Annotated in this window: 57 protein-coding genes and 1 tRNA gene (2 of these 58 only partly in view); 26 read left to right on the top strand and 32 right to left on the bottom strand. The window is 69.0% G+C overall.

Annotated features, from left to right (window positions below):
• From ACXRVZ_RS12725 to ACXRVZ_RS12710, 4 genes are all read left to right on the top strand, one after another.
• Positions 1-675, top strand: the 3' portion of a protein-coding gene (locus tag ACXRVZ_RS12725) for a CaiB/BaiF CoA transferase family protein (protein ID WP_457422334.1). The gene continues 564 nt to the left of window position 1, outside the view; the window shows 675 of its 1,239 coding nt (coding positions 565-1,239); its start codon lies off the left edge, out of view; it ends in the stop codon at positions 673-675.
• 188 nt (positions 676-863) lie between these two features.
• Positions 864-1,964, top strand: a complete 1,101-nt coding sequence (locus tag ACXRVZ_RS12720) for a hypothetical protein (protein WP_457422332.1) — start codon at positions 864-866, stop codon at positions 1,962-1,964.
• 13 nt (positions 1,965-1,977) lie between these two features.
• Entirely contained in the window at positions 1,978-2,478 is a 501-nt protein-coding gene (locus ACXRVZ_RS12715; RefSeq protein ID WP_457422330.1) for a peroxiredoxin family protein, read from the top strand.
• A gap of 32 nt (positions 2,479-2,510) precedes the next feature.
• Positions 2,511-3,506, top strand: a complete 996-nt coding sequence (locus ACXRVZ_RS12710) for an N-acetylmuramoyl-L-alanine amidase-like domain-containing protein (RefSeq protein ID WP_457422328.1) — start codon at positions 2,511-2,513, stop codon at positions 3,504-3,506.
• On the opposite strand, the gene lipA is transcribed toward ACXRVZ_RS12710, so the two are convergent.
• Both lipA and lipB read right to left on the bottom strand, forming a co-directional pair.
• Positions 3,507-4,484, bottom strand: coding sequence for a lipoyl synthase (gene lipA / locus ACXRVZ_RS12705; RefSeq protein ID WP_457422326.1), 978 nt, complete (start codon positions 4,482-4,484; stop codon positions 3,507-3,509).
• Between the two features lie 2 nt (positions 4,485-4,486).
• The gene (gene lipB / locus ACXRVZ_RS12700; RefSeq protein ID WP_457422324.1) at positions 4,487-5,164 is read right to left on the bottom strand and encodes a lipoyl(octanoyl) transferase LipB; all 678 of its coding nucleotides are present in this window, start codon (positions 5,162-5,164) and stop codon (positions 4,487-4,489) included.
• 53 nt (positions 5,165-5,217) lie between these two features.
• Here lipB and ACXRVZ_RS12695 point away from each other — a divergent pair, with 53 nt between their 5' ends.
• Entirely contained in the window at positions 5,218-5,814 is a 597-nt protein-coding gene (locus tag ACXRVZ_RS12695; protein WP_457422322.1) for a tetratricopeptide repeat protein, read from the top strand.
• On the opposite strand, the gene ACXRVZ_RS12690 is transcribed toward ACXRVZ_RS12695, so the two are convergent.
• From ACXRVZ_RS12690 to ACXRVZ_RS12665, 6 genes are read right to left on the bottom strand one after another with little or no spacing between them, the layout of a single operon-like run.
• Entirely contained in the window at positions 5,815-6,099 is a 285-nt protein-coding gene (locus ACXRVZ_RS12690; protein WP_457422320.1) for a DUF493 family protein, read from the bottom strand.
• A gap of 10 nt (positions 6,100-6,109) precedes the next feature.
• Positions 6,110-7,255 carry a D-alanyl-D-alanine carboxypeptidase family protein gene (locus tag ACXRVZ_RS12685; RefSeq protein WP_457422318.1) on the bottom strand — a complete coding sequence of 382 codons (1,146 nt, stop codon included), beginning with the start codon at positions 7,253-7,255 and terminating at the stop codon, positions 6,110-6,112.
• A gap of 9 nt (positions 7,256-7,264) precedes the next feature.
• Positions 7,265-7,888, bottom strand: a complete 624-nt coding sequence (locus ACXRVZ_RS12680; protein WP_457422316.1) for an alpha/beta hydrolase — start codon at positions 7,886-7,888, stop codon at positions 7,265-7,267.
• Positions 7,885-8,211 (bottom strand): (2Fe-2S) ferredoxin domain-containing protein, encoded by a 327-nt coding sequence (locus tag ACXRVZ_RS12675; RefSeq protein WP_457422314.1) that lies wholly within the window; start codon positions 8,209-8,211, stop codon positions 7,885-7,887. Before ACXRVZ_RS12675 ends, ACXRVZ_RS12680 begins: the two co-directional genes overlap by 4 nt.
• A gap of 14 nt (positions 8,212-8,225) precedes the next feature.
• Positions 8,226-9,326 (bottom strand): VanZ family protein, encoded by a 1,101-nt coding sequence (locus ACXRVZ_RS12670; RefSeq protein ID WP_457422312.1) that lies wholly within the window; start codon positions 9,324-9,326, stop codon positions 8,226-8,228.
• A 14-nt stretch (positions 9,327-9,340) separates the two neighbouring features.
• Positions 9,341-9,769 (bottom strand): CopD family protein, encoded by a 429-nt coding sequence (locus ACXRVZ_RS12665; protein ID WP_457422310.1) that lies wholly within the window; start codon positions 9,767-9,769, stop codon positions 9,341-9,343.
• Between the two features lie 365 nt (positions 9,770-10,134).
• On the opposite strand from ACXRVZ_RS12665, the gene hemB reads away from it, so the two are divergent.
• Positions 10,135-11,151 carry a porphobilinogen synthase gene (gene hemB, locus ACXRVZ_RS12660; protein WP_457422308.1) on the top strand — a complete coding sequence of 339 codons (1,017 nt, stop codon included), beginning with the start codon at positions 10,135-10,137 and terminating at the stop codon, positions 11,149-11,151.
• A 5-nt stretch (positions 11,152-11,156) separates the two neighbouring features.
• Entirely contained in the window at positions 11,157-12,260 is a 1,104-nt protein-coding gene (locus ACXRVZ_RS12655) for a magnesium transporter CorA family protein (RefSeq protein ID WP_457422306.1), read from the top strand.
• On the opposite strand, the gene ybeY is transcribed toward ACXRVZ_RS12655, so the two are convergent.
• Positions 12,242-12,691, bottom strand: coding sequence for an rRNA maturation RNase YbeY (ybeY, locus tag ACXRVZ_RS12650; protein WP_457422304.1), 450 nt, complete (start codon positions 12,689-12,691; stop codon positions 12,242-12,244). The two genes, ACXRVZ_RS12655 and ybeY, sit on opposite strands and share 19 nt — an antisense overlap.
• Complete coding sequence (locus ACXRVZ_RS12645) at positions 12,688-13,662, bottom strand: PhoH family protein (RefSeq protein WP_457422348.1); 975 nt, start codon at positions 13,660-13,662, stop codon at positions 12,688-12,690. Before ACXRVZ_RS12645 ends, ybeY begins: the two co-directional genes overlap by 4 nt.
• Before the next feature lie 148 nt (positions 13,663-13,810).
• Between ACXRVZ_RS12645 and ACXRVZ_RS12640 the strand changes: the two genes are divergently transcribed.
• The 4 genes from ACXRVZ_RS12640 to ruvB are packed head-to-tail and all read left to right on the top strand — an operon-like array spanning position 13,811 to position 17,493.
• Positions 13,811-15,163: a sensor histidine kinase gene (locus ACXRVZ_RS12640; protein WP_457422302.1), complete on the top strand. Its 1,353-nt coding sequence runs from the start codon at positions 13,811-13,813 to the stop codon at positions 15,161-15,163.
• Positions 15,164-15,187: 24 nt separating this feature from the next.
• A complete protein-coding gene (locus tag ACXRVZ_RS12635; RefSeq protein WP_457422300.1) occupies positions 15,188-15,841 on the top strand; it encodes a response regulator in 654 nt (217 codons plus the stop codon).
• Positions 15,842-15,868: 27 nt separating this feature from the next.
• Positions 15,869-16,438 carry a Holliday junction branch migration protein RuvA gene (gene ruvA / locus ACXRVZ_RS12630; protein WP_457422298.1) on the top strand — a complete coding sequence of 190 codons (570 nt, stop codon included), beginning with the start codon at positions 15,869-15,871 and terminating at the stop codon, positions 16,436-16,438.
• Entirely contained in the window at positions 16,435-17,493 is a 1,059-nt protein-coding gene (gene ruvB / locus ACXRVZ_RS12625) for a Holliday junction branch migration DNA helicase RuvB (protein WP_457422296.1), read from the top strand. The genes ruvA and ruvB overlap by 4 nt, the downstream gene beginning before the upstream one ends.
• 44 nt (positions 17,494-17,537) lie before the next feature.
• Here the strand turns inward: ruvB and ACXRVZ_RS12620 are convergent, their stop codons facing one another.
• The 8 genes from ACXRVZ_RS12620 to ACXRVZ_RS12585 form a co-directional block, all read right to left on the bottom strand.
• The gene (locus ACXRVZ_RS12620; protein ID WP_457422294.1) at positions 17,538-18,494 is read right to left on the bottom strand and encodes a porin; all 957 of its coding nucleotides are present in this window, start codon (positions 18,492-18,494) and stop codon (positions 17,538-17,540) included.
• A 136-nt stretch (positions 18,495-18,630) separates the two neighbouring features.
• The gene (locus ACXRVZ_RS12615; protein ID WP_457422346.1) at positions 18,631-19,272 is read right to left on the bottom strand and encodes a histidine phosphatase family protein; all 642 of its coding nucleotides are present in this window, start codon (positions 19,270-19,272) and stop codon (positions 18,631-18,633) included.
• 2 nt (positions 19,273-19,274) lie between these two features.
• Complete coding sequence (locus ACXRVZ_RS12610; protein ID WP_457422292.1) at positions 19,275-19,598, bottom strand: DUF1840 domain-containing protein; 324 nt, start codon at positions 19,596-19,598, stop codon at positions 19,275-19,277.
• A gap of 31 nt (positions 19,599-19,629) precedes the next feature.
• Positions 19,630-21,768: a putative bifunctional diguanylate cyclase/phosphodiesterase gene (locus ACXRVZ_RS12605; RefSeq protein WP_457422290.1), complete on the bottom strand. Its 2,139-nt coding sequence runs from the start codon at positions 21,766-21,768 to the stop codon at positions 19,630-19,632.
• The gene (locus ACXRVZ_RS12600) at positions 21,765-23,063 is read right to left on the bottom strand and encodes an HD-GYP domain-containing protein (RefSeq protein ID WP_457422288.1); all 1,299 of its coding nucleotides are present in this window, start codon (positions 23,061-23,063) and stop codon (positions 21,765-21,767) included. Before ACXRVZ_RS12600 ends, ACXRVZ_RS12605 begins: the two co-directional genes overlap by 4 nt.
• Positions 23,064-23,346: 283 nt before the next feature.
• Positions 23,347-24,705 (bottom strand): GH1 family beta-glucosidase, encoded by a 1,359-nt coding sequence (locus ACXRVZ_RS12595; protein WP_457422286.1) that lies wholly within the window; start codon positions 24,703-24,705, stop codon positions 23,347-23,349.
• A gap of 272 nt (positions 24,706-24,977) precedes the next feature.
• Positions 24,978-26,009, bottom strand: coding sequence for a LacI family DNA-binding transcriptional regulator (locus ACXRVZ_RS12590; RefSeq protein WP_457422284.1), 1,032 nt, complete (start codon positions 26,007-26,009; stop codon positions 24,978-24,980).
• A 13-nt stretch (positions 26,010-26,022) separates the two neighbouring features.
• The gene (locus tag ACXRVZ_RS12585) at positions 26,023-26,376 is read right to left on the bottom strand and encodes an HU family DNA-binding protein (RefSeq protein ID WP_457422282.1); all 354 of its coding nucleotides are present in this window, start codon (positions 26,374-26,376) and stop codon (positions 26,023-26,025) included.
• Between the two features lie 103 nt (positions 26,377-26,479).
• On the opposite strand from ACXRVZ_RS12585, the gene ACXRVZ_RS12580 reads away from it, so the two are divergent.
• Entirely contained in the window at positions 26,480-28,522 is a 2,043-nt protein-coding gene (locus ACXRVZ_RS12580; protein ID WP_457422280.1) for a putative bifunctional diguanylate cyclase/phosphodiesterase, read from the top strand.
• A gap of 162 nt (positions 28,523-28,684) precedes the next feature.
• On the opposite strand, the gene ACXRVZ_RS12575 is transcribed toward ACXRVZ_RS12580, so the two are convergent.
• The 3 genes from ACXRVZ_RS12575 to ACXRVZ_RS12565 all read right to left on the bottom strand — a co-directional run bounded on the left by ACXRVZ_RS12575 (position 28,685) and on the right by ACXRVZ_RS12565 (position 31,420).
• Positions 28,685-28,769: transfer RNA gene (locus ACXRVZ_RS12575), tRNA-Leu, on the bottom strand.
• Between the two features lie 30 nt (positions 28,770-28,799).
• Complete coding sequence (gene amaB / locus ACXRVZ_RS12570; RefSeq protein WP_457422278.1) at positions 28,800-30,320, bottom strand: L-piperidine-6-carboxylate dehydrogenase; 1,521 nt, start codon at positions 30,318-30,320, stop codon at positions 28,800-28,802.
• A gap of 5 nt (positions 30,321-30,325) precedes the next feature.
• Positions 30,326-31,420 (bottom strand): saccharopine dehydrogenase NADP-binding domain-containing protein, encoded by a 1,095-nt coding sequence (locus tag ACXRVZ_RS12565; protein WP_457422276.1) that lies wholly within the window; start codon positions 31,418-31,420, stop codon positions 30,326-30,328.
• 121 nt (positions 31,421-31,541) lie between these two features.
• On the opposite strand from ACXRVZ_RS12565, the gene ACXRVZ_RS12560 reads away from it, so the two are divergent.
• Both ACXRVZ_RS12560 and ACXRVZ_RS12555 read left to right on the top strand, forming a co-directional pair.
• Positions 31,542-32,006, top strand: a complete 465-nt coding sequence (locus ACXRVZ_RS12560; RefSeq protein ID WP_457422274.1) for an Lrp/AsnC family transcriptional regulator — start codon at positions 31,542-31,544, stop codon at positions 32,004-32,006.
• Between the two features lie 13 nt (positions 32,007-32,019).
• The gene (locus ACXRVZ_RS12555) at positions 32,020-32,592 is read left to right on the top strand and encodes an NnrU family protein (protein ID WP_457422272.1); all 573 of its coding nucleotides are present in this window, start codon (positions 32,020-32,022) and stop codon (positions 32,590-32,592) included.
• 1 nt (position 32,593) lies between these two features.
• On the opposite strand, the gene ACXRVZ_RS12550 is transcribed toward ACXRVZ_RS12555, so the two are convergent.
• Positions 32,594-34,375, bottom strand: a complete 1,782-nt coding sequence (locus tag ACXRVZ_RS12550; RefSeq protein WP_457422270.1) for a hypothetical protein — start codon at positions 34,373-34,375, stop codon at positions 32,594-32,596.
• 248 nt (positions 34,376-34,623) lie between these two features.
• Between ACXRVZ_RS12550 and ACXRVZ_RS12545 the strand changes: the two genes are divergently transcribed.
• The 5 genes from ACXRVZ_RS12545 to ACXRVZ_RS12525 all read left to right on the top strand — a co-directional run bounded on the left by ACXRVZ_RS12545 (position 34,624) and on the right by ACXRVZ_RS12525 (position 38,498).
• Complete coding sequence (locus ACXRVZ_RS12545; RefSeq protein WP_457422268.1) at positions 34,624-36,867, top strand: C1 family peptidase; 2,244 nt, start codon at positions 34,624-34,626, stop codon at positions 36,865-36,867.
• 87 nt (positions 36,868-36,954) lie between these two features.
• Complete coding sequence (locus tag ACXRVZ_RS12540) at positions 36,955-37,365, top strand: SRPBCC family protein (RefSeq protein WP_457422266.1); 411 nt, start codon at positions 36,955-36,957, stop codon at positions 37,363-37,365.
• Between the two features lie 26 nt (positions 37,366-37,391).
• A complete protein-coding gene (locus ACXRVZ_RS12535) occupies positions 37,392-37,814 on the top strand; it encodes a DUF6970 domain-containing protein (RefSeq protein ID WP_457422264.1) in 423 nt (140 codons plus the stop codon).
• A gap of 14 nt (positions 37,815-37,828) precedes the next feature.
• A complete protein-coding gene (locus tag ACXRVZ_RS12530; RefSeq protein WP_457422262.1) occupies positions 37,829-38,032 on the top strand; it encodes a hypothetical protein in 204 nt (67 codons plus the stop codon).
• Positions 38,033-38,063: 31 nt separating this feature from the next.
• A complete protein-coding gene (locus ACXRVZ_RS12525; protein ID WP_457422260.1) occupies positions 38,064-38,498 on the top strand; it encodes a VOC family protein in 435 nt (144 codons plus the stop codon).
• Between the two features lies 1 nt (position 38,499).
• On the opposite strand, the gene ACXRVZ_RS12520 is transcribed toward ACXRVZ_RS12525, so the two are convergent.
• The 8 genes from ACXRVZ_RS12520 to ACXRVZ_RS12485 form a co-directional block, all read right to left on the bottom strand.
• Complete coding sequence (locus ACXRVZ_RS12520) at positions 38,500-39,744, bottom strand: FCSD flavin-binding domain-containing protein (RefSeq protein WP_457422258.1); 1,245 nt, start codon at positions 39,742-39,744, stop codon at positions 38,500-38,502.
• The gene (locus ACXRVZ_RS12515; RefSeq protein WP_457422256.1) at positions 39,741-40,034 is read right to left on the bottom strand and encodes a c-type cytochrome; all 294 of its coding nucleotides are present in this window, start codon (positions 40,032-40,034) and stop codon (positions 39,741-39,743) included. Before ACXRVZ_RS12515 ends, ACXRVZ_RS12520 begins: the two co-directional genes overlap by 4 nt.
• Before the next feature lie 10 nt (positions 40,035-40,044).
• The gene (locus ACXRVZ_RS12510) at positions 40,045-41,124 is read right to left on the bottom strand and encodes a class I SAM-dependent methyltransferase (protein WP_457422254.1); all 1,080 of its coding nucleotides are present in this window, start codon (positions 41,122-41,124) and stop codon (positions 40,045-40,047) included.
• Positions 41,121-43,190: a putative bifunctional diguanylate cyclase/phosphodiesterase gene (locus tag ACXRVZ_RS12505; RefSeq protein ID WP_457422252.1), complete on the bottom strand. Its 2,070-nt coding sequence runs from the start codon at positions 43,188-43,190 to the stop codon at positions 41,121-41,123. Before ACXRVZ_RS12505 ends, ACXRVZ_RS12510 begins: the two co-directional genes overlap by 4 nt.
• Positions 43,187-43,978, bottom strand: a complete 792-nt coding sequence (locus ACXRVZ_RS12500; RefSeq protein WP_457422250.1) for a uracil-DNA glycosylase — start codon at positions 43,976-43,978, stop codon at positions 43,187-43,189. The genes ACXRVZ_RS12505 and ACXRVZ_RS12500 overlap by 4 nt, the downstream gene beginning before the upstream one ends.
• Position 43,979: 1 nt before the next feature.
• Positions 43,980-44,462 carry a ribosomal protein S18-alanine N-acetyltransferase gene (gene rimI, locus ACXRVZ_RS12495; protein ID WP_457422248.1) on the bottom strand — a complete coding sequence of 161 codons (483 nt, stop codon included), beginning with the start codon at positions 44,460-44,462 and terminating at the stop codon, positions 43,980-43,982.
• A gap of 73 nt (positions 44,463-44,535) precedes the next feature.
• Complete coding sequence (gene tsaB / locus ACXRVZ_RS12490; RefSeq protein ID WP_457422246.1) at positions 44,536-45,219, bottom strand: tRNA (adenosine(37)-N6)-threonylcarbamoyltransferase complex dimerization subunit type 1 TsaB; 684 nt, start codon at positions 45,217-45,219, stop codon at positions 44,536-44,538.
• Between the two features lie 58 nt (positions 45,220-45,277).
• A complete protein-coding gene (locus tag ACXRVZ_RS12485) occupies positions 45,278-45,772 on the bottom strand; it encodes a TspO/MBR family protein (protein ID WP_457422244.1) in 495 nt (164 codons plus the stop codon).
• Between the two features lie 181 nt (positions 45,773-45,953).
• On the opposite strand from ACXRVZ_RS12485, the gene ACXRVZ_RS12480 reads away from it, so the two are divergent.
• The 5 genes from ACXRVZ_RS12480 to ACXRVZ_RS12460 all read left to right on the top strand — a co-directional run bounded on the left by ACXRVZ_RS12480 (position 45,954) and on the right by ACXRVZ_RS12460 (position 49,625).
• Positions 45,954-46,127, top strand: coding sequence for a hypothetical protein (locus ACXRVZ_RS12480; protein WP_457422242.1), 174 nt, complete (start codon positions 45,954-45,956; stop codon positions 46,125-46,127).
• Positions 46,128-46,330: 203 nt separating this feature from the next.
• The gene (locus tag ACXRVZ_RS12475) at positions 46,331-47,479 is read left to right on the top strand and encodes a diguanylate cyclase (protein ID WP_458232441.1); all 1,149 of its coding nucleotides are present in this window, start codon (positions 46,331-46,333) and stop codon (positions 47,477-47,479) included.
• A 111-nt stretch (positions 47,480-47,590) separates the two neighbouring features.
• Entirely contained in the window at positions 47,591-48,280 is a 690-nt protein-coding gene (lepB, locus tag ACXRVZ_RS12470) for a signal peptidase I (RefSeq protein WP_457422238.1), read from the top strand.
• 46 nt (positions 48,281-48,326) lie between these two features.
• Positions 48,327-49,301: a hypothetical protein gene (locus tag ACXRVZ_RS12465; RefSeq protein WP_457422236.1), complete on the top strand. Its 975-nt coding sequence runs from the start codon at positions 48,327-48,329 to the stop codon at positions 49,299-49,301.
• A 117-nt stretch (positions 49,302-49,418) separates the two neighbouring features.
• Positions 49,419-49,625: a hypothetical protein gene (locus ACXRVZ_RS12460; RefSeq protein WP_457422234.1), complete on the top strand. Its 207-nt coding sequence runs from the start codon at positions 49,419-49,421 to the stop codon at positions 49,623-49,625.
• Between the two features lie 4 nt (positions 49,626-49,629).
• Here the strand turns inward: ACXRVZ_RS12460 and ACXRVZ_RS12455 are convergent, their stop codons facing one another.
• Both ACXRVZ_RS12455 and ACXRVZ_RS12450 read right to left on the bottom strand, forming a co-directional pair.
• Positions 49,630-50,916 carry an ABC transporter permease gene (locus ACXRVZ_RS12455; RefSeq protein WP_457422232.1) on the bottom strand — a complete coding sequence of 429 codons (1,287 nt, stop codon included), beginning with the start codon at positions 50,914-50,916 and terminating at the stop codon, positions 49,630-49,632.
• Between the two features lie 4 nt (positions 50,917-50,920).
• Positions 50,921-51,859: an ABC transporter ATP-binding protein gene (locus tag ACXRVZ_RS12450; RefSeq protein ID WP_457422230.1), complete on the bottom strand. Its 939-nt coding sequence runs from the start codon at positions 51,857-51,859 to the stop codon at positions 50,921-50,923.
• Between the two features lie 133 nt (positions 51,860-51,992).
• Between ACXRVZ_RS12450 and ACXRVZ_RS12445 the strand changes: the two genes are divergently transcribed.
• Positions 51,993-52,895, top strand: a complete 903-nt coding sequence (locus ACXRVZ_RS12445; protein WP_457422228.1) for a lactate/malate family dehydrogenase — start codon at positions 51,993-51,995, stop codon at positions 52,893-52,895.
• On the top strand, positions 52,895-53,085 hold the 5' end (the start) of the coding sequence (locus tag ACXRVZ_RS12440; RefSeq protein ID WP_457422226.1) for an endo-1,4-beta-xylanase. 961 nt of this gene lie beyond the right edge of the window; the window shows 191 of its 1,152 coding nt (coding positions 1-191); its start codon is at positions 52,895-52,897; its stop codon lies beyond the right edge, outside the window. The genes ACXRVZ_RS12445 and ACXRVZ_RS12440 overlap by 1 nt, the downstream gene beginning before the upstream one ends.

The following is a 53,085-nucleotide window of genomic DNA, read 5'->3' as shown; positions in this document are numbered from 1 at the left end:
GGCATGTATGCCACCGTCGCCATCCTGGCCGCGCTGCGCCACCGCGACGCCACCGGCCAGGGTCAGGTCATCGACATGGCCCTGCTGGACACCCAACTCGCCATGCTGGCCAACCTGGGCAGCAACTACCTGTGCAGCGGCCAGGTGCCGCGGCGAATGGGAAACGCGCACCAGAACATCGTGCCTTACCAGGTGTTCGAGGCCAGCGACGGCCATTTGATCCTGGCGGTGGGCAACGACCGCCAGTTCGCCAAGTTCTGCGACGTGGCCAGGCGGCCTGACTGGGCGGCAGACGCACGTTTTGCCACCAATTCGGAGCGCGTCCGCCATCGAGCCATCTTGGTGCCGCAACTGGCCGAGGCCATCCGCCAGCGCCCGCGCAACGACTGGCTGACCGCGCTTGAAGCCGCCAAGGTGCCCTGCGGCTCCATCAATGGCATCGACGAGGCGCTGACCGACCCACAGGCGCAGGCGCGCGGTGCCGTCGTCGCCATGAATCACCCGCTGACACCGGATTTACGCCTCGTCGCCAGCCCGATGAAGCTGTCGGCCACGCCCGTGCAGTACCGTCATGCGCCGCCGCTGCTGGGCCAGCACAGCGACGAGTTGCTGCGAGAAGCCTGCTGTAGTGAGGAGGAAATCACGAACTGGCGTGCCGCCGGCGTCATCGCTTGAGGGCAAACCCACCCCCAAACCAAGGGTTTCCCCCTGCCCAGGGGATGGAGATGGGAGCGCCCTATGCCCAGCATGCGTTCTCGCACCGCAGCGGGCCAACAACCTAGAACCATCCGCCGCGGCTTGTCGTCTCAGGGGTCATGTCCACACCGCCTTCTTCCGCGCCAGTCAGCGCCGCCAACGATGTCATGCCTGAACCGACGCCGGTGCAGTGGGCCGACATCGTCCAGCAGTTAGGCGCCGAGATCGCCGGGCCACTGAGCGCGGCGCTGGAGCAGATCCAGGCCCTTGCCACCACCGGCCAGATCGACCGCCGCGGCCTGCGCCTGCTGCGCCGCAGCGTGGACGACGCCCGCACCGCCGGCATGCTGGGCCAGCAGCTCTCACGCCTGGCCTCCGGCCGCCTGCGCCTGAACCGCGAGCGCCAGCACCTCACGCAGATGTTGCGCAGCGTGCTCGCCCAGCGCAGCCGCGAGACCCAGGCGCGCGGCGTCCAGGTGCGCCAGTCGCTCCAGGCCGTGGAGATCTGGGCCGACGGCGCCCTGCTGTTCGCGCTGCTGAACGCGCTGATGGACTGGGCGCTGGCCAACACGCACTCCTCCGTCGACCTGCGCCTGGACCTGACACCCTGGCCCGTAAAGGCGCGGCTGAGCTGCCGCTTCGCCCACCGCTCGCTGGAGCTGCTCGGCGACCACCCCGAACCACGGGCCGCGTCCGCCGGGCTGGACTCGCTGGCCTGGAAGCTGCTGGAGCAGACAGCCATCACGCTGGGCGTGCTGCCGCTGCGCGAGCAGGAGGCCGGCATCACGCTGCTGACGCTCGAATTCAACCAGCTCGCCCCGGACGAGGCGCCGCCGCCCGACAGCACCCATGCGCGGCTGGAGGCCGAAGTCGAGCGCCTGGGCGGCAACTCGCGCCCGCTGGCCGGCTGCCAGTTGCTGATCCTGGCGGCCAACCGCGACCTGCGCACCGAGGCGCAAGCTGCCGTGCGCCACATGGGCATGCTGGTAGACGTCGTGGGCAGCGTGGCCGAGGCCGAGCAGTTCTGCCGCGAGGGCCTGCCGCACGCGTTGCTGTTCGATGCGGCGCTGATGAACGAGGCGCTGCTGCAACTGATCGCCGCGGTGATGCGCGACGCGCCGGACTTCAGCTTTGTCGAGATGTTCGACGCCGAGCACCGCACTCAGCTGTCCACCGCCACCGACGACGGCCTGGCCCGCATCTCCCGTCGCCATTTCCCCGATGCGCTGCCGTCGCTGCTGATGTTCGAACTCGCCAAGAGGAATTGAGCGTCTACCTAGAATGGCGGTCATGCTGAACCGCCGCGCCCTCGTTACCGCCCTCGCGCTGCTCTGCGCCGCCGCCCTCGGCGGCTGCGCCCGCGAGCGTGCCCCCGAGGTCAGCTACGTGCTGCTGAACGGCCAGAAGGCCAGCTCCCAGCAGTGGGGCGGCAAGGTCATGCTGGTGAACTTCTGGGCCACGAGCTGTGCGACCTGCGTGAAGGAGATGCCGCAGATCGTCGCCACGCACGACAAGTTCAAAGCGCGCGGCTTCGACACGCTGGCCGTCGCCATGAGCTACGACCCGCCGGCCTTCGTGTCCCGGTTCGCCGAGACGCGCCAGCTGCCCTTCGGCGTGGCCATCGACAACACCGGCAGCGTCGCCCAGGCCTTCGGCCCGGTGCAGATGACGCCGACGACCTTCCTCATCAACAAGCGCGGCGAGATCGTCAAGCGCTACGTCGGCGAGCCGGACTTTGCCTCGCTGCACGGCCTCATCGAGCAGTTGCTGGCCGAAGCCTGAGCCGGCATTGCGCCCTGGCTGACACTCCAGCCATGAGAAATCTCCTTGGCTCCGTGAGCATCGCATTGCTGTTGACGGCCTGCGCCAATGCACCGCTGCCGCCTGCCGTGCCGGTGATCGAGCCGACTGCCGCACAGCTGGCCGAGGCGCGTCAGGTCGGCATCGAGGCTCCGCAACTGGGGACCTTGCTCAACAAGCCGCTCTACAAGATGCAGCCCGCCGAGCTGGGCCGCTTCCTCGCTTGGCAGCAGCTGGACCAACCCGCCCTGCGCCAGCGCATCGCCGCGCTGGCGCGCAAGAACATCGGCCAGCCCTACGAGCTCTATCTGCTGGGCGAGTTCCCCTACGAGACCTACGACAGCCAGCCGCTGTTCAACCTCGCCAAGAGCGACTGCGTCGTGTTCGCCGAGCACATCTACGCGATGGCGCTGAGCGCGTCGTGGGAAGAGTTCTTCTGGATGCTGCAGCGCCTGCGCTACCGCGACGGCGTCATCGGCACGGCCACGCGCAACCACTACACCGAGGCGGACTGGAACGTCGCCAACAGCTGGCTGGTGCAGGACGTGACGCGCACGCTCGGCGTGCCGACGCAGGCCTACCGCCAGCGCATCGACCGCCAGGCCTTCCTGCTCAAGCAGTTCAAGATCACGCGCGAGATCCCGGTCCAGCAGTTCGACGACGTCTATGTCGCCAAGCAAGACGTGGCCGCCATCGAGGCGCAGTTGCAGGAGGGCGACTTCGTCAACGTGATCTCGGGCCGGGACGGTGGCTACTGGGCCTCGCACGTCGGTCTCATCGTCCTCGGCAGCGATGGCCAGCGCCACATCGTGCACTCGGCCGAGCCGCAGGTGCGCGAGGAGACGCTGCAGGGCTTCATCGCCCGCCTGAACGAGCGCGACGCACGTCAGGCCGGCCAGAAAAAACCTCAGCTGGTGGGCTTCAAGTTTCTGCGCCTGAACGACGCGCCTCAGGTGCCGCCGATGGCACCGCAGCCAAGACCGGCGCGGCCGGCCGCGTTGGCGGGCTGATCAGGCGGCGGTGGGGTTCAGCGCCGCGTGGGCCTGCTCGTCCGCGTGGTAACTGCTTCGCACCATCGCACCCACGGCCGCGTGCGTGAAGCCCAGTTCGTAGGCTTCCTTCTCGAACTGCTTGAACATGTCCGGCGTCACGTAGCGGCGCACCGGCAGGTGGTGGCCGGACGGCGCCAGGTACTGGCCGATGGTGATCATGTCGATGTTGTGCGCGCGCATGTCGCGCATCACCTGGCGGATCTCGTCGTCCGTCTCGCCCAGGCCCACCATGATGCCGCTCTTGGTCGGCACGCCCGGCACTTCTTCCTTGAAGCGCCGCAGCAGGTCCAGGCTGAACTGGTAGTCCGAGCCAGGGCGCGCTTCCTTGTACAGGCGCGGCGCGGTCTCCAGGTTGTGGTTCATCACGTCAGGCGGTGCGGCCTTCAGGATGTTCAGCGCCCGGTCGGCGCGGCCACGGAAGTCGGGCACCAGCACCTCGATCTGCGTCTGCGGCGACAGCTCGCGCGTCTTGCTGATGCACTCGGCGAAGTGGCCGGCGCCGCCGTCCTTGAGGTCGTCACGGTCGACGCTGGTGATGACGACGTACTTCAGCTTGAGCGCCGCGATCGTCTTGGCCAGGTTCAGCGGCTCGTCCACGTCCAGCGGGTCCGGCCGGCCATGGCCGACGTCGCAGAACGGGCAGCGGCGCGTGCACTTGTCGCCCATGATCATGAACGTCGCCGTGCCCTTGCCGAAGCATTCGCCGATGTTGGGGCAGCTGGCTTCCTCACAGACGGTGTGCAGCTTGTGCTCGCGCAGGATCTGCTTGATCTCGTAGAAGCGCGTCGACGGCGAGCCGGCCTTGACGCGGATCCAGTCCGGCTTCTTCAGCACCTCGGCCTGAGCGACGGGAACGATCTTGATCGGGATGCGGGAGGTCTTGGCCTCGGCCTTTTGCTTGATCGTCGGGTCGTAGGTGGTGGTCGTGTCGGACATGGTCAAGGCGTCGAGACTTCAAATTGTGCCGAGAGCCGCTCGGCGAGCCGCCCGGCCGCGGTCGGCCAGTCGGTGAAAACCCCGAGTTTATCGAGGGATGTGGTTTCCAGGCCTTCGTATCCGCAAGGGTTGATGCGCTGGAAGGGTTCAAGGTCCATCGCCACGTTCAGCGCGAGGCCGTGGAAGGTGCAGTGGCGGCTGACCTTGATGCCCAGTGCGGCGATCTTGGCCAGACCCTTGAAAGCGTTGGCCGGATCGACCGGGCCGGCGAGCGCCGCATGGCTGCCGGGGTCGGCCGGGCGCACGTAGATGCCCGGCGCGCTGGCGACGCGCAGGCCGGTCACGCCGTAGCTGTCCAGCGTCTGTATCAGCGCCGTCTCCAGGCGGAAGACGTACTCCTTGACGAAGATGCCCTGCCGCCGCAGATCGATGAGCGGGTAGGCCGTGACCTGACCAGGGCCGTGATACGTGACCTGGCCGCCGCGCTCGGTCGCCACGACCGGGATGTCGCCCGGCAGCAGCAGGTGCTCCGGCTTGCCGGCGATGCCTTGGGTGAAGGTGGGCGGGTGCTCGCAGAGCCAGAGCTCGTCCGGCGTGTCCGCGTCGCGCGCCGCCGTGAAGGCGCGCATGGCCTCCAGCGTGGGCAGGTATGGGACCCACCCGAGGGTCTTGACGATCATGGGCGGCATCATAGGCAGCCGCTGTAAGCCTTTGCCCGCCTGAGCCGACTGCCATGCCAATGATTGCCGCCCTGCTTCTTGCCGCCTCGCTGTCCGACGCGCTGACCGCCTACGACGAGGGCAGGCTGAAGGTTGCTGCCCGGGGCTTCACCGCCGCCGCCCAACGCGGCGAGGCGCTGGGCCAGTTCAACCTGGCGATGATGAATCTGCGCCGCGAATTGCCGGGCGCGAGCGATGCCAAGGCCTGGCACTGGCTGGAGCGCGCCGCAGCGCAGAAGTTCGCGCTGGCCGAGAACGCGCTGGGCGAGATGATCGAACAGGGCCGCCACGGCAAGCTCGATCCACGCGCAGCTTGCGACTGGTTCGAACGCGCCGCCGAACACGGCAATGGCGAAGGCGCGCTGGCCATCGCCACCTGCTTCTACCTCGGCCGCGGCCGGGCACAGGACATGACCCAGGCCCACCGCTGGTACCTGGACGCCGCCAAGGCCGGCGACGTCGGCGCGCAATACCTGGTCGCGTCGATGTTCGAGACGGGGCTGGGCGTGGAGGCGGATGCGCGGCTGGCGCGCTACTGGTACGAGGCCGCGGCAAAGAACGGCGATGTCGCCGCCAAGGCCAAGATCAAGGCGCTGGACAGCGCCACCTGATCAGAGGACGACCTTGACCATCGGGTGCGTCGTCAGCGTCCGGTAGATCTCGTCGAGCTGCTCGCGGCTGGTGGCCGTGATGGTGATGGTCAGGCCCAGGTAGTTGCCTGCCTTGCTGGGGCGCTGCTCGATGGTGGACGCATCGAAACCCGGATCGAACTGGCGGGCGATGTGGGCGATCGCGTCGACGAAGCCGTCGACCTTGGCGCCCATGACCTTGATGGGGAACTGGGACGGGTACTCGATCAGCGACTGCTCGGGCGGGATGTCGGGCGGCATGTTCATCAGGCAGACCTCACTTGATCCACAGGCGGATGGAGTCGAAAGCGCGGCCGAGCAGGCCGGCCTGGGGCACGGCTTCCTGCACGATCAGCGGCACCTCGGCCACCGGCGCGCCGGCCGTCGTCGTCACGCGCAGCGTGCCGACGCGCTGGCCCTTGTTCAGCGGCGCGACCAGCGGGTCGGTGTGCTCAACCTGGGTCTGGAGCTTGCCGGCATCGCCGCGCGGCACGGCGACGAAGATCGCATCAGCAGCGCCCAGCTTGACCTCCTTGGCCTCGCCCTTCCAGACCGGCACGGTCTTGATGGCCGTGCCGGCGTCGAAGACCTTGACCGCGTCGAAGGCCGTGTAGCCCCAGTTCAGCAGCTTCTGGCTCTCGCTGGCGCGGGCTTCCTTGGACGACGTGCCCATGACGACGCTGAGCAGGCGGCGCTTGCCGTTGGGGAAGTCGCGATTCGCGCTGGCCACGAGGCAGTAGCCAGCGGCTTCGGTGAAGCCGGTCTTCATGCCGTCGACGGTCGGGTCGCGGCGCAGCAGCAGGTTGCGGTTGTCCTGGCGGATCTTGTTGAAGGTGTAGTCGCGCTGCGAGTAGTAGGCGTAGTACTCGGGGTAGTCCGTGATGATGTGGGCTGCGATGACCCCGATGTCGCGCGCGCTGCTCCTGTGACCGGGCTCGCTCATGCCGGTCACGTTGCGGAACTCGGTGTTCTTCAGGCCCCAGGCCTGGACCTGGCGGTTCATCAACTGCACGAAGTTCTCGACCGTGCCGCCGACGCCCTCGGCCAGCGCCACGGCGGCGTCGTTGCCGCTCTGGATGATGAGGCCGCGCAGCAGCTCGTCGACCTTGGGCGTCATCGTCGTGTCGATGAACATCAGCGAGGGGTCACCCTTGCGCTCGTCCCAGGCGCGCTTGGACACGGGCAGGGTCTGCTCCAGCGTCAGCTTCTTCTCGCGCAGCGCGCCGAAGGCGACGTAGGCAGTCATCAGCTTGGTGAGGGAGGCCGGGTCCTGCGGCGCATCGGCGTCTCGCTCGGCCAGGGTCTTGTGCGCCGTCAGGTCGATCAGCACATAGTTGCGTGCGGCGATCTCGGGCGGTAGCGGGGCCTGGGCCTGCGCAGTCAGGGACAGCGCGGTGAAGAGGGAAGCGAGCAGTCGTTTCATCGATTCGGGTCAGACACGCGCCGGGTCGAATGCGCGCACGACAAGTGACTTGAGCAGCGGCAGCTGTCCATGGAAGAAATGGCCCACGCCGGGAACGACGGTGACGGGGAGGCTCTGCGGCCGGGCCCAGTCGAGCACGGCGGACAGGGGCACAACGTCGTCAACCTCGCCGTGGATGACCACGGTGTCGGCCGGCACGGGGGCGGTGTCGAAGCGGCTCGTGGCGGGGCCGACGAGGACGAGGCGCTGCGCAGGCGGGTCCGTGCGCAGCGCCGCTTGGGAAGCAACGTAGCCGCCGAAGGAGAAGCCGGACAGGATCAAGGCCTCGCCAGGCGTGCGGACAGCGGCCAACACGGCCAGCGCGTCATCGACCTCACCGCGGCCCTCGTCCCACACCCCTTCGGACTTGCCGATGCCGCGGAAGTTGAAGCGCACGGCGCGCCAGCCGAGCTGGATGAAGGCGCGTGCCAGCGTCTGCACGACCTTGTTGTCCATCGTGCCGCCCTGGGTCGGATTGGGGTGACAGATCAGCGCGGTGCCGGCGGGCGTGACGCCGTCCGACGGCAGGTCGATGGCCACCTCGATCTGGCCAGCCGGGCCGGGGACGAGGCGCTTTTCAGTTTGCGAGTTCATCGGCCGATGGCATCCGGCAGCACCAGGCGCTCGACGACCTTGCCGTCGCGCAGATGGCTTTCGACAATCTCGTCGATGTCGCTCTTGTCGACCCAGGAGTACCAGACGGCTTCCGGGTAGACGACGGCCACCGGCCCACCGGCACAGCGGTCCAGGCAACCCGCCTTGTTGACGCGCACGCCGCCCTTGCCGGCCAGGCCGAGCTGCTTCACGCGGGATTTGCAGTGGTCGAAGGCGGCTTGCGCGTCGTGGTCGCCGCAGCTGGACTCACCGTTGCTGCGCTGGTTCAGGCAGACGAAGACGTGGCGTTGGTAGTAACTCATCGCGGCGGATTGTCTCAGCTTGGCCGTTGCACCAGCCGCGCCGCGAGCCAGACCAGGGCAACGAAGGGCCATGTCCACGCCACCCAGCGCGTCAGGCCATAGAGGTTGACGAAGCGGCCATGCTCCCAGGCCTGCAGGTTCAGCGTCAGGTAGGGGTCGCCGGGCGCAACGCTGATGAGGCCAATCAACGCGCACAGCGCGAACAGGCCCAGCGCTGCGGCCACACGCGACGGCAGCAGGCAGGCCAGCAGCGACAGCGCGATGCCCAGCCCCACGCCCGGCCGTGTCGCCTCGCTGAGCCAGGCCCAGGCGTGGTCGGGCCCGAAGGCCATGGCCGTCGCCGTGGTCGTGCCGAGCAGGCCGAGCAGCACGGCACCGCCCGCCAGCACGAGGCGGCGCAGGCCGGGGCGGGCGACCGTGATCATCAGCAGCACGGGCGCCACCAGGCCCAGCGCGATCGCCAGCGCCTGCAGACCCGGCGGCAGTTCTTGCTCGACGGTGACGGCGTCGCCCCAGCTCAGCGCCCAGGGCGTGCCGGACAGGCCGTCCAGCAGCGTCTCGCGCCACCAGGGCAGCCATTGGCCGAGGCCGAACGGCAGTGGCGTGGGGTAGAGCAAGGCCAGCGGCCACAGCGCCAGCAGGGCCAGGGCCGGCGCGCTGCTGGCGCCGAACCAGTGGTCACGCACGTCCTCCCAGCGCTGCAGGCCGCCCAGGCTGTTGAGCAGCACGCCCAGCAGCGCGCCGAGCGTGCTGCCGGCGGAGTTCAACGCCCAGTCCGACAGCGACGGCACGCGACCCGGCAGGAAGAACTGCATGGTCTCCATCAGAAAGGACACCGCCGGCCCCGGCAGCAGGCCGAACAGCAGCGACGCCCGCAACCCCCAGCCCGAACGCATCCCCGCCGCAAAGCCCAGCAGGCCAAGCGGGACGTAGCCGATCAGGTTGGCCTGCATGTCGTAGGCGTAGAAGCGCGGCGGCCACGGCAGACCGAACACCCAGGGCAAACCCATGCCCGGCGGCCAACGCCACGGAAAGAACGGGTAGAGGCTCGCGTAGACGACCAGCCCGATGTGGGCCAGCATCAGCCAGGTGGCGGAACTCTGCCGGTGGCGCATGCCCGGGGTGATCCTCAGAACGGCTTGACCGTCACCAGCACGACGATGGCGGTGAACAGCAGCACGGCGCTCTCGTTGTAGACGCGGAACCACTTGTGGCTGCGGCGGTTGGACAGCTCCTCGAAGCTGCGCAGCAGACGGCGGTTCATGTGGTGCAGGCCGATGGCGCCGACGACCAGCAGCATCTTGGCGTGCAGCCAGTAGCTGCCGGAAAAGCGGCTGACGCCCCAACCCAACAGCACCCAGATCCCCAGCAGCAGCGCCACGCCCATCAGGATGCTGCTGAAGCGGTGCAGCTTGTGCGCCATCAACAGCAGGCGCTCACGTTCGGCATGGCTGTCGGGCGCCACCATGGCCAGGTTCACGAAGATGCGCGGCAGATAGAAGAGGCCGGCAAACCAGGCGGCGACGAAGACGATGTGAAAGGCTTTGACCCAGAGCATGCGGCCATTATGGGCAGAGCTTGTCGTCGAAGAATCGTCTGCAGCGTGAGCCCGCAGGGCTCCATTGGGCGTCAGGGCATGGGGCCGCCAGGCCCCGGCGCGCAAGCGCCAAGCGGCTCGCACCGCGAGACGCATGCCGTGTGAACAATAAAAAAGGCCCCGGTAGAAACCGGGGCCGAGAAAGCCTTTTCGCTGTCATCACGTCAAGGCTCCTGCTCAGGGAGGAAAAGCAGGGAACAACGGCCTTGCGGCTATCATTCGCTGACAAGTTTAGCGCGCTTGAGCGGTAGCGTCACGAATAAATGACGCTGGACGTGTCGTCCATCACGCGCCGGGCCGCCTCCCCCGATGTTCCAGGATCCGCCTTGGCCCGCTCACTTCCGAACCCTCCCGCCTTCCCGGCCGCACGCCCGCGCCGCCTGCGCCGCGACGCCTTCACGCGCGCCCTGGTGCGCGAGCACACGCTGCTGGCCAGCGACCTCATCCTGCCGGTCTTCATCCACGAGGGCGAGAACCTGCTGCAGCCGGTGGCCTCCATGCCCGGCGTGTCGCGCCAAAGCCTGGATCACCTGCTGCGCACGGCTGAACTGTGCGTCGAGCTGGGCGTGCCGGTCATCGCCCTCTTCCCCGTTATCGACGCCGCATTGAAGACGCCCGACGGCGCCGAGGCGTTGAACCCCGACGGCCTGGTGCCACGCGCGGTGCGGGCGCTCAAACAGAACTTCCCGCAGCTCGGCGTGCTAACCGATGTGGCGCTGGACCCCTTCACCAGCCACGGCCAGGACGGTGTCATCGACGAGAGCGGCTACATCCTCAACGACCCGACCGTCGAGATCCTCGCCAGGCAGGCCATCGTGCAGGCCGACGCGGGCGTCGATATCGTCGCGCCCAGCGACATGATGGACGGCAGGATCGGCGCGATCCGCCAGGCGCTGGAAGCGGCCGGCCACATCCACACGCGCATCATGGCCTACAGCGCCAAATACGCCAGTGCTTTCTACGGCCCCTTCCGCGATGCCGTCGGCTCGGCCGCCAACCTCGGCAAGGCCGACAAGAAGACCTACCAGATGGACCCCGGCAACAGCGACGAGGCCCTGCGCGAGGTAGCCCTGGACCTGGCCGAAGGCGCCGACATGGTGATGGTGAAGCCCGGCATGCCTTATCTGGACATCGTGCGCCGCGTGAAGGACGAGTTCCGCGTGCCGACCTTCGCCTACCAGGTGAGCGGCGAGTACGCGATGGTCAAGGCTGCCGCGGCCAATGGCTGGCTGGACCACGACGCCGTCATGATGGAGTCTCTGCTGGCTTTCAAGCGCGCAGGCGCAGACGGCGTGCTGAGTTACTTCGCGCTCGATGCCGCTCGTCTGTTGAAGAAGGCTTGAGGCCCATGCGGGTCTTCCACATCGAGCCGGACCGCTTCACCGAGCTGCCCGCCCTGCCCGACACGCTGCCCGAGTGCGGCTTCCTGTGGCTGGGCTACGGCCGGCGCGAGTTCGAGGTGGGCGAAGCGGCCGCGCAGCAGGCGCTGGTGCGCTGGGGCTGCGGCAATATCGTCGACCTGCACGTGGCCGACCTGATCAACAACCAGTTGCCCTCGCACTTCGACTACACGTCCTGGTACGACATGCTGGTGTTCCGCCGCCTGGCCGCGGCGCCGGGCAGCGCCGAGCTGTTCGTGGACGACGAGCACGGCACGCTGGCGTCGGCGCAGAAGGCCATGCGCGCCATCGACACCAGCCCCGTGGGCTTTGCGGTGTTCGACCGCGTGCTCGTCACGGTGCACCCGACCGACTGCCAGGTGCGCGAGTTCTTTGCGCAGAAGCTGGACCGCCTGATCGAAGGGCGCGACAAGGCGCCCGCGCGCGGCAGCGCCCGCCTGCCGCTCAGCCCGGCCGACCTGATGCTGCGCATGGTCAACCACATGGTGGACAGCTACCTGGAACTGCGCCGCCTGCTGACGCGCCAGCTCGGCACGCTGCAGCGCGTGCTGCTGGATCAGAACAGCGAGTTCAACGACTGGCCGCTGCTGCTGGAAAGCCGCGACGCGCTGCACCGGCTGGAGGACACCTGCGAGGACCAGCGCGCCGCTATCCAGGAATGGATAGACGCGCTGGACGAGTGGCCGGTCGACGGCGACCCGCAAGTGACCCGCGAGCGCGAGCTGCTGCGGGTGCGCTCGCGCGACGTGCTGGAACATGTGGAGCGCGTGCTGACGCATGTGCGGCGGCTGGAGTCGTCGGCGGAGTCGGCCGTGCAGATGCACTTCAGCGCGCTGGGCCACCGCACCAACAGCATCATGCGCACGCTGACCGTGCTGACCGCCATCTTCCTGCCGCTGAACCTGATCACCGGCATCTTCGGCATGAACTTCGAGTGGATGCCGCTGATCAAGAACCCCAACGGCTTCTGGGAGGCGTCGCTGCTGATCCTCGCCGTGGCGCTGGGGCTGTGGCTGTTCTTCCGCGGCAAGCGCTATCTGGACGGGCGCTGATAGGGGTCGATGAACCCGAGCGCGGTGAGGATCTCGCTCTCGCGCGCCTCCATGCATTCGGCCTCGTCGTCTTCCTCGTGGTCATAGCCCTGCGCATGCAGCGTGCCGTGGACGAGCATGTGGGCGTAATGGTCCAGCACACCGATGCCCATCTCGGCCGCCTCGCGCTCGACGACCTCGGCGCAGATGACCAGGTCGGCGCCGACGACGGGTTCGTGGCTGTAGTCGAAGGTGAGCACGTTGGTCGCGTAGTCCTTACTGCGGTAGTCGCGGTTCAGCGCGCGGCCCTCCTCGGCGCCGACGATGCGCACAGCGATCTCGCCCGGCAGTTCCAGCGCCGCGCGAATGAAGCGCTGCACCTTGTGGCGCGGCAGCAGCGCGCGGTGGCGCGGATCGGCGAACTGCAGAGACAATCTGAGTTCTGGTTTCATATCTCGCGCGCCTCGCGCAAGGCCCGCGCCTCGTAGGCCTCGACGATGCGGGCCACCAGCGGGTGGCGCACGACGTCGGCGCTGGTGAAGCGCGTCATGGCAATGCCCTTGACCTTGGCCAGCACATGCTCCGCGTCGATGAGGCCGGACTGCGTGCCGCGCGGCAGGTCGATCTGGCTGGTGTCGCCGGTAACGACGCATTTGCTGCCGAATCCGATGCGGGTCAAGAACATCTTCATCTGCTCGGGCGTGGTGTTCTGCGCCTCGTCCAGGATGACGAAGGCGTGGTTCAACGTGCGGCCACGCATGAAGGCCAGCGGCGCGACTTCGAGCTGGGCTTTCTCGAAAGCCTTGGTGACGCGGTCGAAGCCAAGCAGGTCGTAGAGGGCGTCGTAGAGCGGACGCAGATAGGGGTCGACCTTCTGCGTCAGATCGCCGGGCAGGAAGCCCAGGCGCTCGCCGGCCTCGACCGCCGGGCGCGTCAGGATGATGCGCTGCACGGCCGAGCGCTCCAGCGCGTCCACCGCGCAGGCGACGGCCAGGAAGGTCTTGCCCGTGCCGGCCGGGCCGAGGCCGAAGGTGATGTCGTGCGACAGGATCTGCTGCAGGTATTGATGCTGGCGCGGCGTGCGGGCCGCCAGGTCGGCGCGGCGCGTGCGCAGCACCAGGCCGCCGTCGTCGCCCGGCCTGGCCTCGGCGGCCTCGCTGGCCTCCGGTGTTTTGGCCTCGATCAGGGCCAGCTGCATGGTCTCTGCCGGCAGCGCTCGGCGGGCGCGCTCGTAAAGCGTCTCCAGCAGGGCCTTGGTGCGCTCGGCCGCGGCCTTGGGGCCGTCGATGCGGAACTCCGCATCACGACGGCTCAGCTTCACGCCCAGCGCCGCCTCGATCTCGCGCAGGTGGATGTCCAGGCTGCCGCAGACGCGGGCCAGGCGGGTGTTGTCGACGGGTTCGAGGACGAAGCGCAGGATCACTTGAGGCAGCAACAAAAGAGTTATCGGCATTGTCGCTGGTGCATTCCCCGGCCCGGCCGGCACCGGGCCTCCCGCACAATGCCGCCCCATGACGTCCCCCACCGCGCGCAGGCCTGCAATGGCTTGGCGCCCGCCCCTGTTCCCGCTGATGACCCTGGCTACGCTATGGCCGGCGGCCGCCCACGCCCAGACCCAGGCCGGCCTGTACTGGGCCGCCACGCTGCACGGCTGGCTGGCCGCCATGCTGGCGCTGATGGCCACGGTGGTCGGCCTGGTGTCCAGCCTGCACCACCGCGAGAAGCCGTCCAGCTTCCTCGTCGGCATGATGCTGAGCTGGGTCGTGCTGCGCGCCACTGCCGCGCCGGGCGCCGCGGGCTTGCGGCCACTGCTGATGACGCTGCTGGTGCTGTGCGGTGTTCAGTTCCTGCTGCGCCAGATGAACTGGAAGCGCAGCTGGATCGACCACGCCCTGCTCATCCAATGCCTGGTCGTGCCCGCCAGCTTGCTGCTGATGGGCGGCCAGGTAGGCATCCTCGGCACGATCTGGCATGCGGTGCTGAGCCTGGAACTCGTGGCCGCCATGGGTTGGTCGCTTTGGCTGCGCCGCCTGCGCCTGCAGGCCTCGCCCGACGAGACGCAAGCACGCGAGCTGCGCCTCATGGCCGTGCTGCTGCTGCCGACTATGCTGGCCCTGCTGGCCGAGATGGGCCTGGCCGGCGTCAGCGAAACCCTGTGGTGGACGGCCTCGCCCTGGCTGGGCCTGATGCTGCCGCTGCTGATGCTGGCTCTGGGCCTGCAACTGGTGAATAACGTCGCGCATGCGCGGGTCGACGCCGAGAAGCGGATCGCGTCTATCGAACAACGCATGGCCGATCGCATCGCTGAGGTGGAACGCAGCCACAGCCAGCTCGCCGAGCAGAAGCTGGAGCAGGTCACCGAGCGCGAGCGCAAGCGCATCGCCGCCGACCTGCACGACGACCTCGGCGCCAAGCTGCTGACCATCGTGCACACCAGCGAGTCCGACCGCATCTCGACGCTGGCGCGCGAGGCGCTGGAGGAGATGCGACTGTCGGTGCGCGGCCTGACCGGCAAGCCTGTGCACCTCATCGACGCGTTGGGCGACTGGCGCGCCGAGGTCGTCTCGCGCCTGGGCCAAGCCAACATCCTGGCCGAGTGGAAGAGCCCCGCCGAGGATATCGAGCACACCTTCCAGGCCCGCTCCTACGTGCAGACGACGCGGATCCTGCGCGAGTCGGTGTCCAACATCATCAAACACAGCGGCGCCACGAACGCGACGATTTCCAGCGCCTTCCAGGACGGCGATTTCGTGCTGACCATCCAGGACAACGGCCAGGGCATCCCGTCCGAACTCGACGGCAGGCTGGACAGAGGCCACGGCATGGCGAGCATGAAATCACGCGCCAAGCAGATGCATGGCCAGTGCCTGGTTGAATCCGGGCCGGGCTGGGGTACCGTTATCCGGCTGACCATCCCGCTGTGATTTCGCTCTGACTCCAAGGCCCCCATGAACCACATCCTGCTGCTCGAAGACATCCCGGAGATCCGCGCCTGGCTGAAGGCCCTGGTCAAGCAGGTGTTCGCCAATGCCCAGATCACCGAATGCTCGCGGGTGCAGGACGCGCTGTCCCTCGTCAACGGCCAACGCTTCACGCTCGCGCTGCTGGACCTGGGCCTGCCGGACGGTTCCGGTGTCGAAGTCATCGCCGCGCTGCGCGAGAAGCAGCCCGAGGTTCAGTCGGTCATCGTCACCATCCACGATGACGACGAACACCTCTTCCCTGCCCTTCAGGCCGGCGCCTTCGGCTATCTGCTGAAGGAACAGTCGCGCGAGTTGCTGGTGGAGCAGCTGCAGCGCATGAGTGGTGGCGAGCCGCCGCTGTCGCCGTCCATCGCGCGCAAGGTCATCGCCTACTTCGCCGCTCAGGTGAAGAAGCCGTCCTCGACGCTGCTGCACGAGGTCTCACTGACCGACCGCGAGACCGAGGTGCTGCTGCGCGTGGCCAAGGGCTACACGCTGCCGGAGATCGGCGTGCAGCTGGGCCTCAGCCGCCACACGATTGCCGACTACGTGAAGCAGATCTACCGCAAGCTCAATGTGAGCTCGCGCGCCGAGGCGGCGCTCGAAGCGCAGCGCCTGGGTTTGTTTGGCCGCAACTGATCTCCTTCGGACCCAGATAATGGGCTCATGATTGGAAGACTCAGCGGCGTCATCGCCGAGAAATCGCCCCCGCAGGTCGTCATCGACGTGGCCGGCGTGGGCTACGAGGTGGACGTGCCGATGAGCACCTTCTACAACCTCGGCGGCCTGGGCGAGCGAGCCGTGCTGCTGACCCACCTGACCGTGCGCGAGGACGCGCACCAGCTGTTCGGCTTCCTCACGCACGAGGAACGTGCCACCTTCCGCATGCTCATCAAGATCAGCGGCGTCGGGCCGAAGATGGCGCTGGGCCTGTTGTCCGGCCTGTCCGTGCCCGAACTCGCTCAGGCCGTGACCCGCCAGGAGGCCGGCCGGCTGACCAAGGTGCCGGGCATAGGCAAGAAAACGGCCGAGCGGCTGCTGCTGGAACTCAAGGGCAAGCTGGGTGCCGACCTTGCGCTGCCGGCAACGGTGGCCAACGACGCCCAGGCGGACATCCTGCAGGCCCTGGTCGCGCTGGGCTACAGCGAGAAGGACGCCGCCGCCGCGCTCAAGGTGCTGCCGCCTGACGTCGGCGTCAGCGACGGCATCAAGCTCGCGCTGAAGAAGCTCTCATGAGCATCCAGACCGACGACTTCGCCCCGGCGCCGCGGCTGATCAGCGCCGCGCCCGAGTCCAGCCGCGAGGAGGCGATGGAGCGCGCGCTGCGGCCCAAGCATCTGGACGAGTACGTGGGCCAGGTCAAGGCGCGAGAGCAGCTGGAAATCTTCATTGGTGCGGCCAAGAAGCGCCGCGAGGCGCTGGACCACGTGCTGCTGTTCGGCCCGCCCGGTCTGGGCAAGACGACGCTGTCCCACATCATCGCGGCCGAACTGGGCGTGAACTTGCGCCAGACCTCCGGCCCGGTGCTGGAGAAGCCCAAGGACCTGGCCGCCATCCTGACCAACCTCGAGAAGAACGACGTCCTCTTCATCGACGAGATCCACCGCCTCAGCCCGGTCGTCGAGGAGATCCTTTACCCGGCGCTGGAGGACTACCAGATCGACATCATGATCGGCGAGGGCCCGGCGGCGCGTTCGATCAAGCTGGATCTGCAGCCCTTCACGCTGGTCGGCGCCACGACGCGCGCCGGCATGCTGACCAATCCACTTCGTGACCGTTTCGGCATCGTCGCGCGACTGGAGTTCTACACGCCGGCTGAACTGCAGCGCATCGTCACCCGCTCCGCCGGCCTGCTGAATGCACCCATAGACGCCGATGGCGCGCTGGAGATCGCCCGCCGCTCACGCGGCACGCCTCGCATCGCCAACCGACTGCTGCGCCGTGTGCGCGACTATGCCGAGGTCAAGGCCGACGGACGCATCGTCGCCGGCATTGCTGACAAGGCGTTGGCGATGCTGGACGTCGATTCGCAAGGCTTCGACCTGATGGACCGCAAGCTGCTGGAAGCCGTCGTGCACCGCTTCGACGGCGGGCCGGTCGGCCTGGAGAACGTCGCCGCCGCCATTGGCGAAGAGGCCGGCACCATCGAGGACGTCATCGAGCCCTATCTGATCCAGCAGGGGTTCTTGCAGCGCACGCCGCGCGGCCGCATTGCGACGGTGGCCGCGTACCGCCACCTGGGCGTCACCCCGCCAAGCAACAAGGCCTCGACCGATCTGTTCGGGGAATAAGAAAAGCGCCCCTCGGGGCGCTTTTCTGTTCTGGTCCGACTGGATCAGAAGTTGTGGCGGATGCCCACGGCCAGCGAGTCGAAGTCGCCTGCCTTGTTGGCCAGCTTCTGGTCGATGCTGGTGTAGAAGCCGTAGACCTTGGTGCGCTTGCTCAGGTTGTAGTTGTAGCCCAGCGTCCATTGCGAACCACCGGCGTTCTTGAACGTGCCGTCGCCGCCCGACTTGGTGCCGCCGACGTTGACGTGGAACTCGGAAGCGCCCGAGGTGTACATGGCCGACACGCGAGCGATGTCACGCGAACGGAAGCCGCTGATTTCTTCGCGCTGGTAGTAGCCAGCCAGCAGGAAGGGGCCGAAGCCGTAGTCGGCTTCAACGGTGTAGTTCTTGCGCTTGGCGGCCGTGTCGGCCTGGGCGTAAGTGGCACCGATGTGCAGGCCGCCCGCTTCGTAGTTGCCCGACAGGTCGAACGCGCGTGCGTCGCCGGCAGCGCCTTCACCAGCGTGGGCGCTGGCGATGAAGCTGAAGCCGCCCATCGTCGGCGAGAAGTAGCCGACCTTGTTGGTGCGGAAGCCGAAGGCAAAGGACGAGAACAGCGCGTCCGAGGACGTGCCGGTGTCGTGGTTGTGGTTGCTGACGCGGTCAATCGTCGAGAAGTACGAATCAGGGAACCAGGATCCCAAGCGGACGGTACCGAACGAACCGATCAGTTCGACGTTGGCTTGACGGCTCCAGAACTGCGTGCCACCGGACGCTGCACCGGTGTCCGAATTCAGGCCGTGCTCCAGGTTGAAGCCGGCCTTCAGGCCACCGCCGAGATCTTCCGTACCACGCACGCCAAGACGGGAGCTGTTGTTCTCCATCACGGACTTGCGGTCCTGGTTGCCGACCTTCTGGCTTTCGACCGTGGTGTTCAGGCGCCCCCACAGGGTGACCGAGCTTTGTGCGAAAGCGGGAGCGGCCGAAATAGCGGCGAGCGCGGCAACGAGTGCGATTTTCTTCATCGTGGGCCTTTAAAAGGGGGGTTGGGGCGGGTTGACAGCCCGGCCAGGGAGGACAAGTAGAAACGAGTATAGGAGGGACCTTTGTCACAACCGACACGAGCGACGTGCCGATGCAACAGTCGGCCTAGGGGTCAGTTCAGGCGGCAATGTCGTCGGCGCTCAGACCGGCGAGGTGGCGGTCGTCGTTCCAGCCAACCAGCGTGAAGCCTTCGGGAGTGGCGAGCAGGCGGTTTATCGTCGCGTTGCCGAGCAGCCAGCTGCGCGGCGCGTCCAGCGCGGTTCGCGTCGCAGCGCGGTAGAGGCAGTCCAGCACGCCGCCGTGCGCGACCAGGGCGATGTTCTCGCCCGGGTGAGCCGCCACGACGCGGCGGGCGGCGGCCAGGCAGCGGGCGCTGAAGGTGTTGAGGCTTTCGCCACCGCCGACGTCGAAGTCCGGCTCGCGCCTGCGCCAGCGGGCGGAGTCTTCGGGGTGATTCTTCTCAATCTCGTCCCAGCTCAGGCCCTCGAAACGGCCAAAGGCACGCTCGCGCAGGCCGGCATCGACCCGCACGGCAAGCCCGTGGACGCTGGCCAGCGCTTCGGCGGTCTGGCGGGCGCGGCTGAGGTCGCTGGCGTAGACGGCGGCCAGCGACTCGTCGGACAAGGCTTGCGCGAGGCGCTGGGCCTGGGCAAGGCCGAGCGGGCTGAGAGGGATGTCGGTGTGGCCCTGGATGCGGGTCGCGCGGTTCCAGGTGGTCTCGCCATGGCGGATGACGATGAGCCGGGTGGCCTGCTCCAGCACTAGACGCCCCAGACGACGTCGGCGCCCTCGCGCTGGCTGCGCACCATCAGCTCGTGCAGCGGCCAGGCACGCTGGCGCAGAGACACGCCCTGGCGACGCGGCACGGGCTCGCTGGCCGTCTTGGCGGCGTCGACGGCGCGCTGGAATTGCGCATCGTCGTCGGCGACTCCCGCTTCCAACGCCTGGACCAGCCCGGGCAGGGCTGCGGCATCGAGGATGCCTTGCGGAGCCGGTTCGCGGCCCATCAGGCGCAGCACGGCGTCGCCGGACTCGCCCAGCATGACGACGTCGGCGCCGGCCTTGGATTTGAAGCGGTAGAGCATGGGCGCATTGTGGCGCGCCGCCGGCAAGTATTCAGCCGTGGCTCGCGAGACCCAGCCAGCCGGAGACGGCTGCGTCGACGACATGGCGGCGCGGTCGCACGCGCTGCTCGAACTCGTCGGGCGGCAGCGCGGGCGCGAAAAGATAGCCCTGGAACTCATGACACCCGGCCTGGGCAAGGAAATCACGCTGCGCTTCGGTCTCGACGCCCTCGGCGATGACCTGCAGGCCCAGGGCTCGGCCCATCTGCACGATGGCGTTGGCGATGCCGCAATCGCTGGCATCGCCCGGCAGGCCTTTCACAAAGCTGCGGTCGATCTTGAGGCGCTGGATGGGGAAGCGCTTGAGATAGCCCAGCGACGAATAGCCGGTGCCGAAGTCGTCGATGGACAGCGTCACACCCAGGGCGGCCAGCGCCTGCATGCGCTTGAGGCCTTCGTCGGCATCGCCCAGCAGCACGCCTTCGGTCAGCTCCAGCTCCAGCATGCTGGCCGGCAGCGCGGCGTCGCGCAGCGCGGCAGCGACGCTCTCGACGAAGTGCGCCTGCTGGAACTGCAGCGCCGACACGTTGACGGCCACCGGCATGCGCAGGCCGCGGCTGAGCCAGTGGGCAGCTTGATCGATGGCCTCGCGCAGCACCCAGTCGCCGATGGCGATGACGAAGCCGCTCTCCTCGGCCAGCGGGATGAACTCGGCCGGCGAGATGTCACCGCGCTGCGGGTCGCGCCAGCGGATCAGTGCCTCGGCGCCGATGACGCGGTCGCTGCCCAGCTCGACCTGCGGCTGGTAGTGCAGGCGGAAGCGCCCTTCGGCAAGCGCGCGGCGCATGTCGTGGTCCAGCCGCATGCGCGACAGCAGGTCGACCTCCTTGCGCGGCACATGGAAGCGGAAGCCCGCGCGGCCGCTTTCCTTGACCCAGTGCATGGCGCGCTCGGCGCTGGCCAGCAGCTCGTCGGGCGAGGCGCCGTCGCCGGGGTAGAGCGCGATGCCGCAGCTGGCGGTGACGGTGAAGCTGAGCGTGTCGAAGCTGAAGGGCTGGGCCAGCAATTGCTGCACGCGGCGCGCGGTGGCTTCGGCCTCGAACATCTGTGCGCCGTCGACGAGCAGCGCGAACTCGTCGCCGCCCAGGCGGGCCAACGTGTCATTGGTGCCGACGGCGGCGCGCAGGCGCTCGACGATCTCGCGCAGCACGCGGTCGCCATAGCTGTGGCCCAGCGTGTCGTTGATCTGCTTGAAGCGGTCCAGGTCGAGGTGCAGCAGCGCAAAGGCTGGCGTCGGCTCGCCAGCAGGCACGGCTGCCATCTGCTGCACGATGCGGTCGGCCAGCGCGCGGCGGTTGGGCGCGCCCGTCAGCGCGTCGGAGCGGCCGAGCTCCTCAATGCGCTGGTGGGCGGCGAGCTTCTCGCTGAGGTCGCGGAATGAAAAGACCCGCCCGATGGGCTCGCCGCGGCTCATCTGCGGCAGCGAGACCTGCTCCAGCACGCGGCCGTCGGCCAGGCGCAGCACGTCGCTGGAGCGCATCAGTGGCGCGTCCAGCAGGGCTTCGATGCGCAAGCGGTACTGCTCGCCGTCGCGCATGACGCGTTGCAGGCTCAGCCACAGGCCGGCGTCGCCAGGCTCATGCAGCAGGCCGCCGGGCAGGCCCCAGAGCTTGGCGAAGCGGCGGTTGAAGCTGCGCACGCGGCCGGACAGGTCGACGACGAGGATGCCATCGGCGGTGGACTCGAGCGTGGCGCGCAGCTCGGCCAGCAAGGTCTCGCGCTCGGCCTCGGCGCGGCGGCGGCGGGTCTGGTCGTGCAGCAGCACCAGCCAGTAGCGGTCGCCCTCGGGCGTGTGGATGGGGCTGATGCTGCGGCTGACCCAGCGCGGCTGGCCGTCGCTGTGGGTCAGCACGGTGTCGGAGCGGATGCGGGCGAAGGGGTCGCGGGCGGCCCCCTGCCAGAAGGCCTCGTCCTCCAGCGAGCCGCACAGCATGGCCGGCGCCTGGCCGAGCGCGCGTTCGGGCTTGAGGCCGAGCAGGCGCAGCGCTGCCCGGTTGACGACGCTGACGGTGAGGCTCTCGCCGTCGACCAGCCAGGCGGGTTCGGGCAGACCTTCGAGCAGCGCGCTGATCACGGACGGCGCCTCTGAGACGCGCGGCAGGGCCGGGTTCGCCTCGCCGCTGACGCTCACGCGGCTAGCTCCCCGGGCCCGGTGCTGACGGCGTCAAAAAAGTAGGCGATGCGCGCCCTGGGGCTGAGGTAGTCCAGCGAGTTGCGCGGCAGGAACTGGGGCTTCAAGCTGCGGCGGATACCGAGGTCGGGCATCTCTTCGAGATTGAGGATGAGGGCCTCTTCCTTGACGACCTTGACGTCATGGACCATGACGCGGGGCTTGAGCGGCCGGGCCGAATTGACGGACACGACCAGCGCGTAGCGGTCGTCGGTCAACTGCACGGTGGAACCCGGCGGGTAGACGCCCATCATGCGGATGAAGGCGTTCAGCATGGTCGCGTCGAAACGGTTGCGCCCCTGCGCGAACATCAGCGACAGCGCCTCGTGCGGCGTCATCGCCTTGGAGGTGATGAGCGGGTTGCACAGGCCATCAAAGCGATTCACCAGCGCGACGATGCGCGCGCCGGTGCTCATGCGGTCCATGTTGATGCGCTGCGGGAAGCCGCTGCCGTCGGCGTGCTCATGATGCTGGGCAATGATGAGCAGGGGCGCGGGCGACAGGCCCATGGTCTGGGCGATGGCCACGCCCTTGGCGACGTGCTGCTGGTAGGCCTGCGTCTCGGCGGCGGTGAAGCTTTCGTCGCGGTGGCGCAGGCGGGCGGCGACTTCGAGCTTGCCGACGTCGTGCAGCAGCGAGCCGACGCCCAGGTCCATCATCTCGTCGCGGCCCAGGCCGAAGGCGCGGCCCAGCAGCAGCGCGATGATGCAGACGTTGAGCGCATGCGCAGTGGAGCGGTCGCCCGCGGCTTCGTTCAGCAGCCGCATATTGAGATCACCCTCGACCAGCATCTTGTCGAGCAGTGCGGCCGTCAGGCTCTCGGCCTCGGCGCGGGCCTGGTGCGGGTCGGTCTGGACGTTCTCCATGACCATGCGGAAGCCGTCGGCGGCTTCACCGTACTGCTCCTCGCACAGGCGCAGCGCTTCGCGCTGGGCGGCGAGTGCGCGGCGGTGGGCCTCGCGAGCAAGTTCCTCGGGGCTGGGTGTGGTGGGCAAGGCGGCCGCGGCCATGTCCGACCCGCCGGCGGCGACTGCAACGACGTCGAGCGTGGGCTGAAGGGACAGGTCGCTCTTGGCGGGGCTCCAGCGCACCTGTGTCAGGCCGAGCCGGCGCAGGATCAACAGTTGATCGCTCGACGCGATCTTGAAGCTCGACAGCGGAAACGGATGCGACATCCAGCCCAGATCCAGGTGGATGAACATTCCCACGGTCAATTGGCTGACGTCGATCAGCGGATCGTTTGATCTATCCTGCATTCACTCAAACCCGCGACCGGGCATCCCTCGCCTTGACTCATGCTTCGGCACCGCTGCCGAGGAACATGAGCCAGCCTCCTGCTATACGTCAAATCGGCAGATCTGCGCCCCAGGCAATTCGGGAAAATTTCCACGGCGGGGCGCAATGCGGAGCTTAGCGCCTGAACGTGACCGAAATTCCGTGCCTTTGTCGGGGCAAACGCGGAGGAATGCATGACCTGGCGCCTGCGTGACACCCAAGAAGCGCGCCGGGGAGTGGGGGCCTGGCGCGACAGGCCCGCCGTCAGCGCCGCGCGCGGTGCTGGGCGATGAGGTCGCGATACCAGTGGGCGCTGTCCTTGGGCAGGCGCGCCAGCGTTTCATAGTCGACGTGGATGAGGCCGAAACGCTTGTCGTAGCCGGAGTTCCATTCGAAGTTGTCGAGCAGGCTCCAGTAGAAATAGCCACGCACGTCGGCGCCCAGGCTCATGGCCACGGACAGGGCCTGCAGATGCGCAGCGAAGTAGGCGATGCGCTCCTTGTCCGGCACGCTGCCGTCGACGACGCGGTCGGCATTCGCCATGCCGTTCTCGGTGATGTACATAGGCGGCGGGTTGTACTCGCGGGCCAGGCGCACCAGATGCTGGGCGAAGACCTCGGGCACGATCTCCCAGCCCATGTCGGTCACGCCGAGCTTGGCCGGCCCCTTGACGGTCTTGCCGTCGGCGCTGAACAGGCTGCGCGTGTAGAAGTTGATGCCGAGGAAATCCAGCGGCTGGCGGATGCGCTCCAGGTCGCTGGCTTCGACCTTGGGCGCGTCGGCGCCGACAAAGTCGATGGCGTCCTGCGGATAGGCGCCGCGGAAGATCGGGTCCATGTACCAGCGCACGTTCAGGCCGTCGTCGATGCGTGCGGCGCGGCGGTCGGCCTCGTTGGGCGTAGCGGGGAAAGACGGCGTGTGGTTGAGGACGATGCCGAGCTTGGTTTTCGTCTCGGCGCGCATCGCCTTGACCGCGTCGCCGTGCGACAGCATCAGGTGGTGAGCGACCTGCAGGCTCTCGGCGCGGCTCTTGTGGCCGGGCGCGAACTGGGCGGTTTCGTAGCCCAGCGTGGCCGTGCACCAGGGTTCGTTGTGGGTGGCAATGCTGGCCAGGCGGTCACCGAAGCGGCGAGCGGTCTCGGCAGCGTAGTCGGCAAAGCGGGCGACGACGTCGCGCGACAACCAGCCACCCAGGCCCTCATCCAGCGCCTGGGGCAGGTCCCAGTGATAGAGCGTGGCGTGGGGCTGCATGCCGGCCTGCAGCAGCTCGTCGATGAGGCGGTCGTAGAAGTCGAACCCAGCTTCGTTCCAGGCGCCCTGACCGGTGGCCTGCACGCGCGGCCAGGAGAGGCTGAAGCGGTAGCAGTCCAGGCCCAGGCTCTTCATCAGCGCCACGTCTTCGCAGTAGCGGTGGTAGTGGTCGCAGGCGACGTCGATGTTGGAGGCGTCGTTGATGCGGCCCGGCTGGCGGCAGAAGTGGTCCCAGATGGACGGGCCCTTGCCGTCTTCGGCACCGGCGCCCTCGATCTGCGCAGCGCTGGTGGCCACACCCCAGAGGAAGTCGGGCGGGAAGGACTGGGCCAGCGTGGCGAGATCGAGGCGGGCGGGATCGAAAAGATTCATGGTGCTGGAAGGCCGGGGGCAGCCGGTGCCGGGACGGGGATGGAGGTGACGTGAATCGGGGCGAACCGCAGCCCACCCAGGTCGAAACATCTGCAAAGCCGGTTCCGCGTTGGCGCGCGAGGCGCCGATGGATATCCAGCCAAAAGATCATCCCTGATCGCTGACAACGCTGTCAATACAAAATGACAGCGATGTCTTCGGCGTGTGATGACGGATTTCTCGACTTCGCGCGCCCGGAGCAGCCGCCCGCACGGCGGCGCTAAGGCGACCGGTCAGCGCGCCCGGGTGGAGTCGCGCACGATCAGTTCGTGCGCCAGCACCTTGTGCAGTTCGGCATCGTCGGCAGGAATGTCGGCCTTGTGGCCCGACACCAGCATCTCCACCGCGGTTCGCGCCATCTCGGCGACCGGCTGGCGCACGGTGGTCAGCGGCGGCCACACGAGAGCCGCAGTGGGCGAATCGTCGAAGCCCACCACCGACAGCTCGTTGGGCACGTTCAGGCCCAGGCGATGCGCGGCGGCGAGCACGCCCAGGGCCATGTCGTCATTGCTGGCGAACACGGCCGTCGGGCGCTGGCGGCCGCTGAGCAGCTTGTGGGCAGCATCGCGGCCGCTGGCAAAGGTGAAGTTGCCACGCTGGATCAGCTCGGGATCGGGCTCGAGGTCATGCGTACGCAGCGCATTCGCAAAGCCCTCGTAGCGCGCCGCACTGGCCGACTGGTCGGGCGGGCCCTTGATGAAGGCGATGCGCTGGTGGCCGAGGCTGAGCAGCAGGTTGGTGATCTCCTCGGCCGCGTGGACGTCGTCCATGCGCACCGAGGGCACACCGCGGATGTCGCGCTCCGGGGACATCAGCACGCAAGGCGTGCCGCTCTCGCGCAGCGCGGCGAGCACCTCGGGGTTGTCGCACAGCGGCGGCGTCAGGATCATGCCGTCGGGCCGCAGCGCCATGACCATGCGGTCGATCTGCTGGCGCAGGTCGGGCGCGTCGTTGTGAAGTGACTCGACAACGAGGTGGTAGCCCAGCTCGCGGCAGCGCAGCGTGGCGCCCTGCTGGACGCTGCCGACGAAGATCGCGCTGGGGTCGTAATAGAGCAGGCCGATCAGAAAGGACCGACCGCCTGCGAGGCTGCGAGCCGACTGTTTGGGTCGGTAGCGCAGCGCCTCCACCACCTTGAGCACCGTGTCCCGGGTGCTCTCGTGCACGCCGGGCTCATGGTTGAGCACGCGGGACACGGTCTTGATCGACACGCCCGCTTCACGGGCAACGTCGACGATGGTGGGAGTACCGCTGCGCGCGCTCACGAAAAGCGCCTGCTTACTTCTTCTTGGCTTTGGCAGCCGGCTTGGCAGCGGCCTTGGCTGCTGGCTTCGCAGCAGCCTTCTTCGCAGCAGCCTTGGGATCGACGGCAGCCTTGAAGCCAGCACCAGCGGTGAACTTGGGCAGCTTGGCGGCGGCGATCTTGATCTTGGCGCCGGTGCTGGGGTTCACGCCGTTGCGGGCGGCACGGGCGTGCTGCTTGAAGGAACCGAAGCCCGGGATCGACACGGCGCCACCCTTCTTGACGGTGGTGACGACGGCGTCCAGCAGCGTCTCGAGGATGCGGCCGGCTTCGGCCTTGCTCAGCTCGTGCTTGGCGGCCAGGTGTTCGATCAGATCGGTCTTGTTCATGCGGGGGGTCTCGTTCAAAACGCGCCCGAACGGCTCGGGCGGGCGGGATTGTGGCGCATACAGTCGGGCCAGATCCCAGTGTTCATCGCCAATGCCGCCGCCCGTGCACTTTGCCTCGCTTCTGGACGCCTTGCCGCAACAGGTCTGGAAGGCCGACGCGCAAGGCCGCTTGCTGTGGATGAACGCACGCCTGGCGGAGGCGCTGAACCGCCCCGCCCTGCCCACACCGCTGGCCAGCTTCCTGCACGACGACGACCGTGCCGCCTTTGCGCAGGCTTGGGGCAAGGCCCAGGCGACAGGCCGCTTCGAGATGGAATACCGCCTCGGTCGCGCCTGGGTGCTGGCCCAGGCCCAGCGCATGCCGGACTCGCCGCTGTGGCTGGGCACGCACACCGACATCGCGGCACGTCGCGCGGCCGAGAACCGGCTCAACGAGGCCGATGCCACCTGGAAGCTGGCGCTTGAGTCCAGCGGCGACGGCGTCTGGGACTGGCATGTGCAGGTCGGCACCGAATATTTCTCGGACCGCTATCTGCGCCTCTATGGCTTCGAGCCCGGCGACGTGGAGGCGACGCCCGAGGCCTTCGATGCGCGCACTCATCCGGACGACCTGGCGCAGATGGCCCGCGACCGTGAGGACCACTTCGCCGGCCGCACGCTCGTCTACCGCAACGAGCACCGCGTGCTGGCCAAGGACGGCACGTGGAAGTGGGTGCTGAGCCGCGGCATGGTCATCGCCCGGGATGCCGCCGGCCAACCGCTGCGCATGGTGGGCACGCACACCGACATCACCGACCGCAAGCGCCAGGAGGCGCTGGTCTGGCAGCAGGCGCGCATCGACACGCTGACCGGCCTGCCGAATCGCCGCTCGCTGCGCGAACGCATCGAGCGCGCACTGGCCCATCGCGCCATGCGCGGCGAGGAGCTGGCCGTCATGTTCGTGGACCTGGACCACTTCAAGGAGGTCAACGACTCGCTGGGCCATGACGTGGGCGACGCGCTGCTGGTGCAGGTGGCCGGGCGGCTGCAAGGCTGCTTGCCGGCGGGCAGTGCGAGTTCGAGCGTGGTCGCGCGCATGGGGGGCGACGAGTTCACCGTGCTGCTGGCGGCGGCCCAGGCCGCACCCGAGGCGGAGCGTGTCGGCCATGCCCTGCTGGAAGCCTTGTCCGAGGCCTTTGAGGTGGCCGGTGAGCGGGTCTACGTGTCGGCCAGCATCGGCGTCTGCCTCGCGCCACGCGACGGGCTGGAGATCGAGGCCTTGTTCAAGCATGCCGACCTCGCCTTGTATGAAGCCAAGGGCGCCGGCCGCAACCGCATGGCCATGTTCACACCGGCCCTGCACGACGCCGCGCAGCGCCGCACCCGCCTGGCCGCCGAGTTGCGTGAGGCGCTGCGGCTAGGGCAGTTCAGCCTGGTCTACCAGCCCATCCTGTCGCTGCAGGACCCGGCCGCGCCGCCACGCAAGGCCGAGGCGCTGCTGCGCTGGAAGCACCCGCAGCTGGGCGATGTCAGCCCCGCGCAGTTCATCCCGATTGCCGAGACCACCGGCCTCATCGTCGACATCGGCGACTGGGTCTTCCGCACGGCCGCAGCGCAGGCACTGGCCTGGCGCACGGCGGGGCGCGAGGGCTTCCAGATCAGCATCAACAAGTCGCCGGTGCAGTTCCTCGGCGAGCGCAGCCACCGCGAGCAGCCGGACTGGGCCGCCTACCTGCACGACATGGGCCTGAGCGGCGACGCGCTGGCGGTGGAGATCACCGAAGGCCTGCTGCTGGAGCGCGACGAGGCGGTGGCCGAGCGGCTGCGGGCCTTGCGCGACGCCGGGCTGACGATCTCGCTGGACGACTTCGGCACCGGCTATTCATCGCTGAGCTATCTGCAGCACCACGAGATCGACACCGTGAAGATAGACCGCAGCTTTGTTGCCGGGCTGGAGGGCGGCGGCAAGGCGCTGGCGCTGTGCCGGGCCATCGTGACGATGGCGCGTGAGCTGGGGATGGAAGTGGTGGCCGAAGGCGTGGAGACCGAGGCGCAGATGCTTGCTTTGAAGCAGATGGGGTGTGATTGGGGACAGGGGTGGTGGTTTGGGAAGGGTGTGCCGGCGGGCGAGTTTGAGGAGCGGTGGTTTTCCGGGCCGACTCGCTGAAGCGCCCATTTAGGGCGCATCAGCGGGGACTCGGTCACGTCCCGCGACCCCGGCTTGAAGCGCAGCTTCAAGCCTTTCTCGTCCTCCCGCGATGTCCACTGGACATCGCTTCCTGAGCCCCAAACGCAAAAGGCCAGCACTTTCGTGCTGGCCTTTCTTGTTTGGTGCCCAGGAGAGGACTCGAACCTCCACGGAGTTACCCGCTAGTACCTGAAACTAGTGCGTCTACCAATTCCGCCACCTGGGCTTTCAGGAGCCGCAGACTATAGCCCAGAAATCACAGGTCGAATTTGACGCCCTGGGCCAAAGGCAGCTCGCTGGAGTAATTCACGGTGTTCGTCGTGCGGCGCATATAGGCCCGCCATGCGTCCGAACCGCTCTCGCGGCCGCCGCCGGTTTCCTTCTCGCCGCCGAACGCACCGCCGATCTCCGCGCCGGACGTGCCGATGTTGACGTTGGCGATGCCGCAGTCGCTGCCGGCCGCGCTCATGAAGGCTTCAGCCTCGCGCAGGTCGGTCGTGAAGATGGCCGACGACAGGCCTTGCGGCACGCCGTTCTGCAGCGCGATGGCTTCTTCCAGCGTCGAGTACTTCAGCGTGTAAAGGATGGGCGCGAAGGTCTCGTGGCAGACGACCTCGGTCTGGGACGGCATGCGCACCAGCGCGGGCACGGCGTAGTAGGCCTCGGGGAAGCGGTCGCTCAACGCGCGCTCGCCGCCCGACACTTGGCCGCCCTGCTCGCGTGCGGCGCTCAGCGCGAACTGCATCGCGTCGAAGGCTTGCGCGTCGATCAGCGGGCCGATCAAGGTGCCCTGCTCCACCGGCGAGCCGATGGGCAGCTGCGCACGGGCGCGGTCCAGGCGGTCGACCAGCGCGTCATGGATGCTCTCGTGGACGATGACGCGGCGCGTCGTCGTGCAGCGCTGGCCGGCCGTGCCGTAGGCGCCGAACAGGATGCCGCGCACGGCCAGGTCGAGGTCGGCGCTGGGCGTGACGATGATGGCGTTGTTGCCACCCAGCTCCAGCAGCGAACGGCCGAAGCGCGCCGCGACGCGCGGGCCGACGGCGCGACCCATGCGGGTCGAGCCGGTCGCGGAGACGAGCGCCACACGGGTGTCGTCGACCATCGCTTCGCCCACATCGGCGCGGCCGATGACCAGCTCGGACAGACCGTCAGGCGCGGCATTGCCCGCAGCGCGATAGGCCTTCAGCGCGCGCTCGAACAGGGCTTGCGTGGCCAGCGCGGTCAGCGGCGTCTTCTCGGACGGCTTCCACACGCAGGCATCGCCGCAGACCAGCGCCAGCGCCGAGTTCCAGGCCCACACGGCGACGGGGAAGTTGAAGGCCGAGATGATGCCGACGACGCCCAGCGGCAGCCACTGCTCCATCATGCGATGGCCGGGGCGCTCGCTGGCGATGGTCAGGCCGTGCAGCTGGCGCGACAGGCCGACGGCGAACTCGCAGATGTCGATCATTTCCTGGACTTCGCCCAGGCCTTCGCTGGTCACCTTGCCGGCTTCGATCGAGACGAGCTGGGCCAGTTGGGATTTGTGCGCGCGCAGCTCTTCGCCGAACAGGCGAACCAGCTCGCCACGCTTGGGCGCCGGCACCACGCGCCAGGCCTTGAAGGCCTCGTGCGCGCGGCCCACGGCGGCCTTCATCTCGGCCGTGCTGGCGGTGGGTAGCTGCGTGAGCACGCTGCCGTCGATGGGCGAGCGCACGGTCAGGTCGCCAGCGCCGGGCAGATGGACGCCGAGGGCGTCGAGAACGGAGAGGGTTTGTTGCTTCATGGTCGGCATTCTGCTCAGGAGATGGATTCCACCTGGCGCGACTGTTGATACGCCGAGCCGAAGCGATTGGCAAGGAAGTCCGGCAGCGCGACCTCTTCCTGGCGCACGAAGCCCCTCTGCGGCAGTCGGCCTTCACGGAACAGGTCGACGGCAGCACAGATGCCCGCGGCTGTCGTGATCTGGATGGCAGAGAGCGGCTGTGCGCCGTCCCGCGTGGCGAAGATCTTGCGCGCGAACACCTCCTGGAGCAGCACGCCGTTCTTCATGCCCGACACGGTGACGAAGACCAGCACCACGTCCTGCATCGTCGCCGGCATGCTCTTGCGCATGATGTCCTTCAGGTTGCCCTGGTCGCTCTTCAAGCCCAGGTCGCCGAGCAGGAACTGCATCAGGTCGCGGTGGCCGGGGTAGCGCACGGTCTTGTAGTCGAGGTTGCGCACCTTGCCCGCCCAGGTCTCGCACAGCGTGCCCAGGCCGCCGGAGGTGTTGAAGGCCTCGTACTCGGTGCCGTCCAGGCTGAAGTGCTCCAGGCCCTCCAGCGGCAGCGCGGCGATGGTTTCGCCCTCGTGGATGGCCTCGCAGGGGTGGCAGTACTCGTTGATGAGGCCGTCGACCGACCAGGTCAGGTTGTACTTCAGCGCATTGGTCGGGAAGGCGGGCAGCGCGCCGACGCGCATCTGCACGTCGCGCACCGAGTCGAAGCCGCTGGCCAGGTGGTGGGCGACGATGCCGATGAAGCCCGGCGCCAGGCCGCACTGGGGCATGAAGGCGGTCTTGGCGCCCTTGGCCATGTCCTTGATGGCCTTGGTGGCGGCCACGTCCTCCGTCAGGTCGAAGTAGTGGCAGCCGCACTCCAGCGCCAGCTCGGCGGCGGTGATGGCCAGGTGGTAGGGCAGCGCATTGACGACGGCGTCCTTGCCGCGCAGTTGGGCGGCCAACGCGGCGCGGTTGTCGCTGTCGACTTCCGCCGTGGCGATGCCCTCGGCGGCCAGCGTCTTCAGGTAGCCGGGGTTCTTGTCGAGCACAGTGACCTGGTAGTCGCCGGTGGCGTGCAGCAGGCGGGCGATGGTCTGGCCGATGTGGCCGGCGCCGAGCAGGGCGATCTTCATGTGGGACTCCAGGCGATGTGTTGCGTTGGGCCGCACTCTAGGCAGGGTCGCTGACGAAAGAAAGCGATGTTTCGACGAAAGCAATTGCTGATTCGTCGAATCGTCGCGATGATTCGCCGTTATGGATGAAACGCGGGCAAACACCGCCCCCAACGCCGACGATCTCGACCGCCGCCTCATCCTGCTGCTGCAGGCCAACGCGCGCGAAAGCACGGCCACGCTGGCGCGCAAGCTGGGCGTGGCGCGCACCACCGTGGTCGCGCGGCTGGCGCGGCTGGAGGCCAGCGGGCGCATCGTCGGCTACACGGCGCGGCTGGGTGGGGATGAGGCGGGGCGCAGCGTGCAGGCGTTCGTCGGCATCACCGTCAGCCCCAAGGCCGGGCGCGAGGTCGTCAAGCGGCTAACAGAACTGCCGGAGCTGCGCCAGCTCGCCTCCGTCAGTGGTGAGTTCGATTACATGGCGCTACTGCGCGCCGACACTACGGCCCGGCTCGACGCGCTGCTCGACGAAATCGGCGACATCGACGGCGTGCTGCGCACGAACAGCTCAGTCGTCCTGGCCCTGCGCGTTGACCGACAAACCTGAACGGGAGATTTCGATGATCTGGCTCGCCCTCGGCCTCACCCTTTTCCTCGGCATCCACCTGATCCGCGCGCTCGCGCCACAGTGGCGCGATGCGCAGATCGCCCGCCTGGGCGACAAGGGCTGGAAGGGCCTTTACACGCTCGTGTCGCTCATCGGCTTCGGGCTGATCCTGTGGGGCTTCTCGCAGGCGCGGTTCACCACCGTCGCGCTGTGGCCGCCCATCCGCGGCATGAATCACCTCGCCGCAGCGCTGGTCCTCATCGCCATGATCCTGATGGCCGCCGCCTACGTGCCGCGCAACCACTTCAAGGCCAAGCTTCAGCACCCGATGACCTTGTCGGTCAAGGTCTGGGCCTTCGCCCACCTGCTGGCCAACAACACGCTGGCGGACGTGATGCTGTTCGGCAGCTTCCTCGTATGGGCCATCCTCGTCTTCCGCGCGGCGCGGCGCCGGCCTGCGCCGGTTCTTCCTGCACCGACGGCGGCCGGCACGGCGGCCACGGTTGTCGCCGGCGTCGCGCTGTGGGCGGTCTTCGCGTTCTGGCTGCACGCGGCCTGGCTGGGCGTTTCGCCCTTGGGGCGCTGAGTCAGTCGCCGAACAGCGAGAACGGTGAGCTGACGAAGAGCCGGATCGCCGACTTGGCGGCAATGTCGTCCTTGCCCGAACTGCTGTGCAGCAACGAGACGCCGGCGGTCAGCGACTTCTTCTCGACGTCACCGATCAGGTAGATCGGCAGCTCATAGGACTTCACGTTCGTGCGCCGGTCGTAGGTGAATGACGGCGAGAGCGCCGCGCCTCCGGCCTTGAAGCGCACGTTGTAGCTCAGCTCCCAGCCGGCGCGCTGCTCGGGCGGCTGGAAATACGCATTCACGCAGGCCGCCGAGGTCTGGCCTGTGGGGACGAGCGGGCAACGCGTGAGCTTGGTGACGCCGTCCGCATAGCTGGTCTCGACCTTGTAGTTGACGCCGAGCTGGTGCAGCAGCGTTGCCTTGGTGTTGGCGTAGATGACCTGCCCGCCCAGCGACCAGGGCTTGGACCGCTTCTTCATCGTCTGCGTAATGTCATCCGCGCTCCGGTAGCTGTGCGCCGCGTAGCCGAGGCTGGCCTGCACGCCGAATTGATAGAGGTAGGGCAGCAGGCGCCCCTCCTTCAGCAGACGCGGCAGGAAACGGTAGGCCAAGGTCGCGGTGGCCCCCGACGTGACCCCGTCACCGCTGTCGTACAGCGCCGTGGAGCTGCCTTCGCCCACCGGGGCGGTCAGGATCAGCGAGAAGTCCTTCGTCGGGTTGCTGACGAAGCGGTCCAGGTCCACGCGGATCGAAGCCTCGCCGCCCTTCTTGCCGGCGGACAGCCTGATCGCCTCGCCGCCGAACAGGCTGCTCACATCGGGGTTGCTGTCGATGAGCTTGAGGAAGGCGAGCGCGTCGTCCTTCTGGTTGTCAGGCGCCCGCAACACGGCCGGCTCGATGGTGAAGGCGGCCAGCTTGGTCTCGGAGAACGCACGCTTCGAATCCGACTTGCGCTGGGCCATGTCATCGGCCAGCGCCAAGCCGCGCTCGACGCGCAACTTCACCTCGGGGTCGTCTTCGGGGCAAGGCGGCGTCTGCGCCTTGCACTTGGCCAGCGCCAGCCCGTCTGCCGCGAGCTGGTTGGCAATGGTCTGCACGTGCTGCGACGCGTCGTACACGTCCAGCGACCGCTCCCGCGAACGTTGCGCCGCCTGCAGGACCTTGGCCGTCTCGGCCGTCGGGTGCTTGTCGTACTCCGCCAGTGCACGGCCGACGGCCTTGTCGCCCGTCTCGAAGGCCTTCTCCGCGTCCTTCTTCAACTGCGTGGCGCTGCCTTGCGCCGTCTGGGCCGCCGCGATGACGGAGGCTGCCTTGTCGCCCGATGCGCCGGCGCGCGCCACGTCCGACGCCAGCGTTTCCGTGCGCTCGCAAGCCGCTGCCTTGTCTTCGGGCTTCTCGTCCGTGCGGCAATGCTCGAAGGCGATCGCCGCCTGGCGCAGCAGCCCACGCGCCACGTCCAGCCGGTCCTCGTGCATGGTCTTGAGCGCACAGTCCGCGCCCTCCTGCTGCTGGGCCCGCTGAGCGGCCCGCGTCATCTTGGCAAAGTCAACGTCATTCGCGACATCCGCCGCGAGCAGGTCGTCATCGGCCGCCTTGCGCCCTGCCTTGGCCCGGTCGCAATTGGCTGCATGTTGGCTTCCCTGTTCCAGCAGGGTGCGCACGCGCTGCTGCAGCTTGCCGAGTTCCGCCCGCGCAAGGTCGGGGCTGACGGCCTGCGCCGGCAGGCACACGGCCAGCCCCAGCGAGACCGAAAGCCCCCAGCCGACGACGCAGCGCAGCGATTGCTTGACATCACACATCTCGAACTCCTCCCGTGAATCGCGGGTGCAGCCTCGCGCCGGGCCGAGGTCCTGTCACCCGCAGAAGTATTTAGGTTTCGCCCCGATACGCTACTCAAACCCGCGCAGCAGCGACGGCCGGATGGGGCGGCTCATCGGCCGGCTTGTACCCGCCAGCGGCGTCCTTCAACATGGGGATCAATCGGGCCAACCTGCTTGTCCCGGCGCCAGTCGGCGGGCCATGATCCGCCGATCAGCAGGAGACCCCCATGGCCACCAAGACCAAGAAGCCCGCCGCAGCGAAGACCACAGCGAAGAAGGCCACGGCCAACGCCGTCCCCGCTCCCAAGCTCGACGCCCGCCCCGACCGGCTGGACCTGCGCGACCTCGTCTACCGCGCGCCGCTGCGCTCGCTGCCGGCCCGCTGGCCGCAGGACGCCGACCTGAAGAAGCTGCTGCCGGCCTACGTCAAGTCCGGCCGCATCCTCAACCAGGGCAACGAGGGCGCCTGCACCGGCTTCGGCCTGGCCTGCGTGACCAACTACCTCTACTGGCTGCGCCACCTCGACGCGCCGCGCGTCAAGCTGCCCGACGCCGTCAGCCCGCGCATGTTCTACGAGCTGGCCAAGCTGTATGACGAATGGCCGGGCCAGGACTACGAGGGCTCGTCCTGCCGCGGTGCGCTCAAGGGCTGGCACAAGCACGGCGTCTGCTCGTCCACGCTCTGGCCCTACCCGCTGGACGCCAACGGCGGCGGCGTCTTCCAGCGCCCCTCGGCCGGCTGGGACGAGGATGCGACGCGGCGACCGCTCGGCGTCTACTACCGCGTCGACAAGAAGAGCGTCGTCGACATGCAGGCAGCCATCTACGAGATCGGCGCCGTCTACGTGTCGGGCGACGTGCATGACGGCTGGACCCTGGACGAGTCGCCCATGCCGGCCAGCCACGACAAGCTGCCGCGCATTGCGCGCATGACGAGCAAGACCGGCGGCCATGCCTTCGCACTGGTCGGCTTCAACGAGCGCGGCTTCGTCGTGCAGAACAGCTGGGGCACCGGCTGGGGCGCCAGCGGCTTCGCGGTGCTGCCGTATGAAGACTGGGTCACCAACGGCACCGACGCTTGGGCCGTGGCCCTGGGCGTGCCGCAGGACCTGTCTGACATGCTGTCGCGCCAGCCGGTGGCCGCCAAGGCTGGCAAGCCTGGCAGGGGGGCCGCGCAGGCGGTCGGTGGCTTTCGCGTCATGGCCGGCCGCGGCCTCAGCGATGTCGCCGCCACGCTGTGCGTGGGCGATAACCCGCAGGACGACCCCTGGCCCTTCAACCACCCGTTCGAGCACAAGCCCTACCAGCCGCTGCGCACCGACGAGGCCTACACGCACACGCTGGTCTCGGGCAACAACGGCCAGTTGATGTCCACGGACTTCACCCGCGCCCGCGATGACCGCGTGGGCCTGGCGCGCGAGCTGGTAGTGGAGCGCCCGCTGGCCTGGTGCAAGGGCCGCAAGGACAAGGTCGTCAAGCTCGCCCTCTACGCCCACGGCGGCCTGAACTCCGAGATCGGTTCCGTCCAGCGCATCCGTGTGATGGCGCCCTACTTTCTGGCCAACGGCATCTACCCGCTGTTCTTCACCTGGAAGACCGGCCCGGGCGAGACGCTGATGGACATGGTCGAGGACCTCGCCCACCGCGTCATCGACGGCGACCGCAGCGAAGGCTGGCTGGACCGACTGCGCGAGGCGGTGGCCGAGGCCAAGGACCGCGCCATCGAGGCCGTGGGCCGCCAGTTCGCCCGCGGCATCTGGAGCGAGATGCGCGAGAACGCCGCAGGCGGCGAGACGGCCGACCATGTGCTGGACCTCACCGCCCGCCTGCTGCGCGAGCTGCGCGACTCGCTGGCCAAGAACGGCAAGACGCTGGAGGTCCACCTCGTCGGCCACTCGGCCGGCTCCATCCTGCTGGGCCACCTGCTGGGTCGCCTTAGCGGGCCCGACACGGTGCAGGCCGCCAGCTGCGAGCTGTACGCAGCCGCCTGCTCCAGCGCCTTCGCCGTGCAGCACTACGGCGCCGCCAGCCAAGCCGGCGCGCTGTCGCTCAAGGACCTGCGCCTGCATGTGCTGACCGACAGCAACGAGCGCGCCGACGGCCTGCCCAATGCCGAGCACGACATCTACGGCAAGTCCCTGCTCTACCTCGTGTCGCGTGCGCTGGACGACATCCGCAAGCAGCCGTTGCTGGGCATGGAGCGCGCGCTGGTGGCGAGCGACCCGCTGTGGGCCGGCGACCAATGGGCCGACGGCCAGGCCCGCCAGGACATCGCGGCTTGGCGCAAGTTGTGGCCTGCGGGCGACCTGCTGCACAAGGTCACGGCGCCCACAGTGCGTACCACCAAGACCGGCAAGCAGATCGCCGCCAGCCACGGCAGCTTCGACAACAACATCGACGTGCTGACGGGCACGCTGGAGCGCATCCGCGGTGGTGCACTCGTCGCGCCGATGGAGTGGCTGGATTACTGAGCCTGGATTCGGCGATGGAGATGTCCGATTCCGGCCAGCATACGCCGCCGCGCTGGTCAGAATGAACACTCCACTCGGGAGACGGCCATGGCCTCCATCCACCGCGAAATCCTCGTCGACGTCTCCGCCGCCACCCTCTGGGATGCGATGCGCGACCCCGGCGCCCTGCACACCCGCCTCGCGCCGGCCTTCATCACCGAATGCACGATGGATGGCGACGAAGCCCGCCAGCTCCGCTTCGCCAACGGAATGACGGCACGCGAACTCATCATCGACATCAACGACGACACCCGCCGCATCGCCTGGTCGGCCGTTGGCGGACGGCTCACTCACCACAACGCATCAACGCAGATCTTTGATGAGGGCGGCTCGCGCTGCCGCGTGGTCTGGATCGCCGATCTGCTGCCCCACGCGCTGGCGCCGGCCGTCGCCGCCATGATCGACGCGGGCCTGCAGGCGATGAAGGCCCATGCCGAGCAGGTGGCAGCCGGCCACTGACGTCGGCATACTGCGCGGCCATGCGCATGCCCAAGTTCACTCCGAATGCCCGCTGGTACGCCGGCATTGCCGTCGGCGTCAGCGTCACCCTGGCGTTGGCCGCTGCGGCCTGCAGCGCCGTCGAGTTCGGCGAGCCGGCGCCCTTGTCCACGGCCGCGCCCAACGCCGCCGTCCGCGAGCGCATCCGCGCCTTCGAGGCCGATGCCCGGCCGCGCGTGCAAGACGTGACGTCCTTCGTGGGCCCGGATGACCGGCCGGTCTATCTCTTCACGCCGATGTGCTGCGACCAGTTCAATCCGCTCTACGACGCCGAGGGCCGCTTCATCTGCTCGCCCTCCGGCGGCTTTGGCGGCGCGGGCGACGGCAAGTGCCCGGCATGGGTGCGCGGCCTCGGCAGAAAGCCGCGCTTCCCCAAGCCCCCGGGCGAACAGCCTCAGCCGCCGCGCTGACCGGAACAGCGTCGATGGACACCTCCACCCTGCTCTGGGGACTTCTGTTCGGCTCCATCGGCGCAGGCTTCTTCATCTACGGCAAGAAGCAGCGCGCCTGGGTGCCGCTGTGCTGCGGCCTGGCGCTGATGGTGTTCCCCTACTTCATTGCCAACGTCTGGTTGCTGGTGGGCATGGGCGTCCTGCTCTGCGGCATTCCCTATTTCTACCGGCCCTGACGCGGGCAGCGGCAACCGTGAAAATGCGCGCATGAAATACCTTCACACCATGGTCCGCGTCGAAGATCTCGATGCGTCAATGCGCTTTTACCGCGACGCCCTCGGCCTGCACGAGGTCAAGCGCTCCGAGCACGCGGGCGGCCGCTTCACGCTGGTCTACCTGGCCGCGCCCGGGGATGATGACGCGCAAGTCGAGCTGACCTACAACTGGCCCGATGCCGACGGCAAGGCCGAGGCCTACACCGGTGGCCGCAACTTCGGCCACCTGGCCTATGCGGTGGACGACATCTATGCCGCCTGCCAGAAGCTGATGGACCACGGCGTCCTCATCAACCGTCCGCCGCGCGACGGCCGCATGGCCTTCGTGCGCTCACCGGACGGCATCTCCATCGAGCTGCTGCAGCACGGCCCGGCCCTGGCACCGGCCGAGCCCTGGGCGTCCATGCCCAACACCGGCAGTTGGTGATTCACAACCCGAGCGTGTCGGTCCAGATGTTGTCGGCCCAGCCCAGCGCATAGGCCGCCTCGGCCGCGCTGGCGGCGGCCGACACACCGCCCGAGCCCGGCACCGTCTTCATCGTCTTCTCCACCGCGTCGTACTGGTGGACCGAGGCCACATGCATGGCCTCGGCCGGCGTGACGAAGCTGTAGCAGGTGTTCATCACCACCGGCGCCGGGTTCACCGCCTCGCCCTGCAGCAGCGCCAGCACGGCCGCCGCCGCGAGCTTGGCCTGCTGGTTGGCCAGGTGGCCGGACTTGGGCATGCCGGGGGCCGACAGGATGGCGTCGCCAACGACGTGCACGCCGGGCGCGGCCTGCGCCTGCATCGTCAGCCAGTCGACGCCCACCCACCGACCGTTCACGTTGGCGAAGTCCTTGACCAGATCACCGGCGCGTTGCGGCGGGATCAGGTTCAGCACGTCGGCCTTGATGTCCTCGAACTCGAAGCGCGCGACGCCGCCGGCCACTTCCTTCAGCTCGGCATTGGGCCGGTACTCCAGCACCCCGGCGTGATGCTGCGCAAACGCGCGCTCGAACAGCGCCTTCTTGCTCTGCACCTCGGGGTTGGCGTCCAGCACCAGCAGCTTGGCGCGCGGCTTGGCGCGACGCAGGAACGAGGCGATCAGGCAGGCGCGCTCGTAGGGCCCCGGTGGGCAGCGGTAGGGTGCCTTGGGGATGCTCATCAGCACGACGCCGCCATCGGGCAGGTCCTGCAGCTGGCGGCGCAGCGCCAGCGTCTGCAGGCCGGCCTTCCAGGCATGGACGGCGCGGCCGCTGTCGTAGGCCGCCGCCAGGCCGGGAATGCCGTCGAGCATGAAGTCGACGCCGGGCGCGAGGATGAGGCGGTCCCAGCGCAGCGTCGTGCCATCGGCCAGGCGGACCGACTTGGCCGAAGGATCGATGGCCACGACCTCGCCGCGCACGCGCTTCACGCCTTGCGCCTCCAGGCCGGCATAGCCTTGGCCGATGCTGATGGCGTCGCGCACGCCGGCGATGACGAGGTTGGACATGGGGCAGGAGATGAAGCCCTCGTTGCGCTCCACCAGCGTGACGTCGACATCCGCGCCGCCCCAGAGCTTGAGGTAGCGCGCCGCCGTCGCGCCGCCAAAGCCACCACCCACGACGACGACGCGGCCGAGGCTGGTCGTTGGCGTCGCGCAGCCCACCAGCGCCAGGCCGCCCGCCGCGATGAGTTGGCGCCGCGCGATCATGGCTTGGCCTGCGCAGCAAAGTAGGCCGCCACCAGGCGCAACTGGGCCTCGGTGTAGCCCTTGACGATCTGCGGCATGACCGTGCCCGGCTGGCGGCCACTGCGGTAGTCGGCCAGCGCCTCCAGCATCACCTCGGCCTTCATGCCGGCCAGCGGTGGCATGGCCGGGCCGCGCGGTCGGCCGTGAGTGCCGTGGCAGTTGGCGCAGGTGGCCGCGAGGCTGCGTGCCACCGTTATGTCCTCGGCCAGCGCCGGTCCGGCGCACAACATCAACAACAGCCAAGCCTTCATTCACAACTCCTCAGAGTTTGTGCGAACGGTCCCCGCGTTCAAAACCAATCGCGTCGAACGGCGCATTCAGCGGCGCGAAGCCGACCACCTTGAACAGCTCGCCCATCTCGTGCTCGGCCAGCAGGCGGTGGGCCATGGCCCGCTCACCCAGTGACGCGCCGGTCAGCAGCTCGGCGATGCCGCAGTTGAGCAGAAAGTTGGCCTGGCTGGTATAGCCCAGCACGACCAGGCCGGCGTCCTGACCCGCCAGCGCAATGCCGGTGAAGTTGATGTGGGCCGTGATGTCCTTGTCGCCCACGACCACCAGCGGGTCGGCGTCGGCCAGGTGGGCCTGGTGGCACATCAGCGTGCCGCCGTGGCGCTGCGGGTGGTAGTACTCGGTCTCGGGGAAGCCGTAGTCGATGAAGAAGGCCGCGCCGCGCTTGAGCGAGCGGGCCAGCGTGCGCGTGAACGCCTCGGCCTGCGGGTGGATCTCGGTGACGGTGCCGGGCACCAGGCCGGTTTCCAGCGGCGGGCGCAGGTGGCTGTCGCGGTCCGCGAAGGCGAAGCCCTCGGCGGCGGAGATGACACCGCGCTCGCGCCAGACCTGGCCGTCGAAGGCCACGAGCTGCACGGGCATCGCGTCCAGCACCTCGTTGCCGATGACGACGGCCTCGATCTGCTCGGGCAGCGTGTCCAGCCATTCGACACGCTCACCCCAGTGGCTTAGCCGTTCGCGCTGGCGCTCGCGCAGCTCGGCCGACAGCTCGACGATGCGGTAGCGCACCAGGCCCGCGTCCAGCGCATCCAGCTCAGCGATGAGTTGGGCGGCGAGTGCCCCCGAGCCGGCGCCGAACTCCATGACTTCGCCGCAGCCGCTGACTGCAAGCGCCTGCTTGAGCTGACGCGCCAGCGCGCGGCCGAACAGCGGAGACATCTCGGGCGCGGTGACGAAGTCCGAGCCCTCGCTGGGCATCTGGCCAAACTTGCGCCGGCCACCGGCGTAATAGCCCAGGCCCGGCTCGTAGAGCGCCATGGCCATGAAGCGGTCAAACGGCAGCCAGCCGCCGGCAGAGGCGATCTCGGCATGGATGCGCTCGGCCAGATTCATCTGGCCTTCACCCAGGCCTCGAAGTCCGCCGCCGGCATCGGCAGGCCCACCAGCTCGCCCTGCAGCTGCTGGCAGCCCCAGCTCGCCAGCAGCTGCCACTGCGCCGCCGTGCGCACGCCCTCGGCCGTGACGGTCAGGCCCAGGCCCACCGCCATCTGCACGATGGCGCGGGTGATGGCCTGGGCGCCGACGTCGTCGGGCAGGCGCATGGTGAAGCTCTGGTCGATCTTGAGCTTGTCCAGCGGCAGCTCGGTCAGGTGGGCCAGCGAGGTGTAGCCGGTGCCGAAATCGTCGACCGACACGGTCAAGCCCATGGCGCGCAGCTGGGCCAGCGTGGCGGGCGCGTGCTCGATGTCCTCAATGAGCATGCGCTCGGTCAGCTCCAGCTCCAGCCACTGGCCCTTGGCGCCGGTCTCGGTCAGCACGCGCTTGACCGTGTCGGCAAAACCGTCGAGGTGGAACTGCATGCGCGACAGGTTGACGGCGATGCGCATTGGCCCGTGTGCGCTGGTCATGCCCTGCTCGCGCCAGCGCCGCGCGGTGACGGCGGCCTCGCGCATGACCCACTCGCCCAACGCCAACATCAGGCGGTGGCGCTCGGCGACGAAGATGAAGGTGTCGGGGCTCAACAGGCCGCGCTGCGGGTGGCGCCAGCGCAGCAGCGCCTCGGCCCCGGAAAGCTGGCCCGTGGCTGAATCGACCTGGGGCTGGAAGAAGAGCTCGAACTCGTTGCGCGTCAGGCCCTGCGCGAGCTCGGCCTCCAGCACCAGGTCGCGCAGGGCCGTCTCGGCCAGCGCCGGCTCGAAGAACTGGTAGGTCGCGCGGCCGCGGGCCTTGGCGCGGTACATGGCCGTGTCGGCGTGCTGGATCAGTTCCTCGGCCTGCCGGCCGTCCTGCGGGAAGACGGCCACACCGATGGACGGCGTGACCGACAGCGCCCGGCCGTCGGCCTTGACGGGCACCTCGACAACCGACAGCAGCGCCTCCAGCACGACGACGATGTCGGCGCGCGTCTCCAGGTCGCTCAGCAGCACGACGAACTCGTCGCCGCCGAAGCGGCCGATGAGATCGCTGCCGCGCAGCGCGCCCACCAGGCGCTCGGACACCGTCGTCAGCACGCTGTCGCCCTCCAGATGACCCAGCGAGTCGTTGACGCGCTTGAAGTTGTCCAGGTCGATGAACAGCAGCGCCAGCATCTCGCCCTTGCGCTCGGCATGCTTGAGCAGCAGGGCCATGCGGTCCATGAAGGCGGCGCGGTTGAGCAGGCCGGTCAGCGCGTCGTGGTGGGCCAGGTGCTGGATGCGGGCGGCGCTGGCGAGGCGGTCGCGGATGTCGCGCACGATGGTCATGCGCAGCTTCTCGCCGTCGCGCTCCAGCGTGCGCACGATGAACTCGACCGGGATGCGCGTGCCGTCCTTGTGCGTCACCGCCGTCTCGTAGCGCAGCTCCTTGCCCTGGCGCATGACCTCCTTGACCTTGGGCAGCTCGTCGGCGGCGATGAAGGACAGCACATGCCGGCCCACCATCTCCTCCAGCGTGTAGCCGACCAGCTCGCAGCAGGGCGGGTTCACGTCCGTCGTGATGCCGTCCCTGTGGAAGAGGATGCCCTCGACGGTGGCCAGCATGAACTTGTCCAGCCGCGCCTCGGACTCGCGCAGCTGGCGCTCGGCCAGGCGGTGCTTGGTGATGTCGTTGACCAGCACGCAGCTGGCCACCGGCTCACCGTCCTCGCCCAGCTGCGGGATGAGGTGGACCTCGATCCAGCGGGGCGTGCCGTCGGCCTCGGGCAGCTCGCGCTCGTAGCTGACCGCGACGCGCTCGCTGAGCACGCGGTCCACGGCCGGCTGGATCAGTGCCGCCGCCTCGGCGCCGATGATCTGCGCGAAGGTCCGGCCCAGGATGCCCTGCTCGGTCTCCCCGAAGGCCTCGGCATAGCCGCGGTTGGCGAACAGGCAGACCTGGGTCTTGGAGTCGTAGAGGGCGATCCAGGCGGGCAGGTAGTCGGCCAGCAGCTTGAAGCGCGCCGCCTCGACGGAGCGGAGGATGTCGACCGCGTTCACTGTCATGTCGTCAAGGTCGCAAGCGCCAGGCGCAGATCGTCCCAGGCGCCGGCCTTGTCGGCGGGCGAACGCAGGAGGTAGGCCGGGTGGTAGCTCACCACCACGGGCAGATCACGCCAGGCATGCACGCGGCCACGCAGCCGGCCGAGCGGCTCGGTCAGGCCGGTCAGGCGGCGTGCAGCCTGCAGGCCCAGCGCCAGCACTAGGCGCGGTTGCAGCAGTTCGATCTGGCGGGCCAGCACGGCCTCGCAGGCATCCAGCTCGGCCACCTGCGGCGCACGGCCGCGCGGCGGGCGGCACTTGACGAGCGGCGTCACGAAGGCCGTCGGCGCCTCGCCCAGCCGCGTCTGGCCGGCGGCCAGCAGCATGCGGTCCAGCAGCCGGCCGGCGTCGCCGCTCAAGGCCTGGCCCGAGGCGTCGTCGGCGTCGTCCGGCGGGTCGGTGACGACCAGCCACTGGGCCTGCTGCACGGCACCGTTGCCGTAGACGGCATTGCGGCGCTGCTCGCACAGGCCGCAGGCACGGCAGGTGGACACGGCCTCGCGCAGCGCGGGGGTGTCCAGGCCGGCGAAGGTGGCGGGCAGGGCCGGGGCGAGGCGGAGAGCTGGAGCTGGAGCCGGGGAGGGCGCAGCCATCGGTGGCCGTGAGATGACCGCAGGCGGTGCCGACACGGCGGGCCGCTCGATGACGGCAACCGCGGGCTCATCAGGCTCGACGGCCTCAACCACCGCGCGCATCGGCAGCTTGAAACCCATCTCGGCCAGCATGGCCCTCTGGCGTTCGTCCCAGCTCATGTCAGACCGCCACGGAGAGGCTCATCAGCACGGCGTCCTCGCGCGGCCCCTGCTGCACGGGGTAGTAGGCGCGCCGCCTGCCAACCTCGGCAAAGCCGTAGCGCAGGTAGACGTCCCGCGCGCGCTCGTTGCCGACACGCACCTCCAGCCACAGCTGCGTCAGGCCGCGCGCGCGGCAGCAGGCCACCAGCCGGTCCAGCATGGCGACGGCCAGGCCGCGCCCCTGCCAGGCGGGCACGACGGTGATGTTGAGCAGATGCAATTCGTCCACGCCCGGCATGGCGACCCAGTAGCCCAGCAGCTCCGCGCGCGGCCCGCGCAGCACTTCGGCCGGGTAGCCGGCGGCCAGCGAGTCGACGAAGTTGCCATGCGTCCACGGCACCGGGTAGGCCTGGCGTTCGACGGCCATGACCTCGGTGAGGTCGGGCACGCGCATCGCGTCGGCGTCCCAGGGCGGTGGCTGGCGGTCCAGTTGGGCGCTCATTGGTGCACCCTTCGGCCTACGGCCTGTCCCGCCAAGCGGGAGCGAGCTTGCTTGGGGCGGCCCTGCGCGGCGCTCATACCTTCACCGCCCGCTCGGCCGTCGTCAACGCCACCTTGTCACGCACGTAGACCGGCAGGGCCTCAGCGGCGTCGAGCGTGTCGCCGCGCTGCCAAGCGGCGAGCGCCAAGGCGCCCAACGCGGCGGCGCGCGAGCGGGCGTGCGGCCAGGCGTTGGCCACCGTGCCCAGCGCGGCGGCATATTCGGTCAGCGCCGACCCGGCCACGGCGGCCGGCTGGGCCCAATGGGCTGTGAGTGCCTGCGGGGCGTAGAGAGCGGGGGCTTCGACGACCTGCCAGGCGCCATCGGCCCAGCGGTAGCGCGCCGCGTAGATCTCGCCGATGCGCGCGTCCATGGCCACCCAGATGTCGTCACCCGCGCCCTGGGCACGGGCGTCCTCGGCCACCAGCATCAGGCTGTCGATGGCCAGCACGGGCTTGGACAGGCCAAAAGCCAAGCCCTGGGCCACCGCGCAGGCCGTGCGCAGGCCGGTGAAGGCGCCCGGGCCCTGGCCGAAGGCGATGGCGTCCAGGTCGTCCATGGTCACGCCCACCGCCGCCAGCAAGGCCTTGATCTCGGGCAGCATGCGCGCCGAGGCCTGGGCGCCGCCCGCCGCCTCGAACAGCTTCGTCTGCCCCGGCGTCACGAGGGCCAGGGCCATCGTGTCGGTGGAGCTGTCGAGAGCAAGCAGAACGGGCATCGAGGCAGTTTACCGTCGGGGTAGACGGCACCTGCGCCCCGGGAGGGCCGACAGGCTCCTAGAGCAGGCCCGGGTTGCGCTGCCAGACCGCCCACGTCAGCGCCGACGCAAAGCTGACCCAGGCGAGGTAAGGCACGAGCAGCAGGCCGGCCAGCCGGCGGATGCGCCAGAAGGCGGCCGCGGTGATGGCAATGAGGGCCCACAGCAGCAGCACGTCGGCGAATGCCAGCGCACCCAGGTGCGCGCCGAAGAACAGCCACGACCAAAGCGCGTTCGCCACCAGTTGCATGAGGTACAGGCCCAGCGCACCGTCCACGCTTTGCGACGGCCGCTCGCGCCACACCAGCCAGGCGGCAACGCCCATCAGCAGGTAGAGCAACGACCACACCGGGCCGAACACCCCTGCCGGCGGTGCCCAGTCGGGCTTGGCAAGCTGGCCGTAGAAGGCCGGCGCATCCATGGATGCGATGGCGCCCACGGCCGCCGCCACAAAGGTGAGCGCCAGCCAGGCCACCAGGCCGATCACCTCGGATCGCGTCGAGTTCCTCAGCATGGCCACCTCGCCAATAACGATTCAGATGAGCGGCACGATAGCCCGCGCCAGGGCCGCCAACTGCCGGCGCAGGCCAGCCCCGTCGGTAGGAAGCTGCCTACGACCGGGTGCAGGCCCGTCCGACCATGGCGTGGTGGCGGCGCCACTAGAGTCAATCGCACACGACTCCTGTGGAGCTGATATGTCTTTCGCCCTTTACATCCTCGGCCTCGCGGTGCTGCTTGGCGGCGTCGCCTGGGCGCTGATCAGCGCCGGCCTGGCGGCTACCTACGTGGCCATCGCCTGCCTCATCGTCGCCGGCATCGGCATCATGATGGCCGTGTCGCGCACGCGCCTGAAGGATCCGCCGGCTTGAATGTTGGCCCCTCGCCCAGGCTTGCCCGGCTGAACGCGGGCAGCCTGGCCGGTCCCCCCAAGGGGACGGCGATGCTCGCGGCATTGAGCCGCTCGCACATCGCCATGTGGGCCGGCTTGGGAGCGGCCCGGCGCTCGGCCCGAAGACGCGGGACACGAGTCATGGGTCACACTGCGGGCTTCGTCATCCTGCAAAGCCCTCACTTGACCGCGCAACCCCTGCTGATCGCGCTCGTCTCGGTGCAGTTCTTCGTGCATGCGGTGGCATGGGCCATGACGGCGCGCCTGGCGCGGCGCTGGCAGGCGGTGGAGGGTCATTTCGCACTGTTCTGGCTGCTGCTGGCCATGGGCCTGGCGCTGTTCGTGCCCCCTTGGCCCAGCGGCAGCGCACCGCGCAATCTGGCTGACCTGCTGATCGTCGCGGCATCGATGATGGAACACCGCGGCCTGGCCCTGCACTGGGGCCGGCGACCGGGTTGGCGGCCTTACGCGCTGGGGCTGGCCTTTGCGGCCGCAGCGATTGCCGCGAGCTTCCTGCTCGAAAACGGCCACGGCCTGCGCGTCGCCGTCGTCTGCTTTGGCTGCGCCACCATGATGCTGGCCAGCGTCAGCCTGATGTGGCGCCTGGGCCGCGCGGCCACGCCGCTGTTCGCGCCCATCGCCGCGGCCGGCTACAGCCTGCTGGGCGCCGCCCTGCTGGTGCGCGGCGTGCAGGCCCTGCTCATCGGCGCCACGACCAAGATCTCCATCGATGCGCCCGGCCACGCCAACATCCCGCTGGCGATTGCCGTGCTCTTTGTCGGCGGCCTCATCAACCTGGCCCACATCCGCCTGGTGCTGGGCCGGGTGCTGGACCTGCTCAGCCGGCAGGCCAAGACCGACGAGCTGACCGGCGCGCTGAACCGCCGCGGCCTGCTGCAGCAGCTTGAAGCCGCACACGCCTGCGCGCTGCAGGGCAAGACGGGCTACGCGCTGATGATGGTGGACGTTGACCACTTCAAGGCCATCAACGACCAGCACGGCCACGCCGAAGGCGACCATGTGCTGCAGGGCATATCGGCCAGCCTGCGCGGCGCGCTGCGCAGCGACGACCGCGTCGGCCGCTGGGGCGGCGAGGAGTTCTGCGTGCTGCTGCCGCGCACGCCGCTGCGCGACGCCGAGGCGCTGGCCCAGCGCGTCGCGACCCATGTGGCGGCGTCGAACTCGGGCATCCGCGTGACGGTCAGCATCGGCGTGTCGGAGTACGGCCCGGCCGACCTCGACCTGAAGGCCGTCATCCGCCGCGCGGACGATGCGCTCTACCGCGCCAAGGCGACCGGGCGCAACCGCGTCGTCACGGCGGACGCCGCCTGAAACCGACGCGCCGTCGGCAGCTCATTCGCCGGATTCACCATTCGCCCGGCTGACCCTGCCATTCGCCCGCTGCGCCTGCCGCGCCATCGCCGCCACTCGCACCATGGCGGCATGAAAAACCTCCGCCACACCCTCAAGGCCAACCGCGGCTTCATCGTCTTCCTGCTCGGCCTGGCGCTGCTGCGCACGGCGGTGGCCGACTGGAATCCCATCCCCTCGGGCTCGATGCGGCCCACGCTGCTGGAGGGCGACGTGGTGCTCGTCAACCGGCTGGCCTACGACCTCAAGCTGCCGCTGACCGACGTGGTGCTGCTGCCGCTTGGCGAGCCGCAGCGCGGCGACGTCGTCACGCTCAGTTCGCCGGCCGGCGGCACGCGCCTGATCAAGCGCATCGTCGGCCTGCCGGGCGACCGGATCGCCATGCGCGAGGACGTGCTGATCCTGAATGGCCGGCCGCTGAGCTACAGCGACAAGCAGTCGCAGGGCGAGACCGTCGCGCCCGGCTGGGTGGTCGACGCCGTGCGCGCCAACGAGGACCTCGACGGGCGAGCGCACGCCGTGCAGTTCCTGCCGTCGCTGCGCGCGCGGCGCGACTTCGCCGAGAGGACGGTGCCGGCGGGGCACTACTTCCTGCTGGGCGACAACCGCGACAACAGCGAGGACTCCCGCTTCATCGGCACCGTGGCACGCGAGAAGCTCATCGGCCGCGCCCACCATGTGCTGGTGGCGGCCGACTGGCTGGGCGAGGACGGCTGGCGCATGGCGCCGCGGTTCGGGCGCTGGGTCACGGCGATCCGCTAGTCTCCCGCCCCGTGCCGTGGCGAGTCGCGGCACGCAGGGAGACACGATGATCGTTCCGAGCTTCTGGGCCGAAGCCCGCACCACCGCGCGAGCAAAAGAAGGCCGCGACGTCACGTTGCGGCGCTTTGGCTGGTCCGACACCAGCGCGGCCGACGCGCAGGCCCAGGCCGAACTGCGCGTGGCCGAGGCGGCACAGCGTGCCGCCAGCGGCGAAGCGGTGCCACGCCGTGACCTGAAGCTGACCTACAACGGCGCCCAGGGCCTGCCCATCCGCGAGGAGGTGCTGGCCCGGCATGGCGAGGCGGTCATCACGCGCAATGCCTATGGCGCGCGCTGCCTGAACGTGCCGGACCTGTTGATCGCGGACGTGGACTTCGGCACCGAGCCGCCCGCAGCACTCCGGGTGGGCCTGCAACTGCTGCTGGTTGGTGTGAGCGTGGCTGTTCTGCTCGCGCTCAGTGTCGGCGTGGTGGGCATCATCGGCGCCATCGGCAGCTACCTGCTCGGCAGCGTGTTCACTCACGGGCTTGCCAAGCGCCGGACAGACGCAAGCGAGGAACGCGCGCTGCAACGCATCAAGGATTTCATGGCGCGCCACACCGACTGGCGCCTGCGCATCTACCGCACACCGGCGGGCATGCGGCTGATCGCCACGCATGCCCGCATGACGGCGGACGCGGCACAGACCCGCGAGTTCTTCGCTGCCGTCGGCACCGACCCCATCTACGCCCGCATGTGCCTGAACCAGCATTGCTTCCGCGCCCGCCTGACCGCCAAGCCCTGGCGCATCGGCATCCCCGACCACCTCAAGCCGCGCCCAGGCGTCTGGCCCATCCGCCCGGAGCGCCTGCCCGAGCGCGAAGCCTGGGTACGGCGCTACGAACGCGAGGCTGAGGCCTATGCCGCCTGCCGCTACCTGGAGACGCTGGGCGATGGACAGGACGCCCCTGACCTCATGGACCTCGTCGCGCTGCACGATGCGCAGGCCAAGGCGCTGGATGACATCCGGCCATTGGCCTGACGCGCCCGCCGCTCACAAGCTGTATCAACCTCGCCCGTCAACCGCGCCGCCGTGCCAGCGTTCAAAGAGGGGCCGACATCAACAACCCGTCGGCCTCACTTCACGGAAGCCCCGACCATGACCACGCTGACTCTCACCTTCAACGGTCCTTCCAGCCAGGCCCGCAGGGCACTCGGCGGGCTGCTGCAGCGCTACCGCTCGGCCTATTTCGTGGAGCGCAGCAGCAATGAGTACGCCGTGACGGCCGACGAGGTCACCGCCGCAGAACTGGCACGGCAGCCGCTGTGGTCAAGCCGGCTGGTGCCGGCGCAAGCACCGCGCTGACCCCTCATTCCTCCCACCGGAACCGCCACACCGCCACCGCCATGAACACGGCGGTGAAGCCCAGCATCACGGCGGTCGGCAGCAACGCCTCGGCAAAGCCCTGACCGCGCCAGGTCATCGCGTCCAGCGCATCGACGGCCCAGCGCGTCGGCACGGCCAGCGACACGGTCTGCAGCCACTCGGGGAAGATGAATGCCGGCACCCAGGCGCCGCCCAGCATCACCATCAGCAGCGTGGTGAGGATGGCCAGGCCGCGGGTAGCCTCGGGCGTGCCGCCCAGGGCGGCCACCAGCAGGCCGAAGCTGGCCGTCAGCAGCGAGAAGCTCACCAGCACCAGCGCAAAGCCGGCCGGGCTGCCGAGCACGCGCACGCCAAACGCGGCAATGGCCACCGCGTAGATGACGGTGAAGACGATCAGCGAGATCAGCGCGCTGGCCAGCACACGGCTGCCCAGCAGCTGGGTGCGCGACAGCGGCGCCGCGCGCAGCCGCTTCCACAGGCCCAGGCGGCGCATCAGCAGCAGGCCCACGGCCATGTCGACACCCGCCATCAGGATGAACTGCACGCCCATGCCGGCAAAGGAATGCGCATAGCTGTTGTAGGCCACGGGCGCGGCATTGGCGTTGGACTGCACGGCCTCGACCTCGCGGGTGGTGTAGGGCATGGACAGGCCGCCCGCCTCGGGCGCTGAAGCTGAGCTCGCCGCCGCCGTGTCCTGGCGCTGCACGGCGCCGATGGCGTCGAACATCCGGTTCAGGTCGGCGCGCCGGGCATCGGGCATGCTGGCCGCGCCGCTGACCTGGCGCTGCATCTCGCCCAGGCCCGCAGGGCTGAGGGCGGAGCGGCTGACCTCCTGCATCAGCGTCTGCGCCAGCAAGCCGCGCACGACGGCCAGCACGCTGGCCTGCGAGGGGTCGTAGTGCAGCACGATCTCGGGCTTGCTGGCGCCGCCGAACATGGCGCCGCCTGCCTGCTGGCCCAGCCCCTTGGGCAGCACCGCCACGGCGCGCAGCTTGCCGGCGCGCACCTGGACCAGCGCGTCGGCCTCGTCGGTGACGGTGGTCTTCAGCGAGGCCTCGGCCTGCAGCGCCGCGACGACGCGCTGCGACAGCGGGCTGCCGTCCAGGTCGACCACGCCGACGGCGATGCCGGCCATCTTGGTGTTGCTGCCGAACAGGCTGCCAAAGAAGGCGGCGATGAGGATGGGGGCGACGATGCTGAGCAGCAGCGCGCGGCGGTTGGAGAAGTGCAGTTTCAGCTCGGCACGGACGAGGGCGAGGATGGCTTGCATGGTTTCAGTCCCGCAGTTGACGGCCGGTCAGGTTCAGGAAGACGTCTTCAAGCGTGGCCCGCGCCGTGGCCAGGCCGCGCACCTTGACGCCACGCTCGGCCAGCGCGGCCAGCACGGCGCCGGTGTCGCGGGCGATGTCGCTCACGCTGACCTCCAGCCGCTGGCCCGTGCGATTCGCACCGGGCAGGCCCGCCAGCGCGGCCGACAAAGCCTCAGCCGGCTCGCCGTCGAGTTCAAGTTGCAGCGTCTGCGCCGCCGGCAGCAGCGCGAACAGCTGGGCCTGCGTGCCGCTGGCCACCACGCGGCCGTGGTCGATGATGACGATGCGGTCGGCCAGGCGCTCGGCCTCTTCCATGTAGTGCGTCGTGTAGATCAGCGCCTTGCCCGCAGCTTTCAGCATCTCCAGGTTGTCGAAGATGGCGTTGCGGCTCTGCGGGTCGACGCCGGCCGTGGGCTCGTCGAGCAGGATGACCTCCGGGTCGTGGATCAGCGCGCAGGCGATGTTGAGGCGCCGCTTCATGCCACCGGAGAAGGTCGAGGGCTTGTCCTTGGCGCGGTCGGTCAGGCCCACCATGGCCAGCACCTCGTCGGCGCGGCGCTTCAGCAGGTCGGGCGGCATGCCGTAGAGGGCGCCGAAGAGTTCGAGGTTCATGCGCGCGGGCAGTTCCTCGTAGAGCGCGATGTCCTGCGGCACCAGGCCGATGCGGCGCTTGTAGCCGGCCTCGTCCGTCGCCAGGCTCACGCCGCCGGCCAGCGTCACGCTGCCCGCGTCGGGCGCGGTCAGGCCACAGATCATGCCCACCGTCGTCGACTTGCCGGCGCCGTTCGGGCCCAGCAGGCCCAGCACCTCGCCGGGGCGCAGCGCGAGGCTGACCTCGTGCACGGCCACCCTGTCCCCGTAGGCCTTGCGCAGACCCTTTGCCACCAGCACTTCGTCGCTCATGACGCCATCCTTCCAAGTCGAATTGCTGCGCATGCTGGGGCGGCGCAGGTCAGGCGACAAGGGCGGCGCGACGGATGGCCAGCCGGGTCGGTGAATCGACGGCGCCCGGCGCGAACAGCCCATACTGCGCCGCATGAAAGCACGCATAGGCATCATCGGCACGGGCTGGGTCGGCACCAGCGTCGCGTTCTCCACCTTGCTGGCGGGTCATGCCGGCGAACTCTGGCTGCACGACGCTCGCGGCGCGGTGGCCGAGGGCGAGGCCATGGACCTGGCCGACGGCGCGGCCTTCTACCCGCGCTGCGCGGTCAGCGCCGTGCCACTGGCGCAGATGCGCGAGGCCGACATCGTCGTGCTGGCCGCGGGCCGCAACGGCCGGCCGGATGAGAGCCGGCTCGACCTGCTGCGCGACAACGCCCGCATCGCTGCGGACATCGGCTGCGGGCTGGCGGGCTTTGGCGGCATCGTGCTGATCGTGACCAACCCGGTCGACATCCTGACCCGTGTGGTCCAGGCCGCCAGCGGGCTGCCTCCGGAGCGCGTCATCGGCACCGGCACGCTGCTGGACACGGCCCGCCTGCGCGAGCGGCTGGCGGGGCGCCTGGGCGTGGCGCCGCAGTCGGTGCATGCCCAGGTGGTGGGCGAGCATGGCGACTCGTCGGTGCCGCTGTGGTCCGGCGCGCGCGTGGGCGGTGTGGCGCTGCGCGACTGGCCGGGCTGGCAGGCGAGCGAGGAAGCGGCGCTGGCGCAGACCGTGCGCCGCGCGGCCTACGAGGTCATCCAGCGCAAGGGCGCCACCAACCACGCCATCGGCCTGGTCACGGCCGAGCTGATCGGCTGCATCGTGGGCGACGAGCACCGGCTGCTGCCCGTCAGCCGCGTGCAGAGCGACGGCGTGGCGCTGTCGCTGCCGGCGCTGGTGGGCGCGGGCGGGGCGGTGCAGGTGATGGCGCCGGGCATGGATGCGGCCGAGCGCGAGGCGCTGGCGGCGTCAGGCGCGGTGCTGGAACGGGCGTTCGCATCGCTCGGCGTCTGATGTCTGTGGCGCTTCCTGACCGTCGCCGCCTGCTGCTAAGCGGCCTGGCCCTCCCCGTGCTGAGCGCCTGCGGCGGCGGTGGCGGCGCGGGCGCTGCGCCAAGTCCCGCACCCACGGCCCCTGCACCAGCGCCCGCAGACGTCCCCGCCCTCAAGACTTACTTCGCCGCCAACTTCAAGATTGGCATGGC

The organism is Roseateles sp. P5_E8 (assembly GCF_054177665.1).
Note: the sequence above shows the minus strand (reverse complement) of the source record. Positions and strands in the feature narration are given on the sequence as shown.

What these genes read in the sequence shown, in the direction of transcription:
- ACXRVZ_RS12720 (WP_457422332.1), top strand. Translation starts at nt 864, where the DNA reads ATGCCTGAACCGACGCCGGTGCAGTGGGCCGACATCGTCCAGCAGTTA.
- ACXRVZ_RS12715 (WP_457422330.1), top strand. Translation starts at nt 1,978, where the DNA reads ATGGCGGTCATGCTGAACCGCCGCGCCCTCGTTACCGCCCTCGCGCTG.
- ACXRVZ_RS12710 (WP_457422328.1), top strand. Translation starts at nt 2,511, where the DNA reads ATGAGAAATCTCCTTGGCTCCGTGAGCATCGCATTGCTGTTGACGGCC.
- lipA (WP_457422326.1), bottom strand. Translation starts at nt 4,484, where the DNA reads ATGTCCGACACGACCACCACCTACGACCCGACGATCAAGCAAAAGGCC.
- lipB (WP_457422324.1), bottom strand. Translation starts at nt 5,164, where the DNA reads ATGATCGTCAAGACCCTCGGGTGGGTCCCATACCTGCCCACGCTGGAG.
- ACXRVZ_RS12695 (WP_457422322.1), top strand. Translation starts at nt 5,218, where the DNA reads ATGCCAATGATTGCCGCCCTGCTTCTTGCCGCCTCGCTGTCCGACGCG.
- ACXRVZ_RS12690 (WP_457422320.1), bottom strand. Translation starts at nt 6,099, where the DNA reads ATGAACATGCCGCCCGACATCCCGCCCGAGCAGTCGCTGATCGAGTAC.
- ACXRVZ_RS12685 (WP_457422318.1), bottom strand. Translation starts at nt 7,255, where the DNA reads ATGAAACGACTGCTCGCTTCCCTCTTCACCGCGCTGTCCCTGACTGCG.
- ACXRVZ_RS12680 (WP_457422316.1), bottom strand. Translation starts at nt 7,888, where the DNA reads ATGAACTCGCAAACTGAAAAGCGCCTCGTCCCCGGCCCGGCTGGCCAG.
- ACXRVZ_RS12675 (WP_457422314.1), bottom strand. Translation starts at nt 8,211, where the DNA reads ATGAGTTACTACCAACGCCACGTCTTCGTCTGCCTGAACCAGCGCAGC.
- ACXRVZ_RS12670 (WP_457422312.1), bottom strand. Translation starts at nt 9,326, where the DNA reads ATGCGCCACCGGCAGAGTTCCGCCACCTGGCTGATGCTGGCCCACATC.
- ACXRVZ_RS12665 (WP_457422310.1), bottom strand. Translation starts at nt 9,769, where the DNA reads ATGCTCTGGGTCAAAGCCTTTCACATCGTCTTCGTCGCCGCCTGGTTT.
- ACXRVZ_RS12655 (WP_457422306.1), top strand. Translation starts at nt 11,157, where the DNA reads ATGCGGGTCTTCCACATCGAGCCGGACCGCTTCACCGAGCTGCCCGCC.
- ybeY (WP_457422304.1), bottom strand. Translation starts at nt 12,691, where the DNA reads ATGAAACCAGAACTCAGATTGTCTCTGCAGTTCGCCGATCCGCGCCAC.
- ACXRVZ_RS12640 (WP_457422302.1), top strand. Translation starts at nt 13,811, where the DNA reads ATGACCCTGGCTACGCTATGGCCGGCGGCCGCCCACGCCCAGACCCAG.
- ACXRVZ_RS12635 (WP_457422300.1), top strand. Translation starts at nt 15,188, where the DNA reads ATGAACCACATCCTGCTGCTCGAAGACATCCCGGAGATCCGCGCCTGG.
- ruvA (WP_457422298.1), top strand. Translation starts at nt 15,869, where the DNA reads ATGATTGGAAGACTCAGCGGCGTCATCGCCGAGAAATCGCCCCCGCAG.
- ruvB (WP_457422296.1), top strand. Translation starts at nt 16,435, where the DNA reads ATGAGCATCCAGACCGACGACTTCGCCCCGGCGCCGCGGCTGATCAGC.
- ACXRVZ_RS12620 (WP_457422294.1), bottom strand. Translation starts at nt 18,494, where the DNA reads ATGAAGAAAATCGCACTCGTTGCCGCGCTCGCCGCTATTTCGGCCGCT.
- ACXRVZ_RS12610 (WP_457422292.1), bottom strand. Translation starts at nt 19,598, where the DNA reads ATGCTCTACCGCTTCAAATCCAAGGCCGGCGCCGACGTCGTCATGCTG.
- ACXRVZ_RS12600 (WP_457422288.1), bottom strand. Translation starts at nt 23,063, where the DNA reads ATGCAGGATAGATCAAACGATCCGCTGATCGACGTCAGCCAATTGACC.
- ACXRVZ_RS12595 (WP_457422286.1), bottom strand. Translation starts at nt 24,705, where the DNA reads ATGAATCTTTTCGATCCCGCCCGCCTCGATCTCGCCACGCTGGCCCAG.
- ACXRVZ_RS12585 (WP_457422282.1), bottom strand. Translation starts at nt 26,376, where the DNA reads ATGAACAAGACCGATCTGATCGAACACCTGGCCGCCAAGCACGAGCTG.
- amaB (WP_457422278.1), bottom strand. Translation starts at nt 30,320, where the DNA reads ATGCCGACCATGAAGCAACAAACCCTCTCCGTTCTCGACGCCCTCGGC.
- ACXRVZ_RS12565 (WP_457422276.1), bottom strand. Translation starts at nt 31,420, where the DNA reads ATGAAGATCGCCCTGCTCGGCGCCGGCCACATCGGCCAGACCATCGCC.
- ACXRVZ_RS12560 (WP_457422274.1), top strand. Translation starts at nt 31,542, where the DNA reads ATGGATGAAACGCGGGCAAACACCGCCCCCAACGCCGACGATCTCGAC.
- ACXRVZ_RS12555 (WP_457422272.1), top strand. Translation starts at nt 32,020, where the DNA reads ATGATCTGGCTCGCCCTCGGCCTCACCCTTTTCCTCGGCATCCACCTG.
- ACXRVZ_RS12550 (WP_457422270.1), bottom strand. Translation starts at nt 34,375, where the DNA reads ATGTGTGATGTCAAGCAATCGCTGCGCTGCGTCGTCGGCTGGGGGCTT.
- ACXRVZ_RS12545 (WP_457422268.1), top strand. Translation starts at nt 34,624, where the DNA reads ATGGCCACCAAGACCAAGAAGCCCGCCGCAGCGAAGACCACAGCGAAG.
- ACXRVZ_RS12540 (WP_457422266.1), top strand. Translation starts at nt 36,955, where the DNA reads ATGGCCTCCATCCACCGCGAAATCCTCGTCGACGTCTCCGCCGCCACC.
- ACXRVZ_RS12535 (WP_457422264.1), top strand. Translation starts at nt 37,392, where the DNA reads ATGCCCAAGTTCACTCCGAATGCCCGCTGGTACGCCGGCATTGCCGTC.
- ACXRVZ_RS12530 (WP_457422262.1), top strand. Translation starts at nt 37,829, where the DNA reads ATGGACACCTCCACCCTGCTCTGGGGACTTCTGTTCGGCTCCATCGGC.
- ACXRVZ_RS12525 (WP_457422260.1), top strand. Translation starts at nt 38,064, where the DNA reads ATGAAATACCTTCACACCATGGTCCGCGTCGAAGATCTCGATGCGTCA.
- ACXRVZ_RS12520 (WP_457422258.1), bottom strand. Translation starts at nt 39,744, where the DNA reads ATGATCGCGCGGCGCCAACTCATCGCGGCGGGCGGCCTGGCGCTGGTG.
- ACXRVZ_RS12515 (WP_457422256.1), bottom strand. Translation starts at nt 40,034, where the DNA reads ATGAAGGCTTGGCTGTTGTTGATGTTGTGCGCCGGACCGGCGCTGGCC.
- ACXRVZ_RS12510 (WP_457422254.1), bottom strand. Translation starts at nt 41,124, where the DNA reads ATGAATCTGGCCGAGCGCATCCATGCCGAGATCGCCTCTGCCGGCGGC.
- ACXRVZ_RS12505 (WP_457422252.1), bottom strand. Translation starts at nt 43,190, where the DNA reads ATGACAGTGAACGCGGTCGACATCCTCCGCTCCGTCGAGGCGGCGCGC.
- ACXRVZ_RS12500 (WP_457422250.1), bottom strand. Translation starts at nt 43,978, where the DNA reads ATGAGCTGGGACGAACGCCAGAGGGCCATGCTGGCCGAGATGGGTTTC.
- rimI (WP_457422248.1), bottom strand. Translation starts at nt 44,462, where the DNA reads ATGAGCGCCCAACTGGACCGCCAGCCACCGCCCTGGGACGCCGACGCG.
- tsaB (WP_457422246.1), bottom strand. Translation starts at nt 45,219, where the DNA reads ATGCCCGTTCTGCTTGCTCTCGACAGCTCCACCGACACGATGGCCCTG.
- ACXRVZ_RS12485 (WP_457422244.1), bottom strand. Translation starts at nt 45,772, where the DNA reads ATGCTGAGGAACTCGACGCGATCCGAGGTGATCGGCCTGGTGGCCTGG.
- ACXRVZ_RS12480 (WP_457422242.1), top strand. Translation starts at nt 45,954, where the DNA reads ATGTCTTTCGCCCTTTACATCCTCGGCCTCGCGGTGCTGCTTGGCGGC.
- lepB (WP_457422238.1), top strand. Translation starts at nt 47,591, where the DNA reads ATGAAAAACCTCCGCCACACCCTCAAGGCCAACCGCGGCTTCATCGTC.
- ACXRVZ_RS12465 (WP_457422236.1), top strand. Translation starts at nt 48,327, where the DNA reads ATGATCGTTCCGAGCTTCTGGGCCGAAGCCCGCACCACCGCGCGAGCA.
- ACXRVZ_RS12460 (WP_457422234.1), top strand. Translation starts at nt 49,419, where the DNA reads ATGACCACGCTGACTCTCACCTTCAACGGTCCTTCCAGCCAGGCCCGC.
- ACXRVZ_RS12455 (WP_457422232.1), bottom strand. Translation starts at nt 50,916, where the DNA reads ATGCAAGCCATCCTCGCCCTCGTCCGTGCCGAGCTGAAACTGCACTTC.
- ACXRVZ_RS12450 (WP_457422230.1), bottom strand. Translation starts at nt 51,859, where the DNA reads ATGAGCGACGAAGTGCTGGTGGCAAAGGGTCTGCGCAAGGCCTACGGG.
- ACXRVZ_RS12445 (WP_457422228.1), top strand. Translation starts at nt 51,993, where the DNA reads ATGAAAGCACGCATAGGCATCATCGGCACGGGCTGGGTCGGCACCAGC.